Source organism: Pseudomonas sp. LSJ-87 (genome assembly GCF_032971465.1).
GTDB lineage: Bacteria > Pseudomonadota > Gammaproteobacteria > Pseudomonadales > Pseudomonadaceae > Aquipseudomonas > Aquipseudomonas putida_Z.
In genome coordinates this window covers 1-56570 of sequence record NZ_JAWJYQ010000022.1, presented here as the reverse complement: position 1 = coordinate 56570, position 56570 = coordinate 1, and the positions used below count along the sequence as shown (strand labels likewise).

Genomic DNA, 56570 nt, shown 5'->3' with positions numbered 1-56570 from the left:
TATTTGCCCCCTACGGAAATCAGGCCGGGCACCGAGACTTTCTTCTCGACCATGCGCATCAGCAGCATCAGGCCCATGTTCAGGGTGAAGTAGATCAGCGTGGCCAGGGTGAAGGCCTCGAACAGGTTGGCCGAGAATTCGGCGGTCTGCTTGGTTTGTGCCAGCAGTTCCATCAGGCCGATCAGCGACGCCACCGACGAGTTCTTGAACACGTTCAGGAATTCCGAGGTGAGCGGCGGAATGATGATCCGGTAGGCTTGCGGCAGCAGCACGTTGGTGTAGATCTGCGACAGGCTGAAGCCCATGGCGCGGGCGGCGGCTTCCTGGCCACGGGGCAGCGCCTGGATGCCGGTACGCACCTGTTCGCACACGCGGGCGGCGGTGAACAGGCCCAGGCAGATGACCACGCTGATCAGCGCCGAAGTGGTCGGGTTGAGGTCCTGCTTGAACCATTCCTGCAGGCCCTCTGGCAGCAGGTCCGGCACCAGGAAGTACCAGATGAACAGCTGCACCAGCAGCGGTACGTTGCGGAACAGCTCCACGTAGGCGGTGGCGATACCTGCTACCACACGGTTCGGCACGGTACGCATGACACCGAGGACCGAGCCCAGCAGCAAGGCGATGATCCAGGCGGAGATGGCGATGGCGATGGTCCAGCCCAGGCCGGTGACGTACCAGTCCAGATAGGTTTCGCTGCCCACGCCGGTGGACTTGAAGAACACGCCCCAGTCCCAGTTGTAATTCATCGGGATTTCCCCTCAGACGATTGTTTCACGGGCACCTTCGAGCATCCGAGAGCGCTTGGCGCCCTCGGATGAAAGGTTAGACACTAATGAGTGGCCTGCAGTATTGATTGGTGCTGTTGAGCACCAGGCCACTATCTGAGAGTCAGGACTTCTTCTCGTCCGCAGCCTTGTCGGTCGGCTCGGCGATCAGTTTCTTCAGCTCGTCGCTCATCGGGAACTGCAGGTTCAGGCCCTTTGGCGGGATTGGCTGCTGGAACCACTTGTCGTAGCTCTTGTTGACTTCACCCGACTTGAAGTAGCCGACGATGGCGTCATCGACCGCTTTCTTGAAGGCCGCGTCATCCTTGCGCACCATGCAGCCGTAGATTTCGTACGACTGCGGGGTACCGGTGATGACCCAGTCCGACGGCTTGCGAGCCTTGGCCATTTCGCCGGCGAGCAGGGCGTCGTCCATCATGAAGGCCACGGCGCGGCCGCTTTCGAGCATGTTGAAGGCTTCACCGTGGTCCTTGGCGGAAATCACGTTCATCTTCATCTGCTTGTCGGCGTTCATCGCCTTGAGGATGCGCTCGGAGGTGGTACCGGCGGTGGTCACCACGTTCTTGCCGGCCAGGTCCGGGAAGTCCTTGTATGCCGGCTGACCGTCCTTGACCTTGGTCAGCAGGCGGGTACCGACTTCGAAGATGCCGACCGAGAAACCGACCTGTTGCTGGCGCTCGACGTTGTTGGTGGTGGAGCCGCACTCGAGGTCCACGGTGCCGTTCTGCACCAGCGGGATGCGGGTCTGGGAGGTGACGAGGTTGTAGCGGACCTTGATGTCCGTGCCCAGCTGCTTCTTCAGGGCGTCGACGACAGCCAGCTGGATGTCATGCGAGTAGCCCACGGGCTCGGGCTTGCCGGCCAGGTAGGAAAACGGGATGGAGGAGTCGCGGTGGCCCAGGGTGATGGTGCCCGAATCTTTGATCTTCTTCAGGGTGCCGGTCAGTTCTTCGGCCATGGCCGGCGAAGCGATCACAGCGGCCGCGATGGCGGCGCCCAGCAATTGACGAACGATGCGCATCAAATTTTCCTCGACGTGTTTGTTTTTTTTATGGAGCCGTTGGCGGACTCTTCGTTCAACGAATACAGAAATAAACGATTGCATTCGGCTACCAAGTGTAGAGCATGAGTCGTGCCAAGCCCTGTGTTCGATGATAACGCCGCGAATTTGCTGGGAATCAATCTTTTTTGACCATTGTATGACGGTGAGTTTCGTGCGCATTTCCGAACGAATTGTTTTCGGTCATTCGGAAATCCGAACGCATATCTCGTCACACGCTGCCGCTACCAACCCGGTCAGGCCACGGTCCAGGCAGCCTGACCGGGGCAGCGTTCGAGGATCAGCGCTGAAGCGGGCGGCCCGCGTCAGCCGACCTGGAACGTGCCCACGCCTCGGCCGTCAAACGGCGAATCAAGGTTGATTCTTCTGCCGCCAATTCGTGCATCAGTGAGCTGGCGCGTTCTTCGTAGTCGCCTTCCTGGCCCGCTGTGGCCTGCGCTTCGAGCGCTTCCATCCGATCATGGTAAGGCCCGGTCATCGCCTCGAAACGCTCCGCATAGGTTTCACGCAGGTAGGTCTGCCAATAGGGGCGGGCGGCGAGCGCATCCAGCATGGGTAACGTCTCGTAGGTGCCCAGCACTTCCAGTTGTGCATCGTTCAGGTCTGCGGACGTCACATGCGCGTACGAAGCGAAATGCATTTCATCGGGCGGTACTGGCAGGTCGAGGGCGTCTGCAAGGCGCAAGCGATAGAACAGGCGGACTTCGATTTCATCCGGCTTGCGCCCTGCCTGGCGCAAGCGCTGGACATGGCGATTGGCAATGGCATCCAGCAGGTCGAGACGATGCAACTGCTCCCCCAGGTGCAGCAAGCTTGTTTCTCTCATTGCAGCAGGTACGCCTTCGACGCCCTGATAAGCCATGACGCCGACTTCCATCTGGTTGAGCATCAGCAGCAGGCGGTCATCGCAGCTGCGTGGTCCATCAGCCTCGCGAAACAGCTGTTCACGCAGCGCTTCGTTGTTTTCGCAGGCTTCCAGGATATGCCAGACGCGCCGACGATAATGGCGAGGATTGTCCTGGAAGTCCTCGCTTTGGGCGAAGTCGGCCAGGAACCGGAACATGCCTGCCGAACCAGGCTCTTCGATCAGGCGGTCCCAGGCTGCCTCGCGTTGAGCGCGAAGCAGCTCGTTCCTGGACGCTACCCAATTGGCGCGGGTGTCCTCGTCGATCACCCCATGGGTGTAGCTGGCGCTGCCCCTGCCACCGGCATCGGTGACGCCGCGCGCTTCGTCGAGATACTCGATACTGCTTTCGCTCAAGGGGTTGTCGTGCAGGTTGAGACGCTGCAAACGCAGGCGCAGCCCGCGCATTTCCCGCTGTAGCTCGCTGATCCTGTTGTCGCGCAGATCGACATGGGCGCGCATCGTTATCAACTGGTGAATCTGGCTGATGTCTGCCTGGCCCGTGGCGCGCAGCTGCAGGTCACGCACATGCGGCAACGCGGACAGGTCAGGCAACCCATTGAGCGGGTTGTAACTCAGTATCAGCGTATCGAGGCGTTGGAGTTGGGCCAGGCGGTTGCTTGCCGTCTGGTCCAGCGTGATCCGGTTGTTGCCAAGGTTCACGCGTCGCAGCTGGGTAAGGCTTTCGATACCCTCGGGCACCTGGGTCAGCCGGTTGCCGCTGAGGTCCAGATCGACGATGTTGGGAAAACGCCTGAGGAATTGGGCATCGATGTGTTCCAGATGCATGTCGCGCAATGTCAGGCGGCGCACATGCCCGTATTCGATGCCTGCTGGCAACGCTGGCAGGGTCGGTACGGACTCGCCGTCTATGAACAACTCGTACTGGTCGTTGCCATCCACCAGCTTGCGCCGCCAGCTGCGGCGAAGGGCATCGACGATACGGCGGCGACGGATGGCGTCGACCGGCGACTGCCAGTCGGCCTGCCAGGCCCGTAGCGTCTCGCGTAGTTCGCCAAGCTGGCGTTGCAGCATCTGATAATGGCTCCACAGGTTTTCGCCTCGCTGACGCACGGCGTTCAGGTAGGCGTCCAGTTGCAGTTCGCTCAATGTCGGGAAGATCTGATGGATGCCTTGGCGAATGGCCTGCCGGCTGCTTTCGCCGCCACCGCTGAGTGGGTATCCAAGCCTTCCATCGGCAAAGCGCCTGGGCGGCCGCAGATTGGCACCGATACGGGGTAGCCCGAGGATTTCCGCCGTGCGTTGCCGATCCTGCACCGCGGCCACAAGGAGTTGCTGACGGAGCTGCCTGGCCTGCAAGTTGCGGTTTCCAAGCTTGGTTTTCTGCTGCTCGTCAAAGGTGCGCAGTACCGTTTCGAGCAAGGTACCGCTGGCCAGGTGATTCGCGTCATTGGCCAGCCTGTAGCCGTCTGGTTGTCGCACGATGATCGACACCTGGCTGTTCTGCGTATCTGGGCTTGCATACAACAGGCGACCTTTCTGGTGACCTTCACGCAGTTCCACACGCAATGCGGCCGGCCAGGGTGCTTGGCGCTCGATCAGCCCCATCACCAGTTTTTCGCTGTCGGCTGTACCCAGCGCCGCCAGGCGCATGCCAAGGCAAGCCCGGTCGATACGGCTGTCCCGCTCATACCAGCGGGCACGTTCCGCCATGCCCAACGGCACACGCCCGCTTGCCTGGAGTTTTTTTAGCTGTGAGGAGCTGCTGTGCTCGATGATTTCCTGGGCACCCCTCGGTGAGAGGTACCTGAAGGCATTCATCAATGTTTTCTGCTCATCGGAAACAGCCTGGCGCCGGGCGAGCAATTGCTCCTCGAAGGCCGCGCCGCGTAACCCTGGGTGGTCGGTATGCAGTGCAATACGTTCGTGGATGTCGAGCAGCCGCGCTGGCGGCGGGGCGTGTTCCAGGCACAGCTGGCGTAACTGCTCCGTGGAAAAACCGGTGACATCCTGCAGCATGCTGGCGCTCGACTCCTGAAGTTCACCCAGGTGGTTGCCTTGCAACCCCTGCAGCAGTACCGACGCGTTTTCCTCGGATGGGAAGTAGTGAGGAGAGCGAGCCAGTTTGACTTTGCCTTCAGGAAGCGGCCTTGGCGCCAACCCATCGACAAAAGGTACCCGCCGTATTGCCTTTATCGCGCCTGCGCTGGCACCGGCGAACACCAGGCCCTGGGCCACGGTGAACAGGTGATCCAGAGCCCCTTGGCGATCACCCAGTTGCCAGTCCTGATAGCCTTCGTAGACCTCGTCCAACAGTTGCGCAGCGCTAAGCACCAGCATCAGGTCGCCTACGACGGGCACGACGAATGCAATCAGCCCCAGCAGGTCCAGCCCTGCGCCGAGCATGGCCTGCAAGCGCCTGTGCCTGCTTAGACGGTCTTCCTGATCGGTCGCTACGGCCAGGTAGGCGGCATCGTCGAAGATCCTGGTAACCAGCAAGGCCTGCACGTGGGCGAACACATCACCACTCACGGCGAGGTTGCGCCCGTCAAGTTCCGGGGCGTGCTCCTTCTGCGATGCAGCCAAAGCCCGTGAGAGCGCCTGGTCGAACTCGCTCCTGTCCTGCGCCTTGATGAAGCGCCGCAGAAAGGTCTGGAACGACCGATGTTCGAGGCGCCTGGCAAGGTCGTCGTAGAGCTCGCCCCACGAGTCGTAGAAACGCACACTTCGGTCAGGGTCATCGGGGATCCAGACGATGATCTCATCGATGGCGGAATCCGGCAGCGGCCGCCATTCGAGCGCGATGATGCCGACCATGCACTTGCCCAGCAGATACAGTTGGCGCGGGATCAGGCTGCCTTTGCCATGCACCGGCTGGGCAGGGGTAGCAAGCACTGATAGCAACCGCAGCAGATCCTGCTCATCCAGCTGGCCCTTGAGCCTGCCTTCATGAAGCGCGGCTCGCATGCGCGAACGAATACCGCGCTGAAACTGCTGTTCCACCTTGATTCGCGCCTGGTCCGCTGGTTGGCCTCGGCCCGCTCTGGGTTTGAGGATGCGGTTCAGAAGGGCTTGGTATCGTCCGCCGATGTCCAGCGTGCGGCACAGGCTGGCAAAGCGCTCGAACGTCATCGCCAGGCGCCTGCCCTTTTCGTCCACCAGATGTGCCTTGCGCAGCCACCAGGGCTGGGTTTCGTGTGCTTCGAAGTTGTGTAGCGCGGCGGCTAGCAGGCTCTGACGTGTGGTGTAGGTGATGCTGGGTTGGTAGAGCTTTTCTGCGGCAGAGGGCAACTGAAACGCTTCGCTGACGACCACGTAGGTGGACCGAGGGTCGACCTCGCCAAGCCCTTCTGCAAGCAAGGCGCCTTCGAGCAGAGGGACGGCGAACTGTTCAATATCCGGTATCGAGGCAAGCAGATGCTTGAGGCTGTCGGCTGCCTGCTGCTGTTCGCTCAAGGCCTCGCGAAAGGCTTCGCGGTGCTGTGCGTCCGCGCGTATCAACCAGTCAGGAAGCTGCTGCGCGATCAGATGGTCGATGGAGTCGGACGGGATACTTTCGATGGGCGGCACGTGGTGATCTCCGGGGCTGAAAAAGCCACCAGAGCATCACGCTGGGAACCTGGCTTGGCGGTAGATAGTGCTGCTTGAGCTGCCTGCGGTGCCGGCAGGGGCAATGACGGCCAGCCGGGAAACCAAGGTTCGATCCATGAGCATTATATAGTGCCCATGCCCGGTGCACAGGTGTTGAGGTGGCCGCCCATTGCCGCTGGAGACACCACATGACATCCGTTGATTTCCCCCCTGACTCGGTCGATACGCTGATTGCCCGCCAGTTGCCCGATTGGCTCACGCATGCCCCAGCCGACCGGCGGAGCACTTTCCTGAAGGCCTTGCGCAAACAGGAACAGACCACCCGCAACCTGGGCGAGGTGCTACACAAGATTCCATCGCTGGAAGCGTTTGCCCGGCAACTGCTTACCGCTGGCCTGCAGCAAGCCGGGGTCAGCAATGAGCAGGCGTGGCGTTGGCAGGTGTTCCAGCAGGAATCGGAGTTCCAGCCATCCGTGCAACCGGGGATACGCAAGGCATACCCTGTCAGTTGGTCTACACGCAATTTGTTGACCGCCGCGCTGCACAACTATCACGTAAACGAGACAAAGGCTGACTCCCTGCGAAAAGCCTATTTCCTGGACGGGAATGGCAGGAGGCTGCCCTTGAAGTTCGAGGTGTTCGCGAAGCTGTGCAGGCAATTGGATGTGGGTGGAAGATACCAGGCCAAGCTCGATACCTGCCTGAAGCCGAGTGATCCACAAGGCGCCGCGCCGGGGCAGGCCGAGCGCGAGGTACACAAACTGTTCGAAGACAATCAGCGCGCGCATTTTCAGGTCGCTGTGTACATGGCTTTGTTCAAGGGCGCGCTGGACGAACGCAGCTATCTGCAACTGTTGCCCGTGTTGGCTGAAACCCCGATGGTGCCGGCATTGCCCCAGGTGACCACGGCGCGGCAACTCTATCTGCTGGGGAAATGCATCCGCGGTGTAGTGACCCTCGAAGTGGCACAGGCAGGCGGCGGTGGTATCGAGGGGGTCATTGCCTGGATTCCCGGCGACCCGACCACCCCTGTCGCTCGGTTTGCCACCTGGCAAGCGCTATACGCTGCACTGGCCGTTCGTTTGCAGAGCCCGGGCTACCGTGCATTCTTCGCTCGGTTTGTCAGTGAGCGGGACCGAGGCCGTTTCTTTACCCTGTTGACCGAGCGCCTGGCGAAGAGGGCGGGTTCGGCTATCGAGCTCGACGGTCGCCACCTGGCTATCACTGAACCGCTGTACGTCCACCTGCGACGCTTGCAGATAGGCAAGATCTACGACGATGCCCGCCTGCTCGCCGTGCCCACGGGCGATGAAGACCAGCAGGCCCGTAACGAGCGGTTCAACGCCTATGCATCGCTGGGGTTGGACCTGCTCAACCTGGCGGGCCTGTTCGTGCCGGTTCTTGGGGAGGCATTGCTGGCGGTGGCTGCGGTGCAGGTGGCTTCTGAAGTCTATGAGGGCTACCAGGACTGGCGTATCGGGGATCGCGAGGGTGCGCTGGACCACCTTTTTGGTGTGGCGGAAAACGTCGCCACCGGTCTGCTCCTTGCCAAGGGCGGCGCGGCAGTGATCCAAGGCTTGAAGCGAGTCGCCTTCGTCGATGGCCTCGTACCGTTATCTGATGGCCTGGGCAAGGTAAGGCTGTGTTCGCCAAATCTCGAAGGATATGGCGTGGATGCTGCCGAGGCGAAATTGGCCGACGCTGGGGGCGCTTCCGATTACCGTCTGCTGCGCAGTGAAGAGTCGGCCTTTCAGGTCTGGGACGATCCGCAGGACGGGATACCGCGTATTCGTCACCCGGACCGCGCCGAGGCACTTGCGCCGTGGGTGGAGGACAATGGCGGTGGTTGGCATCATGCGCTCGAGCAGCCACAGCGTTGGCAGGGCGCTGCTCGCCTGATGCGGCGCCTGGCGGCGAGCCTGGCAGAATTGCCTGATGAAACGGCGCACCAGCTGTTGCAGATCACCGGCCTGAAGCTGGAGCAGCTTCGCCGGCTGCGTGTGGAGAATGCTCCCGCTCCGGGCCGTTTACTGGACGCCTTCGAGTTCCATCAACTGCATGAGCAGATGCCATTGTTACGGGGGGCAGCGCTTGATCGCGTCTTCACCGAGCGCCAACCCAAGCCCAGTGCCGAGGCAGCTGCCTTGCTTGTGCGTGACTTCCCCACGTTGTCTGCGCACGAGTTGGACGAGTTGCTTGGCCAGGCTTCTGGTGTGCAACTCGATAACCTGGCCCAAGGTCAGCGAGTGCCGCTGGCGCTGGCGGAACGTGCGCGCTGGCTACTGCATGACACTCGTCTCGATCGGGCCTGCGCCGGCGTGCGCCTGCTGCGCGCGGCCAATGCAGACAGCGAGGCCTTGGCGTTGGGGCTCGTATCGGAAGCCGCCCCGTGGCCGGAATCGGTTCGCGTGGAGCTGCGTGAGGCGCAGCTAAACGGCCGGCTCTTGATGGCTTTCGGCGCGGAGCAAGCTGCTGATGTGCGTTGCATCGTCAGGGGCGAGCAGGGATACCATCTTGCTGACGCTGCCAGCCAGAGTCTGGAGCTTTCACAAGCGCTGCTGCGCCTGCTCGAGGACGATCAGAAAGGGCTGCTCGGCGGTATCGAAGGGGAGCAGGGCCTGCGTGATTCCCTGGCTACCCTGGCCGCTGCCGACCGTGAACGGGCCGCGCGGCTGATCGGCTTGGCGCCGGTCGGGCAGGGGTTGCGCCCGGTGCACAGATTTGCCGACGGGCGAATCGGGTATCCTCTCAGTGGCCGCGCCGAAAGCAGCCGACAGGCAATCAGAAGCGGTATTCACCAGGTTTTCCCGACGTTGACCGATGAGCAGATGGACGCTTACCTGGCGGAGCTCATGCAACATTCGACTGGGCTATGGGAACACTTCAGCCAGCTCCAGCAGCAGCTTTCCCGGTTGCGGGAGGCGTTGCATGGCTGGTGCGCCGAGGCTCCAGGTGTACTTGAGTATGCCAGGCGACGCCGGGTGGCCCGGCAGGTACGGCGAAGCTGGCGGCGGAAAATAACCAATCACGCCGGCGAATGTGTTCTGACAATCGACGGAGAGCGGCTTGGCTCCCTGCCGGTGCTGCCCGCTGGGCTGGATTTCGGACACGTCAGCAGGCTGGTGCTGCGCAACATGAACCTGAGCGAGGTCCGTGCAGACTTCCTGTCACGTTTCGGCAACCTGATCGAGTTGGACCTCGGTGGCAATCGTCTCGAGCAAGTGCCTGTCGGGCTCGAGCGACTGTCGCGTCTGCTGCGTTTGAACCTTTCCGGCAACCGTATCGTGATGAATGTCGCCAGTGAACGGCGCCTGGCCAGCCTGGGGCGGCTGGCGATGCTGGACCTGAGCCACAACCCGTTGGGGCGCGCGCCTGTGCTGACCGGCTTGCACCAACTTACTGATGTTCGGCTGCGCGACGCAGGCCTGGAGACGACGCCCGCGGACGTGATCCTGCGTGGGCATGTGGACTTGAGGGAAAACCGTATTCGCCAGTTGCGCCAGGAACTGAACGGCTTGGGCGAGCAATTGCAGTCGTTCAGCCTGCATGACAACCCGCTCGATGCCCAGGGCGAGGCCGCGCTTGATCGGGCTGCCGGTGTTGACCGCGCTGGCAGCAGGGGTGGTGGCTCGTTCCGCCATCGTGCTGTTGACCAGGCTGTCCGCGATGCCTGGGTCGGTAAAGACAGCGCATTGAAAGCGCCCAGGGCCGCATTGTGGGAGTCGTTACACCAGGAGCCCGATGCGCAAGGGCTGTTCCAGGTTCTTGCGGACTTTCTCGACAGCGACGATTTTCATGAACATCCCGGTTATTTCCGTAAACGCATCTGGCGCATCCTTCAGGCATGCGAGCAACATGAACAGCTGCGGTTGCGGGTGTTTGCCGAGGCCTTGGCCCCCCGCACCTGCGAAGACCAGATGCTGTTGATTCTGGAGCAACTGGAGTTGAGCTTGCTGGCGGAGCGGGTGAGCAGCCGTGTTCCAGCGGCGGAGCTGGAAGAGGGGCTGGTTCGTCTGGGGCGGCAACTGGCTCGCCTGGATGCGGTCGACCGGTTCGCCGCTGCGCATATCAGGCAGTTGCGCAGAGTGGATGCGTCGATCGTGGACGATATCGAAACGAGGCTTTTTTTCAGGCTGCGCCTGCGGCAGCCGCTTGACCTGCCAATCGTGCCGGACACGATGCACTTCGAAGAATTCGCGAGAGTCACCGAGCAGGAGCTGCGCAGTGTTCAGAGTAGTGTGCTGGAAATGGAAAACCGAGAGGACCTGATCGTCTCGCTCGCCCAGCGCCCGTTCTGGGAGGCGCATGTGCGCCAGCGTTACCCAGGTCGCTTCGACGAGGTGCGGCAGCGCTTCGACCTGCGCCTGGAACAGATCGAGGCGGACCTGGCCGCGCAGCGCATCGATGAATGGACCCACGTACAACGCGGCAGGACGGTCATGAGTGATTATCAGGTTGCCGAACGTGACTTGATAAGCACGTTGGCCAGGGAAGCTTATGACCGGTTGAACCTGTGACTGCAGCGGTTACGCACCCGGTGCGAACTCACGGACGACTTGCTCGCCGTTCCGTGGGTGCGGGCAGACCACGGGTCACGCCGCTTGGGTGCGCGCCTGCTGCTCTCGTTGCAGATAGTCTGCAAGCGCCTGTTGCTCGCCGGTGCTGGTGAACAGGCCCAGCTTGGTGCGGCGCCAGAGAATGTCTTCAGCGCTGCATGCCCATTCGTTGCGTGCAAGGTAGTCCACCTCCCGGCCGAACAACCCGCCGCCAATGGCCTGGCCCAGGTCTTCCGGCCCTTGCACGCCATCCAGCAACTGCCATACGCGGCTGCCATAGGTCAGCACCCAGCGCCTGGCGATATCGACCGGCAACCAGCCACAACGCGCCAGCACCGCATCGACCAGAGCCTGCACCGTGGTCATCTGCTCACCACCTGGTAGCGGCGCGCCAGCGGTCCAGCTACCGCGCATCTGTGGGAAGTGTGGCTTGAGCTCGGCCATGGCCGACTCGGCCAGTTTGCGGTAGGTGGTCAGCTTGCCACCGAAAACCGAGAGCAACGGCGCTTGCCCTTCACTGGCGGACAGCGCCAGGGTGTAGTCGCGGGTGACCGCGGACGGATTGTCCGATTCGTCGTTGCACAGTGGGCGCACGCCGGAATAGGTGTGCACGATGTCGCTGAGGCTGAGCTGGTGGTTGAAATGGGCGTTGACCACCTTGAGCAGATAATCGGTTTCCTGCTCGGTGATCGCGACTTTGGCGGGGTCGCCGCTGTATTCGCGATCGGTGGTGCCGATCAGCGTGAAGCGCTCCAGGTACGGGATGCAGAAGACGATGCGCTGGTCCTCGTTCTGCAGGATGTAGGCATGTTCGCCTTCGTACATGCGCGGCACGATGATATGGCTGCCCTGGATCAGGCGGATGCCATAGGGGGCATCGAGCTTGAGGTCATCCTTGATGAAGCTGGCAACCCACGGGCCGGCAGCGTTGACCAGGGCGCGGGCGCGAATGGTCTGCAGGCGGCCGTCAGCGTGCTGCAACTCCACCTGCCACAGGCCATCCACACGCTCCGCGCGCAGGCAACGGGTACGGGTATGGATATGGGCACCTTTTTCCCGTGCGGCCATCGCATTCAGCACTACCAGGCGGGCATCGTCCACCGCGCAGTCGGCATATTCGAAGCCACGGCTGATTGCAGGCTTGAGCGGGTAGCCCGGGCCGAAGCGCAGGCTGCGCGAAGCACCCAGGCGCTTGCGCTTGCCGAGGTGATCGTAGAGGAACAGGCCGGCGCGAATCATCCAGGCCGGGCGCAGGTGCGGGCGGTGCGGCAGCACGAAGCGCATCGGCTTGACGATGTGCGGGGCTTTGGCCAGCAGCACTTCGCGCTCGGCCAGTGCTTCACGCACCAGGCGGAACTCGTAGTGCTCCAGGTAGCGCAGGCCACCGTGGATCAGTTTGCTGCTGGCCGACGAGGTGTGCTGGGCCAGGTCGTCCTTTTCGCAGAGGAATACCTTGAGGCCACGCCCGGCGGCGTCGGCAGCAATGCCCACGCCATTGATGCCGCCGCCGATCACGGCGAGGTCATAGCAGTCGGCGACTGGGGGCTGGGACGAAACGGGCTGGGACACGGGCAAGGCCTCCTGGGGCTGTTTACATCGAATATGAACATTGATGTTCGTTTTCGAAAATACTAGCGCAACAGAAAGCCGGTCGCCAGTCAGTCTTTATAGAAAAAACTGATCAGATGACAATGAAATGAACATTTACGAAAATTTTGGATGATCGGTTTGAAAGGTGTGGCGTCTGTGGGATCGAGCGCGGCGCGGACGACGCTCGATCTCACAGGCGCGACAAGCCTTGCGGCATGCGCCTGTCAGCCCTCAAACCACCTCAAGCCGGATCTTGTAGTGGTTCAGCAGCTGGGTGAGGGCGGGGGTTGGCGCCTGGTCGGTTACCAGGCAGTCGACCAGGCTGATCGAGCCCATGCGCACCATGGCGTTGCGCCCGAACTTGCTGGAGTCGGCGGCAAGGATCACTTGACGGGCATTGGCGATGATCGCCTGGGACACCCGCACTTCCTGGTAGTCGAAATCGAGCAGGCTGCCGTCTTCGTCGATGCCGCTGATGCCCACCAGGGCGAAGTCGACCTTGAACTGGTTGATGAAGTCGACACTGGCCTGGCCGACAACGCCGCCATCACGGCGCACCGTGCCACCTGCCACCAGCACTTCGAAATCGTCCTTGGCGGCAAGGATCGCGGCCACGTGCAGGTTGTTGGTGATGACTTTCAGGTGGTTGTGGTTGAGCAGCGCCCGGGCGATGGATTCGGTGGTGGTGCCGATATTGATGAACAGCGAGGCATGGTCGGGAATCTGCCGGGCCACGGCTTCGGCGATGCGTTGCTTTTCGTCACGCATCTGGTCGGCGCGCATGGCGTAGGCGGTGTTCTCGATACTCGAATCGTAGGCCGCGCCCCCGTGGTAGCGGCGTAGCAGATTGAGCTCGGCCAGCTGGTTGATATCACGGCGGATGGTTTGCGGTGTGACGACGAACAGCTGCGCCATTTCTTCGATACTGACGTAACCGCGTTCGCGCACCAGTTCGAGGATTTGTTGTTGGCGAGGGGGCAGATTCATGGGCGGTCCTTTGGGGCTGCCGGACAAATGCTGCAATGATGCCGTAGGACGCGGACTACGACCAGTAGACTATCGGGCCGGCTGTTTCACGCGATCCCCTGTGGGAGCGGCCTTGTGTCGCGAAAGGGCTGCAAAGCAGCCCCAGCAATTTCAACTATTGCGCATCAATCCTGGGGCCGCGTTGCGGCCCTTTCGCGACACAAGGCCGCTCCCACAGGTACAGCGACAACCTCGAGATCAACGCTGCACCCACAGGATTTGGACAAGCTATCGCGCCGGGGATCACGCCTCGTGATCTTCCCAGTCACGGGTACGGTCGACTGCCTTCTTCCAGCCGGCATACAGCTTCTCTTTCTGCGTTTCATCCAGCTGCGGGCTGAACTCGCGCTCGATGATCGCCTTGTCGCGCAGTTCGTCCAGGCCGCTCCAGAAGCCACAGGCCAGGCCTGCCAGGTAGGCCGCACCCAGCGCGGTGGTTTCGCGCATCTTCGGCCGCTCCACGCAGGTGCCGAGGATGTCGGCCTGGAACTGCATGAGGAAGTTGTTGGCCACCGCACCGCCGTCCACGCGCAACTCGGACAGGCGCTGGCCGCAGTCCTGCTGCATGGCGTCGAGCACGTCGCGGGTCTGGTAGGCGATCGATTCCAGAGCGGCGCGGATGATGTGGTCCACCTTCACGCCACGGGTCAGGCCGAACAGTGCGCCACGGGCATACGGGTCCCAGTACGGAGCACCCAGGCCGGTGAAGGCAGGCACCAGATATACGCCGTTGCTGTCCTTGACCTTGCTGGCAAAGTATTCGGTATCCAGTGCGTCGTTGACGATCTTCAGTTCGTCACGCAGCCACTGCACGGTGGAACCACCATTGAACACCGCGCCCTCCAGCGCATAGGCCACTTCGCCTCGCGGGCCGCAGGCGATGGTGGTGAGCAGGCCATGGGACGACTTCACCGCCTGGTCGCCGGTGTTCATCAGCAGGAAGCAGCCGGTGCCATAGGTGTTCTTGGCCTGGCCCGGCTCCACGCACATCTGGCCGAACAGTGCCGACTGCTGGTCGCCGGCGATACCGGCAATGGCGATGCCGCTCTTGGTGTGGCCGTAGACCTCGGAGGAAGGGCGTACCTCGGGCAGCATCTGCCGTGGGATGCCGAGGATTTCCAGGAGCTTGTCATCCCACTGCAGGCTGTGGATGTTGAACATCAGCGTGCGCGAGGCGTTGGTGTAATCGGTGACATGCACCTTGCCACCGGAGAACTTCCAGATCAGCCAGGTATCGATGGTGCCGAACAGCAGTTCGCCGCGCTCGGCGCGTTCACGGGCGCCCTCGACATTGTCGAGGATCCACTTCAGCTTGGTGCCGGAGAAGTACGGGTCGGTGACCAGGCCGGTGGTTTCGCGAATGTAGGCTTCATGGCCGTCGCGCTTGAGCTGGGCGCAGATCTCGGTGCTGCGGCGGCACTGCCAGACGATGGCGTTGTACACCGGGCGGCCGGTTTCCTTGTCCCATACCACGGTGGTTTCACGCTGGTTGGTGATACCCAGTGCGGCGACCTGAGCGTGGCTGATGCCCGCCTGGGCCAGGGCCTCGACCATGGTCGCGCTCTGCGTGGCGAAGATTTCCATCGGGTCGTGCTCGACCCAGCCCGCTTGCGGGTAGTGCTGGGCAAATTCGCGCTGAGAGGTACCCACCACATTGGCGTCGCGGTCGAAAATGATGGCCCGCGAACTGGTGGTGCCCTGGTCCAGGGCGATGATGTAGTTCTTATCCTGGGTGTCTGTCATGGTCGTAGGCCTTGCGAAAATAGGGGTTCAGGGCTGGGCGTGATGCCGGCGTCAATTGACTTGAGTATCGCCCTGGCGATTGTCATTTGTCTCAGGGTTCACGGCGGCTGCCATTGGCAGGTTGCGGGCGATCAGGCCGCGATAGGTCGCGGCGCCCAGGCAGGCGCCAAGGATCGGTGCGAACACCGGAACCAGGAAATAAGGCATGTCCCGACCGCCAGTGAAGGCGATTTCGCCCCAACCGGCCAGGAAGGTCATGAGTTTTGGTCCGAAATCGCGGGCCGGGTTCATGGCAAAGCCGGTCAACGGGCCCATGGCGCTGCCGATCACGGCGATCAGCAGGCCGATCAGCAGCGGGGCCATGGCGCCGCGCGGCAGGCCGTTGTTGTCGTCGGTCAGGGCCATGATCACGGCCATCAGGATGGCGGTGATGATCACTTCGACCAGGAACGCCTGGCCGGTGGACAGCGATGGGTGCGGATAGGTGGAGAACACCGAGGCCAGTTCCAGGCTGGCTTCGCTACCGTGCAACATGGCGTGGGTTTGTTCGAAATCGAAGAACAGGTTGCTGTACAAGGTGTAGACCAACGCTGCGCCACAAAATGCGCCGCATACCTGGGCCAGCATGTAGAAGGGCAGCTTGCGCTTGTCGAAACCGGCGAACAGGGTGAGGGCGATGCTCACCGCAGGGTTCAGGTGCGCGCCGGAAACACCGGCGGTGAGGTAGATCGCCATGCTGACGCCCACGCCCCAGATGATACTGATTTCCCAAAGGCCGAAGCTGGCGCCCGCGACCTTGAGCGCGGCGACGCAGCCGGTACCGAAGAAGATGAGCAGGGCAGTGCCGAGGAACTCGGCCAGGCATTGGCTGGACAGCGCGGGTTGGCGTAGAGCAGTCGTCATGTATGACCTCGTTTTTTTTGTTGTGAGGCGCGTGGCGCTCGACAGCAAAGCCCGGAGTCTATCCCCGTTGATCCCAGGCAGATGTAGGAAATGCACCTTAAAAGTGCACCATTTATTCAGAAACGAAAAAATATAGACAAGAAACGCTGATGTCAAAGGTCGAAAGTGAACGGCCGGTCACGATCTGGATGCTGGTTTCAGGTGCGGATCCGCGTACTAGAGGCGCGCAGTTGCGGTGCGCTGGCTGAGGTGTGGGAATTGTCCTAAAGTAGCCGCCGAGCTGTCCCCGACCGGAGCCCCTGCATGACCCCCGCCCTAGACCTGTTGAAGAAACACCGTGCCGAGCATCGTGTGCACAGTTACGAACATGACCCCAAATCGGCGTCATACGGCCTGGAGGCGGCGGAAAAGCTCGGTCTCGACCCGCAGCAGGTGTTCAAGACCTTGCTGGCGAGCAGTGAGAAAGGTGAATTGCTGGTGGCGGTGGTGCCTGTGGTGGGTACGCTCGACCTCAAGGCCCTGGCCCATGCTGCCGGGGTGAAAAAGTGCGAGATGGCCGACCCGGCGGTTGCGCAGCGGGCCACGGGGTACCTGGTGGGGGGGATCAGCCCGCTGGGGCAGAAGAAGCGCCTGCGTACCTTCATCGATGACTCGGCGCAGAACTTTGCAACCATCCATGTCAGCGCCGGGCGGCGTGGGCTGGAGGTGGAGTTGGCGGCCGTGGTGCTGGCGGAACACACCCAGGGCAAGTTTGCCGGGATCGGTAGAGGCTGAGAATCTTGGGGGCTGCTTTGCAGCCCATCGCCGGCAAGCCAGCTCCCACAGGTACAGCGTTTCCTACAGGGCATGTGGTGATTCTGTGGGAGCTGGCTTGCCGGCGAAAGGGCCGCAAAGCGGCCCTAAAATTTCGAATCAGGTCGCCGAACTGTACCGGCGCACCCCGTTCTCCTGCCGCGGCAACTGCGCCGCCACGCTGCCCGGAACCGGGAACAGCACCAGGTGATCGGCCTTGACCGCAATCCCCACATCCTCGCCGACCTGATGGTCGTTATGGCTAGGGAAGATCGCCTCCAGCTGGCTGCCGGTCGGCAACTGCAGGCGGTACAGGGTCGATGCCCCAAGGAAGCTCTTGCCGACGATGTTCGCCTGCAGCGCGCTGCCCGGTGCGTGGACGATATCGTCAGGGCGCAGCAGCACATCCACCGAGCTGCCCGGCGCCATGATGTAGGCACGGTTGCCGCGCAGTTCACCCAGCTCGGTATTGACCGCTTCGTGGCTGATCATCTGCCCACGGATGAAATACCCCTGGCCAATGAAGCTGGCCACGAACGGCGTCTGCGGCTCGTGGTAAAGGTTGTAGGGCGTGTCCCACTGCTCCAGGCGGCCTTCCTTGAACACGCCAACCTGGTCGCTGACGGCAAAGGCCTCTTCCTGGTCATGGGTCACCAGGATGGCGCTGGTGCCGCGGCTCTTGAGAATGTCGCGAACCTCATGGCTCAGGCGCCGGCGCAGCTCCACGTCAAGGTTGGAGAATGGCTCGTCGAGCAGCAGCAGTTGCGGCTCCGGTGCCAGCGCACGAGCCAGGGCGACCCGTTGCTGTTGGCCGCCGGACAGTTCATGCGGGTAGCGCCCGCCCAGGCCGCCCAGCTTGACCAGCTCGAGCATCTCTTCGATGACCTCGGCCTGGCGCGGGTGCTTGGCGATGCCGAAGGCAATATTCTGTGCCACGGTCAGGTGCGGGAACAGCGCGTAATCCTGGAACACCATGCCGATGCGGCGTTTTTCCGGGGCCAGGGTGAAGCCAGCCCGGGAAATGACCTCGCCAGCCAGCTGGATCTCGCCGTCGTGCACGGGTTCGAAACCGGCGATGGCGCGCAGGGTGGTGGTCTTGCCGCAACCGGATGAACCCAGCAGGCAACCGATGTCGCCTGCGTTCAGGTGCAGATTGAGGTTCTGAACGATGCGCTGGTCGCCATAGCCGCAGGCGAGGTTGCGCAGGTTGAGCAGTAGGGGTTGACTCATGCGTGGTGGTAAGCCGGTTCTACAAGGAATTCGAGAAGGGCCTTCTGTGCATGCAGGCGGTTTTCAGCCTGGTCCCAGGCGACCGAACGTGGGTCGTCGAGCAGGTCATGGCTGATTTCCTCACCACGGTGGGCTGGCAGGCAGTGCATGAACAGGGCGTCGGATGCCGCCAGGTCGAGCAGTTCGCGGGTGACCTGGTAAGGCGCGAAATGCGCCAGGCGCCGTGCAGTTTCCTCCTCCTGGCCCATGGAAGTCCAGACATCCGTGGTCACCAGATGGGCGCCGCGCACGGCTTCCTTCGGGTCACGCACGATCTGCACGTGGTCACCACCAATGGCCATGAAGCGTGGGTCCGGCTCGTAGCCTTCCGGGCAGGCGATGCGCAGCTGGAAGTCGAACTGCCTGGCTGCCTCGATGTACGAGTTGCACATGTTGAAGCCATCGCCGATCCAGGCCACGGTCTTGCCCTGGATCGAGCCGCGATGTTCGAGGAAGGTCTGCATGTCGGCCAGCAATTGGCACGGGTGCGACTCGTCGGACAGCGCGTTGATCACCGGCACACGCGAGTTGGCGGCGAATTCGGTCAGGGTGCTGTGGGCGTGGGTACGGATCATCACCACGTCGAGCATGCTCGACAGCACGATGGCACTGTCGCCGATCGGCTCGCCACGGCCCAGCTGGGTGTCGCGCGGGGACAGGAAGATGGCCTGGCCGCCGAGCTGGATCATGCCGGCCTCGAACGACACGCGGGTACGGGTCGAGGACTTCTCGAAGATCATGCCCAGCACGCGGTTCTTCAGCGGCTCGAACAGCACGCCTCGCTTGCGCAGGTCCTTCAGCTCGATGCCGCGGCGGATCACCCCGAGCAATTCGTCGGTGGTGAAGTCCAGCAGGGAGAGAAAGTGCCTAGCGCTCATGATTGACTACCTTATCTGCAACGGTATGCAGGTCGACCGTATGGTTTTTTTTGACAACGGGAGTGACCTGCGGCGTAAGCCGCACGGGGGCGGACGAAATAGGGAAAGGCGCAATACTATAAGTAAATGTCGCCTGAAGCCAAGAGGGGAAACAGCTGCCCAGTACCAAAGGGTGTTGCAAAGGGTGTCTTTACCCGACGGGCAGTGCTGTTTTTTATTTGCTACAGAGGGTTGTACACGGCTTGCCGGCAATTTGGCAAATGGCTGTCGCAAATCGTGTGCCTGATGTCGGTGGATTCACGCCGCGAAGCGCGCTGGCCGGCGGCGGGGGCTGGGCGCATAGTCGATGTTCGACAACCCTCTACACATCCTCCATGACAACAAGGCAGAGGCGGCCATGACCAAGACCCTGCATCACCGTGCCTGTCACCTGTGCGAAGCGATCTGTGGGCTGAACATCGAAGTGAGCCATGACGACGACGGGCGGGCGCTGATCAGTTCGATCAAGGGCGATCCCCAGGACCCGTTCAGCCGCGGCCATGTCTGCCCAAAGGCCGTGGCCCTGCAGGACATCCAGAACGACCCCGACCGCCTGCGCCAGCCGCACAAGCGGGTGGGCGAGCACTGGCATGCCATCGGCTGGGACGAGGCCTTTGCCTTGGCCGCCGACAGGCTGTGGGCGATCCAGCAGGCCCATGGGCGCAATGCCGTGGCGGTGTACCAAGGCAACCCGAGCGTGCACAACTACGGCCTGATGACCCACAGCAACTACTTTCTGGGCCTGCTGAAAACCCGCAACCGCTTCTCTGCCACCTCGGTGGACCAGTTGCCCCAGCACCTGGTCAGCCACCTGATGTACGGCCATGGCCTGCTGCTGCCGATTCCGGACATCGACCAGACCGGTTTCATGCTGATTCTCGGCGGCAACCCGCTGGCATCCAACGGCAGCATCATGACCGTGCCGGACGTGGAAAAACGCCTGAAAGCCCTGCAGGCAAGGGGTGGGCGCCTGGTGGTGGTGGACCCGCGACGCAGCGAAACGGCGGCGATGGCCGACAGTCACCTGTTCATTCGCCCTGGAGGGGATGCGGCCTTGTTGTGTGGCTTGCTCAACACCCTGTTCGCTGAAGGCCTGGCGCGCGGCTCGCACTTGCCGGTCGCGGGTCTGCAGCAGGTGCGCGAAGCGATCGCGCCGTTCAGCGCGGAGGCCATGAGTGCGCACTGTGACATTGCCGCGACAGACATCCGCCAGCTGGCACGGGACTTCGCCGCGGCCGACAAGGCGGTGTGCTACGGCCGCATGGGGGTTTCGACCCAGGCCTACGGCACCCTTTGCCACTGGCTGGTGCAACTGATCAACCTGGTGACCGGCAACCTTGACCGTGAAGGCGGCGCGTTGTGCACCGAGCCTGCCGTCGACCTGGTGGCGACCACCTCGGGTGGCCATTTCAACGCTTGGCAGAGCAGGGTGTCGGGCTTGCCCGAGTACGGCGGCGAACTGCCCGTGGCGGCCTTGGCCGAGGAAATGCTGACACCCGGCGAAGGGCAGGTGCGCGCGCTGGTGACGGTGGCTGGCAACCCCGTGCTGTCCACGCCCAACGGCCGCCAGCTGGATGTGGCGCTGGAGGGGCTGGAGTTCATGCTCAGCATCGACCTGTACATCAACGAAACCACCCGCCATGCCGACCTGATCCTGCCCTCCACCTCGGCGCTGGAAAACGACCATTACGACTCCACGTTCAACTTGCTGGCCGTGCGCAACGTGACCCGCTTCAATCGGGCGGTCCTGGCCAAGCCCGAAGGGGCATTGCATGACTGGGAGATTTTCGTCGGGCTGGCACAAGCGTTCGCCAAACGCGCCGAGCTGGAGTTGAAGCCGACCTGGGCGCCAGCGCAGATGATCGACCTGGCCCTGCGCAAGGGGCGCTATGGTGAAGCGACGCCCTGGCAGTTGTCGCTGGCAGCGCTGGACGAGCACCCGCATGGCCTCGACCTGGGGCCATTGCGCGCCAACCTCGCAGCGCGCCTGACGACTGCCAGCAAGGCTGTCGAAGCGGCGCCCCAGGTGCTGCTGGACGACCTGGGGCGGTTGGCGCAACAAGCCCCTCCGACGCCGGGCGAACTGCTGCTGATCGGCCGTCGCCATGTACGCAGCAACAATTCGTGGATGCACAATTTTCATCGGCTGGTGAAAGGCAAACCGCGACATCAGTTGTTGATGCACCCGCAGGACCTGCAGCAGCGGCAGCTGCAGGACGGCCAGCGGGTTCGTATCCGCTCGCGTACCGGGGAGCTTGAAGTCGAGGTGCAGGCCTGCGAGGACATGATGCCGGGCGTGGTGAGCCTGCCCCATGGCTTCGGTCACTCTCGTCGGGGCGTGCACATGCAGACCGCCCAGGCGCAACCTGGCGTGAGCGCCAACGACCTCACCGATGAGCGCCTGCGTGATCAGGTTTCCGGCAATGCCGCCCTCAATGGCGTACCCGTGCAGGTAGAGGCCGCGTAAGGAACGGTAAGGCCGAGCATGCTGCTCGGCTTTCCGATACAATGCGTCACCGTGCCGACGACCGCGTCGGAAAGTTCAGCCGAGGTGCTACATGGATATCATCGAAACGATCAAAGAGCAGATTGCCAACAACACCATTCTGCTTTACATGAAAGGCTCGCCGAATGCCCCGCAGTGTGGCTTCTCTGCGCGTGCATCGCAGGCCGTGATGGGTTGTGGCGAGAAGTTCGCCTACGTCGACATCCTGCAGAACCCGGAAATCCGTGCGAACCTGCCAAAGTACGCCAACTGGCCGACCTTCCCGCAACTGTGGGTAGCCGGTGAGCTGGTCGGCGGCAGCGACATCATGCTGGAAATGTTCGAAAAGGGTGAGCTGCAGACCCTGATCAAGGAAGCGGCTGCCAAGGCCAAGGCTTCCGAAGCCTGAATTTCCGGCAAGCATGAAAAAACCCGCTCATCGCGGGTTTTTTCATGGGGCGAATATTTATTCTTCGCCCATCTGCGACTGCAGGTAGTTCTCGATACCAATCTTGTCGATCAGCCCCAGTTGGGTTTCCAGCCAGTCGATGTGTTCTTCCTCGGACTCGAGGATGTCTTCGAGCATGTCACGCGAGCCGAAGTCGCCAGCGGTTTCGCAATGGGCGATGGCTGCTTTCAGGTCGACCAGGCCTTTCTGTTCGATCTTCAGGTCGCATTCGAGCATTTCCTTGGTGTGCTCGCCAATCAGCAGCTTGCCCAGGTCCTGGACGTTGGGGATGCCTTCGAGGAAGAGAATACGCTTGATCAGTTTGTCAGCGTGCTTCATCTCGTCGATGGATTCCTTGTACTCGTGCTTGCCGAGTTTGTTCAGGCCCCAATCTTCGTACATGCGTGCGTGCAGGAAGTACTGGTTGATCGCGACCAGCTCGTTTCCGAGGATCTTGTTGAGATGCTGGATGACGCTTACGTCGCCTTTCATGTCGGGTTCCTGCCCTGTAGAAGTGTGCCAATACAGTGAAGTTTGAGCCCGATACTTAGGAGTGTCAAACCTAAGTTCTTGAATAATAAGTGAAAATTAATGGAAATAAGAATGTTTGTGAACCGCGTTGGAGCGCTAACTTATTGAATTGCGGGCATAAAAAACCGGACGCAAGCTCCGGTTCTTCGAATTCTGGGTTTTCAGGCCGCGGTAAATTCCACGGGGTAGGGCAGGGCTGCCTGGCTGACCTGGAGCTCGGTCAGGGTCTCGCGGACCACCTGCTTGGCCACGCAGGCACATTTGCCACACTGGCTGGCGACATTGGTCGCGGCTCGCACTTCCTTGTAGCTGCAGCATCCTTCATAGATCGCATCGCGGATCTGTCCGTCGGTAACGCCGACACAAAGACACACATACATAAAGGCTGACCATCGTTGGTGGGCTCGATGGGGTGGAGCTTAATGTTAATGAGAATGCTTGTCAAAGGAGTTTCTGAAAGGGCCGTGCTTGAGCGACCGGCGGTTGCTTCGTCGTTGGAGTCGGCCTGTCACCAGAAGCCGTGTATGATGGTCGGCCTTTGTTGGATGTCGGGCAAGCCCGTCTGGCCCGGCAAACGGTTTTTCACCCTCATCAGGAGATTACAATGAGCGTACTCGTTGGTAAGAAAGCCCCCGATTTCACCGTTCCGGCCGTGCTGGGCAATGGCGAGATCGTCGACAGCTTCAACCTGGCTTCGGCCATCAAGGGCAAGTACGGCCTGGTGTTCTTCTACCCGCTGGACTTCACCTTCGTCTGCCCGTCCGAGCTGATCGCCCTGGACAACCGCATCCCTGACTTCCAGGCGCGCAACGTGGAAGTGATCGGCGTGTCGATCGACTCGCACTTCACCCACAACGCCTGGCGTAACACCCCGGTCAACAACGGCGGTATCGGCCAGGTCAAATACACCCTGGCTGCCGACATGACCCACGAAATCTGCAAGGCCTACGACGTCGAGTCCGAAGGCGGCGTGGCCTTCCGTGGTGCCTTCCTGATCGACACCAACGGTGTTGTCCGTTCGCAGATCGTCAACGACCTGCCACTGGGCCGCAACATGGACGAGCTGCTGCGCCTGGTCGACGCCCTGCAATTCCACGAAGAGCACGGCGAAGTCTGCCCTGCCAACTGGAAAAAAGGCGACAAAGGCATGAACGCTTCGCCGGAAGGCGTTGCTGCCTACCTGAGCGAGAACGCTGGCAAGCTGTAATTGCCAAGCGCATGAAAAAACCGGCCCTTGTGGCCGGTTTTTTTGTGCCGTCCTGTGCCGGCCTCTTCGCGGGCTTGCCCGCTCCCACAGAAATCCCACAATGGCTGAGGCCACTGCAGTACCTGTGGGAGCGGGCATGCCCGCGAATGCTTTTTCAACTCAATCGTTGAAATCGCGCCAGCCGCCCATCTCTTTCCAGCGGTTGACGATGCCGCAGAACAGCTCGGCCGTCTTCTCGGTGTCATAACGCGCCGAATGCGCCTCACGCCCGTCGAAGTCGATGTCTGCGCTCTGGCAGGCCCGCGCCAGTACGGTCTGGCCATAAGCCAGGCCCGCCAGGGTAGCGGTGTCGAAGCTGGAGAACGGGTGGAACGGGTTGCGCTTCAGGTCATTGCGCGTTACCGCTGCATTGAGGAAGCCCAGGTCGAAGCTGCTGTTGTGGCCGACCAGGATCGCCCGCTTGCAGCCATTGGCCTTGAGCGCCTTGCGTACGCCGCGGAAGATGTCGGTCAGCGCACTTTCCTCGCTGACCGCCATGCGCAGCGGGTGGTCCAGCTTGATCCCGGTGAACTCCAGCGCGGCCGCCTCGATGTTGGCGCCCTCGAATGGCTCCACCCGGTGGAAGTAGGTGTGCTCGGGGAACAGGAAGCCCTTTTCGTCCATGCCGATGGTGACAGCGGCAATTTCCAGCAGGGCATCGGTAGCGCTGTTGAAGCCGCCGGTTTCAACATCTACCACTACCGGCAGATAGCCGCGGAAGCGCTCGGCCATCGGGTGGCGCGAGCCGCTGCTGCCTTGGGTGTCCAGGTCGTCTTCGTAGAGGTCTTCGCTCACGCGTTTTCCTCCAGCAGGCGCCAGCGCAGTTTTTCGCCGGCGCGCAGCGGGACCACGGTCTGCTCGCCAAACGGCAGGCTGTCCGGGGCGGTCCATTCTTCGCGGACCAGGGTAATGGTGTCGGTGTTCGCCGGCAGGCCGTAGAACGCCGGGCCGTGCAGGCTGGCGAAGCCTTCCAGCTTGTCCAGCGCGTTACGCTGCTCGAATGCTTCGGCGTACATCTCGATTGCCGCGTAGGCGGTGTAGCAACCGGCACAACCGCAGGCGGCTTCCTTGGCGTGACGGGCGTGCGGGGCCGAGTCGGTACCCAGGAAGAACTTCGGGTTGCCGCTGGTGGCCGCGTCCAGCAGCGCTACCTGGTGGGTGTTGCGCTTGAGGATCGGCAGGCAGTAGAAGTGCGGGCGAATGCCGCCAACCAGCATGTGGTTGCGGTTGTACAGCAGGTGCTGCGCGGTGATGGTCGCGCCGACGTTGGCCGGGGCCTCGGTGACGAACTGCGCGGCATCGCTGGTGGTGATGTGCTCGAACACCACCTTCAGCGTCGGGAAGCGCTCGACCACACGGCGCATGTGCTCGTCGATGAAGCGCTTCTCGCGGTCGAACACGTCGATCTCGCTGCGGGTCACTTCGCCATGCACCAGTAGCGGCATGCCAACTTCCGCCAGCGCCTCGATGGCCGGGAAGATGTTGTCGATGCTGGTCACGCCCGAGTCGGAGTTGGTGGTGGCGCCGGCAGGGTACAGCTTGGCGGCGTACACGAAACCGCTGGCCTTGGCCGCGCGGATGTCCTCGGGGCTGGTGCGGTCGGTGAGGTACAGCACCATCAGCGGCTCGAAGCGGCTGCCAGCCGGGCGGGCGGCCAGGATGCGCTCACGGTAGGCGCCGGCCTCGACGGCATTGCGTACCGGCGGAACCAGGTTGGGCATGATGATGGCACGGGCGAAAGTACGCGCCACGTCGCCAACGGTGTGGGGCAGGACGGCACCATCGCGCAGATGGATGTGCCAGTCGTCGGGACGCAGGAGGGTCAGGCGATCGGACATTGGGGATTCCAGGCGGGTCGAACTCAAGCCCCAATGCTACCGGAAAACCCTGGGTGGAGCACGGCTATCAAGTTTTCCGGCAGGCGTCCGATAGCCTGCAGGTAAGCCGTCAGAATTTGTGGAGCCGCCCGTGCGCCAGCGTTACCTAGCCCTGTTGACCCTGTTCGCCAGCCTGCCGGCCGGCGCGCTGACCTTCCAGACGCGCATGGAGAACATCGCCTGGAAGGTCGAGGGTGACCAGTTCGAGTGCCGGCTGATCCAGCCGATCGACGGCTTCGGCAGCGGCGAGTTCGTGCGCCGCGCGGGCGAGCAGCCGGTGTTCCAGCTGCGTTCGGACAGCAATGTACTGGGTGCGGGCACGGCCACCTTGCTGGCAGCCGCTGCGCCGTGGCAACCCGGGCGCAGCGACATCAACCTGGGCAGCGTGCGCATGGCTCGCACCGGGGTGCTGTTCAGTTCGTCCCAGGGCCAGGCCAGCCGCCTGATCAACGGCCTGCTCGATGGGCGCAGCACGGTGGTACGCAATTACGCCGGCGAGGCGGGCAGGCCGATGGAAGTGCGTGTGCTACCGGTCAGCTTCGCCAAGGCCTACAGCGACTATCAGGCCTGTGCCGGCAAGCTGCTGCCGATGAATTACGACCAGGTGCGCCAGACCCAGGTGGGCTTCCCCGGGGGCGGCTTCGAGCTGGATGGTGCGGCCAAGGCGCGGCTGGACGTGATCCTCGACTACATGAAGGCTGACCCGACGGTGAACCATGTCGAGCTCAACGGCCACTCCGACAACAGTGGCAACCGCCTGACCAATCGCGACATGTCGCGCCGCCGGGCACTGGCGGTGGCCGACTACCTCAAGGCCCATGGCGTTCCGGAAGAGCAGATTACCGTGCGTTTCCACGGCGAGCGTTACCCATTGGCGAAGAACACCAATGCTGCCAACCGGGCGCGTAATCGTCGGGTGAATATTGAACTGGATCGGGTGGCGGTGGTTGAAAAACCGGTGGAGAAGCCGGTTGAGCAGGCGGCGCCTGCTGCTCCGACGCCAGCGCCAGCCAGTCCGGCTGCTGCCGCGCCGGGGGCGAAGGCGCCCTGAGATCGGGTTGGTTGCCGGGTACATGGCAGGGGATTGCATCAGGGCCTACAGGTGTCCGCCACAACATTTTTGGCGCCTGTGAGACCGAGCGCCGCCCGCGCGGCGCATCGCCGGCAAGCCGGCTCCCACATCTGTTTCGGGCCAGTCTCTTCTGTGCCTGGCGCGCGCGACCCCTTGTTTGTACGACACGATATCGAAGGTAGCGCTGCTGCTCTTCTGCAATCTCCAGCCATGCACCCCAGGGTGCGAGTGCGCAGGAGGCAGGAGTAACTGGCCCGAAACAGATGTGGGAGCCGGCTTGCCGGCGATGCGCCGCGCGGGCGGCGCTCGATCTCATAGGCGCTGTACAGGTCAAGGCATTCACCTTGGGGCCCTGATACTATTCTCCCGTCGCCCTTCCGAAACTTCCTGTCGCTTTGTCGTCAGAAGCTGTCGCCCCACTGTAAATTTATCCGTAACGTCGTTAGAATCGATCCCTTTCCGTACAACCCCGTGGAGTGATGGCATGGCGGACGTAAAAAAGGTCGTACTGGCGTATTCCGGCGGCCTTGATACTTCGGTGATTCTCAAGTGGCTGCAGGATACCTACAACTGCGAAGTGGTGACCTTCACCGCTGACCTGGGTCAGGGCGAAGAGGTCGAGCCGGCTCGTGCCAAGGCCCAGGCAATGGGCGTTAAAGAGATCTACATCGACGACCTGCGCGAAGAATTCGTGCGTGATTTCGTGTTCCCGATGTTCCGCGCCAACACCGTCTACGAGGGCGAGTACCTGCTGGGTACTTCCATCGCCCGTCCGCTGATCGCCAAGCGCCTGATCGAAATCGCCAACGAAACCGGCGCCGACGCCATTTCCCACGGCGCCACCGGCAAAGGCAACGACCAGGTGCGTTTCGAACTGGGTGCCTACGCCTTGAAGCCAGGCGTCAAGGTAATCGCCCCATGGCGTGAGTGGGACCTGCTGTCCCGCGAGAAGCTGATGGACTACGCCGAGAAGCACGGCATCCCGATCGAGCGCCACGGCAAGAAGAAGTCGCCGTACTCGATGGACGCCAACCTGCTGCACATCTCCTACGAAGGCGGTGTCCTGGAAGATACCTGGACCGAGCACGAAGAAGACATGTGGCGCTGGAGCGTCTCGCCCGAGAACGCCCCGGACCAGGCTACCTACATCGAGCTGACCTACCGCAACGGTGACATCGTTGCCATCGACGGTGTCGAGAAGACCCCGGCCACCGTCCTGGCCGACCTGAACCGTATCGGTGGTGCCAATGGCATCGGCCGTCTGGACATCGTCGAGAACCGTTACGTCGGCATGAAGTCGCGTGGCTGCTACGAGACCCCAGGCGGCACCATCATGCTCAAGGCCCACCGTGCCATCGAGTCGATCACCCTGGACCGCGAAGTCGCTCACCTGAAGGATGAGCTGATGCCGAAGTACGCCAGCCTGATCTACACCGGCTACTGGTGGAGCCCGGAGCGTCTGATGCTGCAGCAGATGATCGACGCTTCGCAGGTCAACGTGAACGGCGTGGTACGCCTGAAGCTGTACAAGGGCAACGTCACCGTTGTCGGCCGCAAGTCGGACGACTCGCTGTTCGATGCCAACATCGCTACCTTCGAGGAAGATGGCGGCGCCTACAACCAGGCGGACGCAGCGGGCTTCATCAAGCTCAACGCCCTGCGTATGCGCATTGCTGCCAACAAGGGCCGCTCGCTGCTCTGATCGCTGGCATGTGAAACAAGAACCCCGGCCCAGGCCGGGGTTTTTTTTGTCTGTGATATCAATGGCCGTCGTTCGCCTGCTGTCCATCAAGCGCGCTGATCGATAGTTGTGCGCACTGGCGTCTATCCAGGTTGCAAAAGCGCCACGTGCGCGCTTGCTGCGGCGGTTGGGCAAGGGCGGACAGCAATTGCTGCTCCATCATGCGATAGGCATCGGGGCCGGAAAACATGAATGTGACAGGCTCGCCCTGCAGCGCTTCGCTGGTATTACCGGGCGTTGCATGTTTGGCCACATCGCTCTGTGTCGACGTGTTGTCATTTGCCGTCCTGTTTGATGAAGGGTCGTAGAACGACTTGTAATTGAAGTTGAGCGTGAGGAAGAACAGTGCCGTCAGGAAGAATGGGAAGCCCACCAGGAACCAGGTATAGAGCTTTTGGCTGGATTCGCTGAGAAACGGCAATGTGGCAAGGGCGGAGGCTTCGATAATCCCTGCGAAGATGGCAATGATCGTCAGCGGGGCGACAGGCTGTACTTGGTGCATATGGGTCGTCTCCAGCGATTTTGCACATCTTTACCTTACGGCGATGCTCAACTAAAGACTGGATTGTTTCCCGGGTGAGAATAATCGCTTGAAATCCTGATGACGGTGTTTGTTCAGTGCATTTGAGCTGAATATTTCCTGAGGTGTCGGCCGGTTTCCAACTGGTGCACTTTTACCGGCCGGTGATACCGTTCACTCGGTAACAGGGAATTTGATTGTTACAAGTGCATCAGTTGAGTGTAGGAAATTTCTGTAAGTGTTGTAGGTTCTATCTGTTCATATATTTCGCCGGTAAATCACCGCGCCAGTAAGCGTTCTGTAGGTTATCTTGGCGGGCCAAAGCAAAAGCAATGAATGGATATCGCATGAATAAAGTGCTTATCGTGGATGATCATCCGGTCATACGCCTGGCCGTACGCATGCTGATGGAGCGGCATGGGTATGACGTCGTGGCGGAAACCGACAACGGGGTGGCTGCGCTGCAACTCACACGGCAACATCTGCCGGATATCGTGGTGCTCGATATCGGTATCCCCAAGCTGGATGGCCTGGAGGTGATCGGTCGCATGACAACTTTCAGCCCGGGCAGCAAGGTGCTGGTGCTCACATCGCAGGCCCCCGGCAACTTCTCGATGCGCTGCATGCAGGCGGGGGCGGCGGGGTATGTGTGCAAGCAGCAGGAACTCACCGAGCTGCTGAGCGCCATCAAGGCCGTACTGTCGGGCTACAGCTACTTCCCCAACCAGGCCTTGCATGTGTCACGTGGCAGGGGCGGAAGCGAGACGGATATGGTCAACCGCCTCTCGGCGCGCGAGATGACCGTGTTGCAACAGCTGGCGCGAGGGCGTTCCAACAAGGAGATTGCCGACAGCATGTTTCTCAGCAACAAGACGGTCAGTACCTATAAGTCGCGCCTGTTGCTCAAGCTCAATGCGCGCTCGCTGGTCGATCTGATCGAGCTGGCGCAGCGGCAAGGGTTGAACTGACCGCCAAGGCCGTAAAGCCTCCAGCCAGGAGGCTTTGCCAGGGTTACAGATCGTAGTCGAAGTCGGCCAGCTGCTTCTGCAGGCGCCTTTCTTCCAGCATATTGTCGATGGTGCGGCGCTTGCTCAGGTTGGTCTTTGCGGTTTCCACCTGGGGTTCCGCTTCGTCATCCGCGGCAACAAAATCATCTTCGATCGACAGGTCGTCTTTATCGCTACTCATGAGTCGCTCCAAGCCAAGGGGCCATTGGCCGTCCTTATAACCAGAAAGCAGACGCTGGTAAAAAAGATTTTTTCAATCGCTGCAGGTGGTTTCCAGCTATCGACTCAATCGTCGGAGGTCTTGTGCTTGTACTCGCACAAGTCTTCGATCCGGCAACTGCCGCAGCGCGGCTTGCGTGCCTGGCACACATAGCGCCCGTGCAGGATCAGCCAGTGGTGGGCGTCGAGCAGGTAATCCTTTGGCACGAACTTGATCAGCTTTTTCTCCACTTCCAGCACCGTCTTGCCTGGTGCAATACCCGTGCGGTTGCTGACCCGGAAGATATGGGTATCCACCGCCATGGTTGGCTGGCGGAACGCCGTGTTGAGCACCACGTTGGCGGTCTTGCGGCCCACGCCGGGCAGCGCCTCCAGGGCTTCGCGGGTTTGCGGTACCTGGCTGCCATGGCGTTCGATCAGCAGTCGGCAGGCTTCGATGACGTTCTTGGCCTTGCTGTTGTACAAGCCAATGGTCTTGATGTACTCGCTCAGGCCTTCGACGCCCAGCGCATAGATGGCCTCGGGGGTGTTGGCGACCGGGAACAGGCGTGCGGTGGCCTTGTTGACGCCGACATCGGTGGACTGCGCAGACAGTGTCACGGCGACCAGCAGTTCGAACGGGGTGGTGTAGGCCAGTTCGGTCTTCGGGTCGGGGTTGTCTTCGTGCAGCCTGCGAAAGATCTCCAGGCGTTTGGCGGCATTCATGAAATCAGAGCTTTCCTTGACGACGTGGTTGGGCGGGGCCCGGACGCAGGCGATTGTACAAGGCCAACAGCAGTCCGAGCAGTAGCAAGGCGCCCGGGGCCAGGCTGGCCAGGTGCAGGCCGGTGCCGTCGGCCAACCATTGGCGGCTGGCGCCGAGCAGCAGGCATGTGGCAAGCAGCGCACAAAGGTGGCCGGCGAGCAGGCGCCAGCGCCCTTGATCGGGCAGCAGGTGGTCAGTGGCCAGGCATTGCAGGCACAGCAGTGCGGGATAGTGGCCGAGGGCAAGTGCCACTGGCAGCAGCCAGGCACGCAGTGCCAGTTGCAGGCAACTGGCCAGGGCCGCCAACAGCAGCAGGCTGGCCAGCACATAGGTCCAGGTGGCAAGCCGCTGGCGCAGGGGGGCCAGCAACAGCTGGTGAAGGCTGCTCATCAGCACCGCACACACGCCGATGGTGGCGCCTTCGCTCAGTGTTCGGGTGGCGCCCAACAGGGGCACCAGGCTTGCGCCGAGCAGGTAGAACCTATTCATGAGAGCCGCCCTCCAGCAATACGCTGCGCTGCTCATCGAAGTAGCTCAGCGCTTCCTGCAGCGCGCCGATCACCGCCCGTGAGGTCACGGTTGCGCCAGCCAACTGGTCAAAGTCGCCCTGGTCGCGCTTCAGCGCCCAGCGATCGCCCAACTGGCGGTTGGCAAATTGCCCAAGCCAGTTCAGCTGCGGATCACCCAGGCGTGCACCCAGCCCGGGGCTTTCCTGTTGCTCGACTACCTGGCTGCCGATCAGCCGGCCGTCCGCGGTGATGGCCACGCTCAGCACGATCGGCCCGGCATAGCCCTGGGCCTGGGTGACCAGGATGATGGCGGCCGGCTTGCCCGCCAGCGTCGCCCGGTAAGCTGCCAGGATACGGCTGTTTGGCCGCTGTGCGGCGGGCCTGGGCAGCGGGCTGTCCAGGGGCTGGTTGTCGTAACTGCCTTCTGGCAGCACTGCCAGCCGCTGACGGCTATTCAGTTGCTTCTCGGCGTCGGCGATGGCCGCGCTGGTCCAGTGTCGCCAGGCCAGGGTGGCCGACAGTGCCAGTACCCCGGTCAGTAGCAGCAGGCCCACATCACGTACCAGGCGTTTCATCGTGCAACCTGCTGGCGCTGCAAAGCCAGGCGTTCGAGGCTCGGCGCCATGAGGTTCATCAGCAGGATGGCGAACGCCGTACCGTCCGGGTAGCTGCCCCAGGTGCGGATCAGGTAGATCAGCAGGCCCGCCCCCAGGCCAAACCCCAGCTTCGCCCACTCCTGCCGGGGGCCGGACACCGGTTCGGTGGCAATGAAGAACGCCGCCATCATGGTCGAGCCGGAGAACAGGTGCAGCAGGGGGGAGCCGTTGGAGTCCGAACCCGACCCATTCCAGCCCAGCAGGCTGAACAGGAACAACCCTGCCAGCAGGCCAACCGGCGCATGCCAGCTGATCACCTTGCGTTGCAGCAAAAACAGTCCGCCCAGCAGGAACGCCAGGTTGACCCATTCGCTGCCCCGCCCTCCGATGCTGCCAAAGCCCGGGTGGCTGGCGAACAGTTCATCGATGGTCAGGCTGCGGTTGTGGCGCAGGCCGTCGAGCAGTGTCGGCCGGGCCCAGGCATCGATCTGCTCGCCGCCGGCGAACACCAGCTGCAGGCTGTCGAGCAGGCCTGGTGCCGGCCCTGGCCAATGGTTCATCTGCAACGGGAAGCTCAGCAGCACGAAGGCGTAGCCGACCATGGCCGGGTTGAACAGGTTGCGCCCGACCCCGCCAAAGGCCTGCTTGCCGATGCCGATGGCAACACTGGCTGCGACCACAGGCAACCACCAGGGCGCCAGGGTGGGCAGGGCGGCGGCCAGCAGCACGGCGGTCACCAGCGCGCTGCCGTCGTTCAGCGCCGTGCGCAGCGGTTGTGCTCGCAAGGTAAGCAACAGCGCCTCGCACAGCAGCGCGGCGCTGGCGCACAGCAACAGGTTCAGTAGCAAACTCCAGCCATGCAGCCAGAACAGCGCCAGCAGGCCAGGTACGCAGGCCAGCAACACCAGGCCCATGCTGGTGCGTAGCCGCGGGTCGGGCTTGGCGGTCATTGGGCGAACAGCCCGTTGAAGCCGGAAAACGCCATGGCCATTACCCCGGCCCCAAGCAGTTCGATGGGCAGGCCGCGCATTGCCCCCGGGACGTCGGCATGAGCGCTGCGCTGGCGCAGGTCGGCGAACAGCACCAACGCCAGCCAGAAGCCGCCGCCGGCCAGCAGGCCTTGCAGCAAGATAGCGAGCCATGTGCTGTCGTCGCTTGCCTGTTGCAGGGCCAGCCCCAGTACTACCGCGTTGCTCAACAGCAGCGCGGGCAGTTGCGTCACCGGCCAGCTCGGGCGCCACCTTGTCAGCAGCCATGGCACGCCCCAGGCAAGCACGGCCAGCCAGGGCAGCAACAGGAACAGGGCAAGGTCCTGGGCCTGCAGCGGGGCAAGCACCCCGCGCACCAGTAGTTGTGCGCCGATCACGCCCAAGGCAATGCACAGTGCGCAGGCGAGGCCGTGCACATGGAGGTGCAGCCTTGCGAGTGGCTGTTTTTGCAGGCACAGGTGATTGACCAGCGCAGCGCTGATCAGGACCAGGATGTAGTCGCTCATGAGTTGACGATAGCCGGGAATCGGGGCGATTGTCCGGGTTTGGCATCAAGGGGCCGGAGTCATTGTGGGAGCGGGCGAGCCCGCGAACACCAGCAACGCCGGTGCCATGCACCGCGTAGTCAGTTTCGCGGGCACGCCCGCTCCCACAAGGTTCAGCAGGTTTCGTTACTTGATGCGCTGGCCCGGCTTGGCACCGCTGTCCGGGCTCAGCAGGTAGATCTCTTCACCGCCAGGCCCGGCCGCCATGACCATGCCTTCGGACACGCCAAAGCGCATCTTGCGTGGCTTGAGGTTGGCCACCATCATGGTCAGGCGGCCTTCCAGCTGGGACGGGTCGGGGTAGGCCGACTTGATGCCGGAGAACACGTTGCGGCGCTCGTCACCGATGTCCAGGGTCAGTTGCAGCAGCTTGTCGGCACCCGGCACGGCTTCGGCCTTGACGATCAGTGCAACGCGCAGGTCGACGGCAGCGAAGGTGTCGAACTCGATTTCCGCCGACAGCGGGTCCTTGGCCAGCTCGCCGTTGCCGGCCGGGGCCTTGGCTTCGGCGGCCAGCAGGTCTTCCTTGCTGGCGGCGACCATGGCTTCGACCTTGGCCGGTTCGATACGGCTCATCAGCGCCTTGAACGGGTTCAGCTGGTGGTTTTCCAGGCGCGACAGGTGGTCGTTCCAGGTCAGCGGTGCCACGTTGAGGAAGGCCTCGGCGTCGGCGGCCAGTACCGGCAGCACCGGCTTGAGGAAGATCACCAGTTGGCGGAACAGGTTGATGCCCTGGGCGCAGATGGCCTGCACTTCATCCTGCTTGCCTTCCTGTTTGGCCAGCGACCATGGGGCCTTGTCGGCGATCCAGGCGTTGGCGCGGTCGGCCAGCGCCATGATTTCGCGCATGGCACGGCCGAAGTCGCGGCCTTCATAGGCGTCGGCGATCGACGGGGCGGCCGCCAGGAAGGCTTCGGTCAGCTCCGGTGCGGCATCGCCAGCCACCATCACGCCTTCGTTGCCCTTGTGGATGAAACCGGCGCAGCGGCTGGCGATGTTGACCACCTTGCCGACCAGGTCGGAGTTGACCTTCTGCACGAAGTCTTCCAGGTTCAAGTCCAGGTCATCGACGCCACGGCCCAGCTTGGCCGCGTAGTAGTAACGCAGGTATTCCGGCTGCAGGTGGTCGAGGTAGGTGCGGGCCTTGATGAAGGTGCCGCGCGACTTGGACATCTTGGCGCCGTTCACGGTCAGGTAGCCGTGCACGTTGACCGCGCTCGGCTTGCGGAAGCCGGCGCCTTCGAGCATGGCTGGCCAGAACAGGGCGTGGAAGTTGACGATGTCCTTGCCGATGAAGTGGTACAGCTCGGTCTTGGAGCCCTCGTTCCAGAACGCGTCGAAGTCCAGCTCCGGGCGGCGTGCGCAGAGGTTCTTGAAGCTGGCCATGTAGCCGATCGGTGCGTCCAGCCACACGTAGAAGTACTTGCCTGGCTCGCCCGGGATCTCGAAGCCGAAGTACGGCGCGTCGCGGGAGATGTCCCATTCCTGCAGGCCCGAGTCCAGCCATTCGGCCAGCTTGTTGGCTACCGCGTCCTGCAGCGTGCCGCTACGGGTCCACTGCTGCAGCATGGCCTGGAAGTCCGGCAGCTTGAAGAAGAAGTGCTGGGAATCACGCAGTACCGGGGTGGCGCCGGAGATCGCCGACTTGGGGTTCTTCAGCTCGGTGGGCGCGTAGGTGGCGCCGCATTTTTCGCAGTTGTCGCCGTACTGGTCTTCGGCCGCGCACTTGGGGCAGGTGCCCTTGATGAAGCGGTCGGCGAGGAACATGCCCTTTTCCGGGTCGAAGTACTGGGTCACCGAACGGGTGGCGATGTGCCCGGCGTCACGCAGGCGCGCGTAGATCAGGCTCGACAGCTCGCGGTTTTCTTCGCTGTGGGTGGAGTGGAAATTGTCGAAATCCACCAGGAAGTCGGCGAAATCGCTGCTGTGTTCGGCCTGGACGTTGGCGATCAGCTGTTCCGGGGTGATGCCTTCCTTCTCGGCGCGCAGCATGATGGCCGAACCGTGGGCGTCGTCGGCGCAGACGTAGATACACTGGTTGCCGCGCAGCTTCTGGAAGCGGACCCACATGTCTGTCTGGATGTACTCGAGCATATGGCCAAGGTGGATCGATCCGTTGGCATAGGGCAAGGCGCTGGTGACGAGAATCTGACGTGGCTCGGACATGGTGGCTCGGCTACTTATCTGGCGACGGGGTAAAAATGAGGTTGATCGGCCACTATAAAGGGCTGGCGAAGATATTTCACCCCGCATGCGCATCTGCTGACGATTGACGGGTTAGGATAGGCGTCTGTTTTACATTCAGTTTGCCATTGGGAGTCTCCATGAGTGCCGTCACCCGTGCCGCCGTCGAAGGCGTGCTTCGCCAGTACACCGACCCCTACCTGAACCAGGACCCGGTCAGCGCCGGCTGCGTGCGCGCCATCGATATCCAGGGCGGGCAGGTCAGCGTGCAGTTGCAGCTGGGTTATGCCGCAGGGCTGTTCAAGAACGGCTGGGCCCAGGTGTTGCAGGCCGCCATCGGCAACCTCGAGGGCGTCAGCGGTGCCCAGGTGTCGATCGACTGCGTGGTGGCCGCGCACAAGGCCCAGGCCCAGGTGCCGGCAATGGCCAATGTCAAGAACATCATCGCCGTGGCCTCGGGCAAGGGCGGTGTGGGCAAGTCGACCACCGCGGCCAACCTGGCCCTGGCGCTGGCCCGCGAGGGTGCGCGGGTGGGTATTCTCGATGCCGATATCTATGGCCCCAGCCAGGGCGTGATGTTCGGCATCGCCGAAGGCACCCGCCCGCAGATTCGCGAGCAGAAGTGGTTCGTGCCGATCAAGGCCCATGGCGTGGAAGTCATGTCCATGGCGTTCCTGACTGACGACAACACGCCGATGGTATGGCGTGGCCCGATGGTTTCCGGCGCGCTGCTGCAGCTGGTGACCCAGACCGCCTGGGACGACCTGGATTACCTGGTGATCGACATGCCGCCGGGCACCGGTGACATCCAGCTGACCCTGGCGCAGAAGGTACCGGTGGCCGGTTCGGTGATCGTCACCACCCCACAGGACCTGGCCTTGCTGGATGCCAAGAAGGGCGTGGAGATGTTCCGCAAGGTCAACATCCCGGTGCTGGGCGTGGTGGAGAACATGGCCGTGCACATCTGCTCGAACTGCGGCCATGCCGAGCACCTGTTCGGCGAAGGCGGTGGCGAGAAGCTGGCGAGCCAGTATGGCGTCGACCTGCTGGCGTCGTTGCCGCTGTCGATGCTGATCCGCGAGCAGGCCGATAGTGGCAAGCCGACGGCGATCGCCGAGCCGGAAAGCCAGATTGCCATGGTTTATCAGGAACTGGCCCGCCAGGTGGGCGCGCGGATCGTGCTGCAGGAAGCTGCTGCGCCGGCGATGCCTAGCATTACCATCAGCGAAGATTGACTGGCAGACCGAGTCGCCTGCTTCGCGGGTAAACCCGCTCCCACAGGTACAGCGCAGCCTTCAAGTACCGCGCTGTCCCTGTGGGAGCGGGTTTACCCGCGAAGAGGCCGGCTCGGTCTTTCGGCCAGGCATAAAAAACCCGCCGGAAGGCGGGTTTTTTGAAAGCTAGGAAGCTTCGATCGACTTAGGCGATCTGAACTTCTTCAGCCTGCATGCCTTTCTGGCCGCGGGTAGCGACGAAAGTAACAGCCTGGCCTTCTTTCAGGGTTTTGAAGCCGTCAGCTTGGATGGCTTTGAAGTGCACGAACAGGTCGTCGCCCGACTGAGGGGTGATGAAGCCGTAGCCTTTCTCATCGTTGAACCACTTAACAACACCGGATTGACGGTTGGACATTTTTCTGTCTCCTTGGACAATTTGATAACGGTCAGGAAAAACCCTGGCCGGGACTGAGCGCAAAGAGAGCAGAAAATTCAGCGATGGGCCGATCAGGATCGTGCATCAAACTAGAGATTCTCGGTGTCACGTGCAGCACAGTGGCGCCACCTTACCCCACTTTCCGCAACCTGCCAATGGTCAGAAGGCGCTTTACGCAAATTCGGATCGACGGCGGCTGCAGCCCCCGCCCGGCGCGGGATGAGGCATGGAACTTTAACCTGGGCGCCGGGACCGGTAAGATGCGCGTCTCGAATTTTCACCTCGCAACTCTTCAGGACACCCCGCCATGAGCATCAAATCGGACAAGTGGATTCGCCGCATGGCGCAGGAACACGGCATGATCGAACCGTTCGTCGAGCGCCAGGTGCGCGGCGAACAGGACAGCCGGGTGATCTCCTTCGGCGTCTCCAGCTACGGCTACGACGTGCGCTGCGCCGACGAATTCAAGGTGTTTACCAACATCAATTCGGCCACCGTCGACCCGAAGAACTTCGATGCCGGCAGTTTCGTCGACATCAAGAGCGACGTATGCATCATCCCGCCGAACTCCTTCGCCCTGGCGCGCACCGTCGAGTATTTCCGCATTCCGCGTGATGTGCTGACCATCTGCCTGGGCAAGAGCACCTACGCCCGTTGCGGCATCATCGTCAACGTCACCCCGCTCGAGCCCGAGTGGGAAGGCCATGTGACACTGGAGTTCTCCAACACCACCACGCTGCCGGCGAAGATCTACGCCAACGAAGGTGTGGCCCAGATGCTGTTCCTGCAGTCCGACGAAGAGTGCGAAGTGTCGTACAAGGACCGTGGCGGCAAGTACCAGGGCCAACGCGGCGTCACCCTGCCGCGTACCTGAGCCGACGAGCGCGGGGAATTCCCCGCGCCTTTGGCACTCCAACTGGATAACGCCGGTGCGCATGATGCGCAGCGGCCTTGTCAGGAGCAGCCAATGAAACTCCACCCCGCAATCAGTGCCAAGCTGGCAGGTCTGCAGCCCAACCACGTCGGGTTGCTGCCATGGTCACTGCTGGCACACCCGCTGCCCATGCAGGCGGGCGGCGTGCCCCACCAACCTGACCCGGATACCCCGCAACCGCCGGAGCCCGGTGAAACACCACCCATGGAACCGGGCGAGCCAACCTTGCCTGATGAGCCTCCTCCGGCGCCTGTAGCCTGAGTGCACTCGGCTAGAGCGCCCAGACACGGTCTGCCCCTGCCAGGTACACGCGGCTGGCGCTCGTGGGCGCGATTTCCCAACCCCCGGTGAATTCACCGAACGCCGGCAACAGGCTGACCTGGCCATCGATCAGGAAGCAGGGCAGTCGCAGGCGTTGCCGAGCCTTGCCACGCAGTACAAATACCGGATGTACATGGCCTGCCAGTACCGGGTGGCTGGGGTGCGGTTCGGGTTCGTGCTGGAGCGCGAAGGGTTCCAGCAGCCAGGGTTCGTTCATGACTTCTATTTCGAGCGACACGGGTGGATCACCGGCGTTGCGATCATGATTGCCGCGTATCAGCACGATTTTCAGGGCCTTGTGCCGTTCCCTCCATGTCTGCAGCCTGGTGAGCGTTGATGGCGCCCGCGCTGTTCGGGCATGCAGGAAATCGCCAAGAACGATCAGTTGCTCGCAATCATGCGCGGCCAGCAATGCATCCAGACGCTCGAGTGTCGCTTCGGTGGTGCCGCGTGGCACCGGTTGGTGCAGGGCGCGATAGCTTGCTGCCTTGCCGATGTGCACGTCGGCCACCAGCAGGGCACGACGGGCTGGCCAGTAGATGGCCTTGTCCGAAAGCAGCCAGAGCACCTGGCCATGGTGTTCGATGGATAGAAAGCTGGTCATTCCGTAGCGTCCGCCGCACTGTTCAGTTCCGCGACCATCCTGGCAATCCGGTCCGCCAGTTTCTCGGTGCTCAACGTTTCGCGCATGCCTTCCACCAACAAGGCAAATGCCAAAGGCCCGGGCCGCTCAAGCTTTCGCAGCTCCAGCCGTAACTGCCCCATTTTCAGCAATTGCCGGTGCAGCCGGTCGATCTCCAGTTCCTCATTCAGCACTTCGTCCCGAGCCTGGGCCAGCAGCAAGTTGCCGGCGTCGTGCTTGCGAAATACCTCATAGAACAACCCGCTGGAGGCCTGGATCTGCCTCAGGCTTTTCTGCGCCGCCGGATACCCGCCAAACACCAGCCCGGCAATCTGCGCGATCTCGCGAAAACGGCGCAATGCCATTTCTCCAGCATTGAGGCTGGCCAGCACATCCTCCAGCAGGTGTTCGGTACCCAGCGCCTGTGGCAGATGCGTTGCCCAGTCCACGTTGCCCGGGCTGAGCAGTTCGAACCCGTAGTCATTGACGGCAATCGAAACCGAAAGCGGCTGCACGCGGCTCACTCGCCAGGCAATCAGGTTGGCCAGGCCAAGGTTGGCCATGCGTCCGGCGAACGGGTACAGGAACAGGTGCCAACCTTGGCGCGACTTGAAGGTCTCGGCCAGCAGCGTGCCGGAGGTGGGCAGCGCCGACCATAGCGCCTGCAAGGTCAGCAGAGGGCGCACTGCACGCATCTCCGGGCCTCGGAAGCACCCTTGGGATGCTGCGCCAAGCTGCTCGACCAGTGCGTCGGCCAGTTCGCTGGAAAGCGGCATGCGGCCACCATTCCAGCGAGCGACCGCTGCCTTGCGCGCGGTGCTGCGGCGTACGTAGGCGGTCATGTTTTCCACGCGCACCAGTTCCAGCACTCGCCCGGCGAACACCAAGGTATCGCCAGGGCGCAAACGGGCAATGAACGCCTCTTCGACGCTGCCCAGCGCCTTGCCTCCGCCGCCCTTGCTCCAGTACTTGAGCTGCAGGCTGGCGTCGCTGACGATAGTACCGATACTCATGCGGTGGCGACGTGCCAGGCGTTCGCTGGCAACCCGGTAAGCACCGTCGGCCTGGCGCTCGACGCGCTGGTAGTCCGGGTAGGCGCTGAGTGAACTGCCGCCATGGCAGACGAAGTCCAGCGCCCATTGCCACTGGCTGTCGCGCAACTCGCGAAAGGCCCAGGTGCTGCGCACTTCGGCCAGTAACTGCTCCGGGTGAAAGCCACTGCCCAGGGCCATGCTGACCAAGTGTTGCACCAGCACGTCGATGCACAAGCGCGGCGAATGACGGGCCTCGATGTGCCCGGCTGCCAAGGCCTGCCTGGCGGCGGCTGCTTCCACCAGTTCCAGGCTGTGGGTGGGCACCAGAGTAACCCGGGAGCGCCGCCCCGGCGCGTGGCCGGAGCGCCCGGCCCGTTGCACGAGGCGGGCAATGCCCTTGGCGGAACCGATCTGCAGTACTCGCTCCACGGGCAGGAAGTCCACCCCCAGGTCCAGGCTGGAGGTGCAGACCACTGCCTTCAGGCTGCCTTGCTTGAGGCTGCGCTCGACCCAGTCACGGGTATCGCGGGCCAGCGAGGCATGGTGCAAGGCAATCAGGCCGGCCCAGTCGGGGCGTGCTTCGAGCAGGGCCTGGTACCAGAGTTCGGCCTGCGCCCGCGTGTTGGTGAATACCAGGCAACTGGTGCTGGCATCGATCTCCCGGCTGACCTGGTCGAGCATCTTTAAACCCATGTGCCCGGCCCAGGGGAAGCGCTCGATAGCCGTTGGCAGCAGGGTATCGACCTGCAGCGGCTTGTCTTGTCGGCCTTGTACCAGCAAGCCGCCTTGTGGCAGCAATACGTCCAGCGCATGTTGAAGATTGCCGAGGGTGGCGGACAGGCCCCATGTCGGCAGGCTCGGGTGCCAGTGGCGCAGGTGGGCCAGCGCCAGTTGCAGTTGTACCCCGCGCTTGTTGCCCAGCAGTTCGTGCCATTCGTCCACCACTACCAGGCGCAGCGTGGCGAAGTCTTCGCGGGCTTGTGCCCGGGTCAACAGCAGCGTAAGGCTTTCAGGGGTAGTGACCAGTACGCTGGGCAGGCGCCGTGCTTGCCGGGCACGTTCGGCGCTGCCGGTGTCGCCGCTGCGAACGCCCACGCTCCAGGGCAAACCCAGGTCGTCCAGCGGCATCTGCAACGCGCGGGCGGTGTCGGCGGCCAAGGCACGCATGGGGGTAACCCACACCACCTGCAAGGGTGCAGCATGACGCCCCTGGGCTTCGGCCTTGAAGGCCCGCAGCGCGGCGAGCCATACCGCGTAGGTCTTGCCGGCACCGGTACTGGCATGCAGCAAGCCGGATTCGCCCCGTTCCACGGCGGCCCAGACACGGCGCTGGAAAGCGAAAGGCTTCCAGCCACGCTTGGCGAACCAGGCCTTGGCGAGGTCGGTGGCGGCGGGCATGGGGCATAGGGTCCTTCGGTGGCTGTGTTTCTACAGACAACCAGCCAGGCGCAATGGTTTTACCGAATCAGTTTGCCAGCAGATAGCCGCTGCGGCACACCTGCTCGCCTGCGACGTGGGCGATGACCATGCCTGCGGTAGCCATGCGCCGTACGTTACGTGCATACAGCAGGCCGGGCTGGCTGTTGCGGATGGCCGTCACCCGGTCGCTGAGCGGGTCGATGACTTCAGCGATCAACTGGCCCGCCTCCAGGTGCTGGCCTGGCCGGGCGTGGTACACCAGCAGCCCGCCCAGTGGCGTTATCACCGGTTCTACTGCGGCCAGCGGCGTGGCCGAGCAGCGCAAGGCGGGCAGGGCCGGGCTTGCGCCTTCGATGACCCCCGCATGGGTAAGGAAGTCGAGGATCGCCTGACAGTCCTTGCTGGCCAGGTCATGGCTGACATCGGCCTGGCCGCGCAACTCGACGGTGACCGAGCAGCAGCCCAGCGGAATCGGGAAACGTTTGCCGAAGCGTTGTTGCAGCTGCCACCAGACCAGGCTGAAGCATTCATCGAACGACTGCCCGCCAGAGTCGGTGGCAAGCAGGCTGGCTTGGGCACCCAGGTAGCGGGCCAGCGGTTCGATCTGCGGCCAGGCGTCTGGCGTGGTGTACAGGTGCTCGACCGCCTCGAAGTCGCAGTGCAGATCCAGCACCATGTCGGCATCGCAGGCCAGGCGCTGCAGTATCAGGCGTTGGGCCTGCAGCGGTGTGCGCGCCGGGTGTGCGTCCAGCCCCCGGCGCAGGTATTCGCGGATCAGTGCGAGGTTGTGTGCCGGGTCTTCGGTCAGGTGTTCTTCGATCTGGTCGCCGATGCTGTCGGAAAGGTCGACGAAGTTACGGTTGAAGTTCTCGCCACTTTGCAGTTCGAAACGCCCCAGTGGCGCGTCCAGCAGCACCTGTTCCAGGCCGACCGGGTTGGCCACCGGCACCAGGATGATCTCGCGCTGCAGGCGGCCTTGCTGTTCCAGTTCACCCAGGCGGCGCTTGAGGTGCCAGGCCACCAGCATGCCGGGCAGCTCGTCAGCATGCAGCGAGGCCTGAATATAGACTTTGCCGCCACTGCGAGGTCCGAAGTGGAAGCTGTGCAACTGGCGGGTAATGCCCGGAACGGGCGAGAGCAGGTCGTGAGTTGAATGGTGCATGGTGGTCCTGGGTGCGTGGCGAAAACGGTCTGCGACACGGGGCGGCACACAGATAGAAGCACAGTTTTTGGCCTTGCGCCTGTATCGGTGCCCTCCTGGCCACCGCGCTGGCCTCTTCGCGGGTAAACCCGCTCCCACAGGGATCGCACAAAACTCAGCTTTTGTGCATGACCTGTGGGAGCGGGTTTACCCGCGAAGAAGCCAGCACGGTCCAGAAATTGTTTCAGGCCAGCAGCGCCTGCAATGTAGCCAGGTCATCCGCTTCTTCCACTGGCTTGTCCAGCCGCCAGCGCAGCATCCGCGGAAAGCGCACGGCAATGCCGCTCTTGTGCCTCCTGGACAGCGCTATGCCCTCGAAGCCAAGCTCGAACACCAGCGTCGGCGTCACGCTGCGCACCGGCCCGAAGGTTTCAACCGTGGTCTTGCGGATGATGGCGTCGACCTTGCGCATCTCTTCGTCACTGAGCCCTGAATAGGCCTTGGCAAAGGGGACCAGTGCCCGACCCGGCGTACCGGCTGGCGCGTCCCACACGGCGAAGGTGTAGTCGCTGTACAAGCTGGCCCGCCGGCCGTGGCCGCGCTGGGCATAGATCAGCACGGCATCGACGCTGAATGGGTCGATCTTCCACTTCCACCAGGTGCCCATGTCCTTGGTGCGCCCCACGCCATACAAGGCCTCGCGCTGTTTCAGCATCAGCCCTTCCACCCCCAGGCTGCGGGACTGTTCGCGCTGGCAGGCAAGGTCGGCCCAGTCCCGGCCTTCGAGTAGAGGCGAGAGCAACACCGGGGCCAATGGGTGCTGCTCAAGCACGTGTTCCAGCTGTTGGCGGCGTGCATGCTGCGGCCGGCTGCGCCAATCCTCGCCTTGCCATTCCAGCAGGTCGTAGGCCTGCAGCACGACCGGCGCGTCGCTCAGCAGCTTCTTGCCCAAGTTCTTGCGACCCAGGCGCTGCTGCAACATGGCAAAGGGTTGTACAGCCAGTTCAGCCGCTGAGCCGCCGGGTTTCCACACCAGGATCTCGCCATCGAGCACGACACCGTCGGGTAGCGTCTGCGCCAGGCTGCGCAATTCGGGGAAGCGTTCGGTGACCAGTTCCTCACCGCGCGACCAGACCCACAGCTGGCCTTCGCGCTTGACCACCTGGGCGCGAATGCCGTCCCATTTCCATTCGATCTGCCATTCGCTTGGCGGCCCGAGCAGTGCATCGAGCTGTTCGGTTGGTACCTGCAGGGGGTGGGCCAGAAAAAACGGGTAGGGCTGGCCGCCACGCTGGCTGTGTTCATCGTCTGATTCCGGGGCTATCAGCCGTTGATAGCTGGCTGCCGTCGGGCGGTGGCTGATGTCGGTGTAGCCAACCAGGCGCTGGGCCACGCGTTTGGCATCCAGCCCGGCCAGTTGCGCGAGGGCGCGAGTGACCAACAGCTTCGATACCCCCACGCGAAAGCTGCCAGTGATGAGTTTCAGGCAGAGCATCAGGCTGGGGCGGTCCAACTGGGCCCAAAGAGGCGGCAGGCGTTGCTGGATCTCCTCGACCGGCAGGCCACGCAATGGCAACAGATGGGCTTCGACCCAGCGGGCGAGGCCGTCGTCGCCAGGGTGGTAGCTTTCCGGTACCAGCAGGGAAACGGTTTCGGCCAGGTCGCCAACGGCCTGGTAGCATTCCTCGAACAGCCAGTCAGGCAGCCCCGCCAACCTGCCGGCCAGCTCCCGCAGCACGCGTGTAGGCACCAGTTGGCGAGGGCGGCCACCTGCCAGGAAGTACACCGCCCAGGCGGCATCCACAGCCGGGGCGGTGCTGAAGTAGTCGCGTAGCGCCGTGAGCTTTGCAGTGCTGGAGGTAGTCGCATCCAGCCTCAGGTACAGCTCGGCGAATGCCTTCATGCGTCTGGCTCCGCGGCTACCACGTCATCTTCCTCGCCGTACTCGGTCACGAAGGCGCGGGCATCGAGGCCTTGTTCGATGAGGTAGCGCACCAGCACATTGACCGAGCCATGGGTGACCATCACGCGTTCTGCGCCAGTCTGGCCGATGGCCCAGAGCAACCCCGGCCAATCGGCATGGTCCGAGAGCACGAAACCTCGGTCTACCCCGCGCCGGCGGCGGGTGCCGCGCAACAGCATCCAGCCACTGGCAAAGGCATCGCTGTAGTCGCCGAAACGGCGCATCCAGCTGCTGCCACCCGCCGAAGGCGGTGCCAGGACCAGTGCCTGGCGCAGCAGCGGGTCGTTGCGTGGGATATCGCCGACATAGCGGGTTTGCGGAAGGTAGACGCCAGCGTCCCGGTACACCCGGTTGAGTGGTTCGACAGCGCCATGCACGAGGACAGGACCAATGTTGGCGTCCAGCCCGTGGAGGATTCGCTGGGCCTTGCCGAAGGCATAGCAGAACAGCACGCTGGCTTTGCCCTGTTCGCTATTGGCGCGCCACCAGGTATTGATGCCGGTGAAGATCTCGCCCTGGCTGGGCCAACGGTAGATGGGCAGGCCGAAGGTCGATTCGGTGATGAACGTGTGGCAGCGCACCGGTTCGAACGGCGTGCAGGTGCCGTCGGGTTCCACTTTGTAGTCGCCGGAGGCGACCCAGACCTCGCCCTGGTACTCCAGGCGCACTTGCGCCGAGCCCAGTACATGCCCGGCCGGGTGCAGGCTCAGGGTTACGCCATGGTGCAGCAGACGTTCGCCGTACGGCAGGGTTTGCAGGTTGATGTCCTGGCCCAGGCGGCTGCGCAGGATGCCGGCGCCTGGGGCGGCGGTGAGGTAATGGCGGTTGCCGACGCGGGCATGGTCGCCGTGGCCGTGGGTGATGACGGCACGCTCCACTGGCCGCCAGGGGTCGATGTAGAAATCACCGGGCGGACAATACAGGCCTTCGGGGCGGGCGATGACGAGGTCCATGGTATGGGCGCTGGTGGCCGACGTTCTTGTTAGGAGCGCGGGAATGTCATGAGAGTTCGAACGTTTTAACAAGCGAAATGGACTACTTGCCATTCAGAAATGCCGAACCGCCTTTTGCGGTTAACTGTGTCCTCAGGTCGAAGGGGTGCAACAAAAATGTTGCGGTCTGTCGGCGCATGATGCACATTGGTTCGACAAAGGCTGATATGAAATACAGTGAATTTCGCCGATGGCTGCGCGGCCAAGGCGCTACGTTTGTCGCTGCCAAGGGTAGTCATTTCAAGGTCTATCTAGGTAATCGCCAGACGATTTTCCCAGATCACGGGGCGAAGGAAATAAGCGAAGGCCTGAGACGGAAGATCCTGAAGGACCTAGGGTTGAAATCATGAACGGTTTAGGGGAGCACGTGATGGTATTCGAATATCCGGTAGTCGTTCATCTGGAAGACGGCAGTGTCTGGGTGAGTTGTCCCGATGTGCCTGAGATGGCCTGCGCAGGTGACACTTCGGAGGAAGCTCTGTTCGATGCCGTGGATGCCTTGGAGTCCGCACTTTCGTTCTATGTGGATCAAAAAATAGCTATTCCGCTGCCTGCAACACCAACCGAAGGTCAACCCGTCGTACGTCTGCCAGCCCTGACCGCCGCGAAGGCAGCGTTGTGGAATACGATGGTTGCACAAAAAATCAGCAAGACCGAGATGGCGCGCCGACTTGGAGTGAATCGTCCCCAGGTCGATCGTCTGGTCGATCTGCTGCACCGTTCCAAGATCGAGCAGGTCGAGCATGCGCTGCACGTGTTGGGACAGCGGATCGAGCTTTCAGTCGTAGCTGTTTAGTGCATAGTCCAAGCCGCCACAGGTGGCGGCTTGATTGAGAGGTTTACTTGCCGGGCACCAGGGTCAAACGCTGGTTGCCATACGCCCGCCCGAAGTTCTGCTGCTGCAGTGGCAGGCTCATGAAGCGCCTTTTGAACCAGGCATCCAGCCCATCGCTGTAATGCGTGCTGGCCGGGTTGCCGGATTGCCCGCTGCTGGTCAGCACCTGCAACGGCTCGGCCTGGCCGAAGTCGACGATCATCCGCGCCGAGGCCGGCAGGCGGGTGTCGAAGTCGCTGCCCCAGGCGTATGGCGTCAGGGCCAGGGTGGTGAAGTCGCCACCGGCAGCCAGCGGCGAGCGGCCGAGGGCGTCGCCCAGGCCATGGTAGGCCGGTGCAGGCCAGCGGTATTGGTGCAGCTTGCCCCACTGCCAGGCGCGGCGGTCGGCGCCCAGTTGCGCGGTGCCGGCATCCACCGCGCCAGCCAGGCTGCGGGCGAGAATGGCCGGCTTGTCTTCTTTCTGCGGCGTGCTGCGGTCATCCCAGAACGGGCTGTCGTCGCGGCCCAGCAGGTGGTCGGCCTGCGCCGAGAACGACAACCGCGCATTGCTGACGAAAGCCTGCCAGGCCGGGCCGGATTCCGGGCCCAGGTCGTCGAGGAAGGTTTGCCGGGCGACTTCCTGGAGGAACAGTTCGTACAGTGCGGCATCGGCCGATACCGGGCTCAGGCGGCCATCGAAGGCCTTGAGCCGGACCAGCGCGTCGCTGGCCTTGTCGCGCTGTGCGGCGGGCAGGGCGTCGATCGCCTGCTTGAGCGGCTGGGCCATGCCCGGGGCGTCGAACATCTGCTTGAGCTTGTCGGCCAGCAGTGTGGTCTGGTCGTTCTGCAGGGCCATCAGGCTGCGGCTGTCGTGGCGGCCATTGCCGGCCAGCTGGGCCAGGCGCTCGGCGCGCTCGGGGTAGTACCAGGTGCTGGACAGCTGCATGCCATAGCCACGCGGCAGGCTGCGCTGGTTGGCGTGGCCGATCCAGCCGGCGGGCGGGTCCTGGTCGTAAGGGTGCAGCATCGGGTCGGCATAGCCGTCCCAGTCGTAGCGCCCGTCCCAGCCCGGCGAGGGCAGCAGGCCCTGGCCTTCGCGGCGGTTGGGGTAGCGGCCACTGACTTGCCAGCCGATGTGCTCGGGTTCGGCGAAGACGAAGTTGAGGGCGGCGGCGGTCACTTCACGGGTGCTGTCGAAGGCACGCTCCACGCTCTTGGCACGGGTCAGGTCGAACAGCGCATCCAGGCTGCGGTCGCCCTTGAACTGTGGCAGGTTCAGCGCCAGGCCCAGGCTGGCATTGCCTGGCTGGGCCATCAGGGTGCCGTGGCGGGTGTCGTACATCACCTCGCGCAGCGGGCGCTGGCCGCGGACGAAGAAGGTTTCGCTACGGGCACGGGCCGGCAGCCATTTGCCGTCGGCCAGGTAGCTCAGCTGGCTGCCCTGGTGGCGCAGTTGCTCCAGGTACAGGTCCTGGTTGTCGGCCATGACCGCGCTGCTGCTCCAGGCCAGCTTGCCGTTGTAGCCGGCCAGCACGATCGGCAGGCCGGGCAACGACAGGCCGGCGACCTGGTACTTGCCGGTGTGGATCTGTACCGGGCTCAGGGCCCAGGCGGTTCGGCTGTCGCTGGCCAGCAGGCTCTTGCCGCTGCGGCTGCGCTGCGGCGCCAGGGCCAGGTTGGCCGAGCCCGGGCTGCCCAGAAGGTCGAGGTCGGCCAGTTTCTGGCTGGCAGCTGCCAGGGCCGGCAGCCCCGGCAACTGGCTGTCCAGGTTCAGGCCTTTGAGCTTGTCCACTTCGGCTTCGGCCAACGGCTCGTCCGGGGCACCGGGCAGCAGCCAGGCCAGCTTGTCGCTGCCGGCTTTCTGCGCCAGGGTCAGGGCGCTCAGTTCTTCCTGCAGGTTCACCGACTGGCTGAACGCATACAGGCTGAAGATCAGCGCCGAGTCTTCGGGCTTCCAGTATTCGGGTCGGTAGCCACTGCTGGCCAGGCCGGCGGGCAGCTTGTCGCGGTAGCGGAACAGGTAGGCGTTGACCCCGCGTGCATACACTTCGAAGAAGCGCTTGAGCCGTGGCGACGCGTCGGCGTACTGCTGGGCGGCGCTCTGCTTGAGGTTGGCCGCGCGCATCAGGCGGTCGATGTCCAGCGCGTCGCTGCCGGCCAGTTCTGCCAGGCGGCCCTGGGCCAGCAGGCGCATGGCGACCATCTGCTCGATGCGGTCGCCGGCATGCACATAGCCCAGGCTGAACAGGGCGTCATGGAAGCTGCTGCTTTCGATCAGTGGTGCGCCCATTGCGTTGCGCCGTACCGAGACGTTCTGCGCCAGGCCCTTGAGCGGCTGCACGCCGCTGGTCGGTGGCACGCTGCCCTGGTAGCCGCCCGTCTGGCAGCCGGCCAGCCCGAGCATGCCGAGCAGCGTGGCAGCGGTTGCGAACCGCGGGCGGAATGGAGGAAAGGCGGAGGCGGCCATGACAAGGGCTCCTGCAAGGCGTGGCGGGTTTCGAAAGGCGCTAAGGTAGTGAGCGCGCAGGCGCCGTGCAAGGTCCCTGGGCGGTTTATTTGCCAGTGCCGACTCAAACCTTGAAATGTTCGGCCACGGCGTCGGAAAAGTGCGTGCAATTGATGCGAGCAAGGCGTTGATAGTCACGGCTGACGGCGAAGGCCGAGCCTGGCATCAATAGCACCTTGTGCTGTTCCAGGCGACGCATGAAAGGCTGCAGGTCGGCCAGTTCGGGGTGGTAGACCCACAGGAACATGCCGCCTTGGGGCGTTATGTCGAACTGCCAGCCACGCGCCCGCAACAACTGCTGGGTCTGCGCCTGCTGCCGGATCAGGCGCTGCTGCAGGTCTTGCATGTGCCGGGCATAGGTGCCGTCGGACAAGATGGTGTTGACGAAGCGTTCGCAAAACGCCGGCACCGCCACGCAGGTCAGCAGCTTCAGGCGCGTCAGCGGCTCTATCAGCTCTGCCGAGCAGGCGATGTAGCCCACGCGCAATGAAGCGGACAGGCATTTCGAGAAGCTGCCGATGTAGATGACCCGCTCAAGGTTGTCCAGTTCGGCAAAGGTCTGGCGCACACCCGGGCTGAAGTCGCCGTAGACATCGTCCTCGACCACGAAGAAGTCGTGTTCCACCGCCAGGCGCAGGACGCTGAAGGCATTGTGCGGGCTGATGTTGCCGCCGGTCGGGTTGTGGAAGGTGCTGTTGCAGAAGAACGCCTTGACCTTGTGCCTGGCCAGGTGCTCCTTCATGTCTTCCACGCTTGGTCCGTCCTGGGTTCGGCGCACCCCGACCACGTGGCCGCCGGCCAACTGGATCAGTTTGATCAGGTTGCCGTTGCCGGGCTCGTCGACGAACACGTGATCGCCTGGCTTGATCAACAACCGCGCCACCAGGTCCAGCGCTTGTGTGGCGCCCAGTGTAGTCAGCAACTGGCTTGGCCGGGCATCGACACGGGTCAGGCGTTTCAGGTGCACGCACAGCTGTTTGCGCATGGGCAGGTAGCCCTGGATGTCGCCATATTCCGCCAGCGAACTCTGCTCCAGCCGCGCCGTGCGCCGAATCGCCTTGGCCAGCAGCTCGGTGTCACGCCAGGCGGGTGGCAGCCAGCCGCTGCCCAGTTTGATGTAGTGCTGGCCCCCCTGCAGCAGCTTGAACAGTGGGTCGCCGGCCATGCCTGCGGGCGCATCCACCGCGCTGGTTTGCCGTGTGTGGCTGGCGACGAAGTAGCCGCGGCCAGGAATGGCGGTCAACACACCTTCGCTGACCAGCCGGGCATAGCTGGAGACGACATCGTGGTAGCTGCAGCCAACCGCCGCCGTCAGCTTGCGGATGGACGGCATGCGCTGGCCGGGCAGCCATTCGCCGGCTTCGAGGCGCTGTTTCAACTGGTCATGAAGGCTGTGCGGGCGCATGGCGGGTCCAGCAGCTGTTAGAAAAAACAGCCTAACAGTTAACCGGAAAGCGCGTCGACTGTTCGAATTTCAGGGCGCGGCAGATGCGACCATGCACCTGTCGGCAGCTTTTCCAATGCCGAATCGACCCGTCCACCAATCGTGAGCACATGCTATGTCGAGCACACTTCCGCGGCGCACGTACCTGTATTTCACCGCGCAATCGATCAACCTGACGACTGCGGTCATGTCCGTGACCATGGCGGCCATTGTCGGGGCGGCGCTGGCGCCTGCCGCCACGTGGTCCACCGTGCCCTATGGTTTCCAGTTCCTCTGCCTGATGCTGGCCACCTATCCAGTCTCCAGGCTGATGAGCCGTATTGGCCGCAAGCGCGCCTTCATGCTGGGCTCGATCCCTTTGGCGGTGTCTGGCATCAGTGGTTACCTGGCGGTGCAGTACCAGCACTTCCCGATGCTGGTGATCAGCCATTCGGCATTGGGCATCTACATTGCGTTTGCCAACTTCAACCGCTTCGCGGCCACCGACAATCTGGCCCAGAACCTGAAGCCCAAGGCGCTTTCCCTGGTCGTGGCCGGTGGGGTGATCGCCGCCGTGGTCGGGCCGGCGCTCACCGAGTGGCTGAGGGACGTTGGTGCGTATCCGCTGTTTTCGCTGTGCTACGCCGCTTTTGTCGGCCTGGCGGTGATGTCGTTGCTGACAGCGGCCTGCCTGCCCGGCGATACCGGCACCGCCAGTAACGACCGTGCAGCGAAACCGGCTGGCACCACCGCCGAGCCGCTGAGCCCGGTGGTTGCCGTGGCCATGGCAGTGGCCGCGCTGGGCTACGGAATCATGAATTTGCTGATGATCCAGGCGTCCATGCACATGAAACACATGCATGAGGACTTTTCCGACGTTCGCCTGGCGATTCAATGGCATGTGATTGCCATGTTTGCGCCGTCGTTCTTCACCGGCGCCATCATCCACAAGCTCGGCATCAGGGCCACCATCTGTCTCGGCCTGGGCTTGCTGATCGGTTGCACGGCCATGAACATGTGGTCGCACAGCTACGCGATGATGACCTTGTCACTGATAGCCCTGGGCCTGGGTTGGAACCTGACCTACGTGGGCGGTGGGGCGCTGTTGGCGCAGACGCTGCAAAACAGCCCGGCAGCGATGCAGATGCAGGGGAAGAACGATCTGGCCATCGCGGTGTTTGCGACCATTGGCGCATTCAGCCCGTCGCTGTTGCTGGGCACGGTCGGTTGGGATGGCACCAATGCCATCTGCATGGCCCTGTGCATCGTGCTGCTCATGGCCACCGCAGGGTTGCTGCAGCGCAAGGTTTCAGGGCCTGCCAGGGCCAGCTAGGCCCCGGCTACCCACTGCGCGGCCCGCGGCAGGGACGCGCAAGTGCTGTTCAGGTCAGGCGCCGTGGCACTTCTTGAACTTTTTCTGGCTACCGCACGGGCACGGGTCGTTACGGCCAACGTCCTTCAGGGCGTTGCGTACCGGCTCCTGGTGACCGTGGTTGCAGTGCGGGCCGTGTACATGGCCATGATCGTGGTGGTGATCATGATCGTGGTTGCAGTCAGGGCCATGAACGTGGGGTTGCTGGGACATTGCAGGGTTACTCCGGTTTGTAATCACCGGGGATTATCTCACCACTGCGCGACAAGTGCAGGTCCCGATGGATGAGCAACCCGGTCGCCAGCTCGCCCTGCAGGCTGTAGTGCAGCGGTTGTTCGCTTTTCAGCAGCTTGGCCAGTGGTTTCAGGTGCTGCCACAGGTTGGTCCGCGCGGTGATCTTGAAAGTACGCCGGGCATGCCCGCCGACACTGCGCCACACGCTGGTTTCATCCTGCACCAGCAACAGGTCATTGAGGCGTATGGCATACGACAGGTTGCGGATGAACAGGCGGCTGTCATTGGGGTTGTCGATTCGCAGATGCAGCACGAACTCCTGCTCCAGCAACCTGGCCTTGACCGTCTCCACCTCGACCAGGTGCACCTCGGGTTCGCGCCAGTCGTCACTGCCCCAGCTGGCGCAGCCCGCCAGCAGTGCCAGCCATGCCATCAAGGTGGCGAGCAGCAGCGGGCGGGTGCGGGCGATCATGTTCAGCTACCCACGTAACTGGCGCAGCATTTCTTGAACTTCTGGCCGCTGGCGCAGGGGCAGGGGTCGTTGCGCCCGGCCTTGAGCCCGACCGTGGGGTCGATGAAGTACCAGCGCCCGGCATGCTGGACGAATGCCGAGCGCTCGCGGTGCTGATGGTCACCCTCCTGGTCGTGCCAGCGTGCAGTGAAGGTGACAAAACCGTGCTCCGGCTGGCCGCCCAGCACCTCTGCGCTTTCCACCTCCAGGCCCAGCCAGGTGCTCTGGGCGCTCCAGGCGGCCATGGCGGCACGGTCCAGGCCGGCTTGCTGGGCAGGCAGGGTGGTGGCCACCAGATAGTCGACCAGGCCCAGCACGTAAGCGCTGTAGCGTGAGCGCATCAGCGCCTGGGCATCCGGTGCCGGGGTGCCGGCATGGTAATGCCCGCAGCAGGCGTCGAGCAGGTTGCCACTGCCACAAGGGCAGACCGAGACACTCATCATCACCACCAGTACTTGCCGAAGTTTTCAGGGTTGGCCCAGAACTGGTGGGGGGTAGGCGGGAGGCCAAGCGTAGCGGGCTTCATAGGGCACCTCAAGCGGTTCTGGTGACATAAAGGTTACACCATTGGTTACACTTGGCGAGAGTCGTCTGCCTTGGTGCCCTGGTCCTACAATTACCCCACATTTCGCTACGCGGTCTAAGGAAGGATGGCTACTGTTGCGAAACGATTGGATTAACGGGCGGGATTCCTAATCGGTCTAAGCCAGGATCCGGATCAGACCACCCATTAGCAGGTCCTGCTTTTCGAAAGGTCCGAGGCTTCATGGCCTTGGGTTGGGCTAAGGGCAGTGGCGTGGCGCTCATCGTAGGGCCTCGCACACAGGTCAAATCACGACTCCATGGGGTTTGGTTGAATCCCACGATAGCGAGTTCGGTCTCGTGAAGGCCGGACCAAGACAATGCTCTGCTGACTGCTCTTCACTCTGTATACTTGGGATCCCCTTGATCTCTGAAGACATGAAACTGAATGGTTTTCGATAAAGCTTTCTCCGATATAAAAAGTAGCCTCGCTACGTGGGACGGCTATTCTGTACTGGCGGAGGCAATTCGGTCCTATGAAGGTTTACAGGTCTACATAGCGGGGGGAGTGGTTCGAGACGCTGTAATGAGCAGAACAATCCGCCCAAAGGATTTCGATTTTTTCCTTCATGGGCAGTCCGTAAATGAAGCCCTCAATCTTTTAAAGGACGCCGGGCACTTGCAGGCTACTCCTTACGGTTCACCACGCTGGTATCCGGCAGGATGTGACGACCAGTATGCAGATATAATCCCCATATCAGAGTTCAAGCCTGGCTTGTGGCACTGCGAAGACATAGTCGACGTACTTAATCAGTTTGACTTTACGGCCAATGCAATTGCTTTCGACTTGCGTACGGGGAAAATATTTGACCCTCAAAATGGTGCGCGGGATGCAGTTCGAAGAGTAATGAAGATGGTACGATTCGACTATCCTGACGGGCCATACATTCCCTCTGAGAGCCTCTGCCGAAATGTTATTCTTTGGTTTCGTATAGTTCATTACTCTGGCTCATTAAGGCTAAATGTTGAGCCGCTTACGCTAAAGTGGATTCTGGAGCACCGTCACTACGCAATGCAGCGCGAACAGTTTGAGGCGAATTTTTTTAAAGCTGACCTGAGTTTTCTGGAAGAAATTCATGCGTAGAGTGAAGCGCGGGGTGGAAAATTTCGCCCTTGATTATGCGGCAAAAAACATTGTCGAAAACATACTTAAGTCGCGCGCAATTAGCTCCGTACAATTGAAGCAGGGGGTAATGACATTTAAGTTTCACGTACAAACAGAAGGTGGCGATGATGTAATGGTGCGATTCTATCCAGAAAGTCGACGCAGCGTGGTACATCAGGAACCCGACCTCTTGGATAGCTGCACTCGCGCAGGACTCTCCGTACCCATACCAATTGGTGACTCGCGAACGGGCCCACCTGCCCCATTGAACTATGTTGTGTACCGCCGAATACGAGGTGAGACACTGGCATGTAAACTGAGAACATTTGACGCTGCGCGCTGCAGAGTAGCGGCAGAGGACCTCGGCATACATCTATTGAGAATTCAAGAGGTAAGGCTTAAAGGAGCAGGCGAGCTGATTACCAGCAAAGCTGGCAAAGACCCTTCATGGCAGTCTTTTGTTGAAAGGTCAATGAATCAAGGAGTTAAGGCCATTAAGACCCATAAATTACTTGAGGAGTCGCTTATCACCAAGACCGAACAAATCTTAAGCTGTACGACGTTGACGCCACCTCACACATTGAGTCGACTTGTATGGGGCGACATAAACTTCGGGAATATTTTGGTTGGTGACGATGGCCGCATTACCGGCCTGATTGACTTTGAGAGCTGTTTAAGCGGTGACCCATTGGCAACCTTAGGTTACGCCGCAGCCGCACATGGAAATGCCCAATTCTTCTCTGAACTGCTTAGACTGTGGCCGAATTTGCTATCAGACAGAGAGAAAAACCTCATTGATTGGTACACTCTATTGAGGTCGCTAAGGCTGGCTTGCTATGCACATCAACCTCTGCCAACCGGGCATACTCGCGACCCGCTGATTCAGATATTACCTGGACTCGTACCGGCCTTACTGCGGCTGGCCGAAAAGTGCTGATCTTTAAGCAAGGAGGAAGTAGTGACCGCCACAAACCCAAACCCGCCACAGCCAGACCAACCAAACTTGGCAACGAACCTTCAGAAGCTAATCCTGGTCACGGTGCATTTCGTTATTGCTGCGCTTGTTATTTGGTGGGCATATTCAACAATTAAAGAGTACAACCAAGCTAATTTTGCGGAAAGCACTGTGACGTGGGAGATGCCTACAGGCGTTCACATCAAAGATAGCCCTGTCAACTTTAATTACGACCCAGAGCGCCAAGTACTCACCCACCGTGGACCGCTTGATGCGCAGCAGCAGTTGAAATTAAGGGCTTTGCTTGAGTTCGAGTCGGAAAGCACAGACTCAGGAAAGCCTCCTATGAGCACCTCAGAAGTAAACAAAGCCATCAGAGGCTTCTATTTAGCTATTGATGGACTTGCATATCAATCGGCCTCTGCCCAAGTGGGCCAACTTCAGCTGCTGCTGCTGCTTGGTTTTATGGGTGGAGTACTCGGCGCCATATTACGCTCTCTCGTCGACTTCATTGGTCACGCTTGCTATACCAAGCAACTCGACCTAATTCACTGGTGGCCCCTGTATGCGACCCGCCCGATCATCGGCGCAATACTTGGTTTTCTACTTGTGGTATTGTTGAAATCTCGATTGATGGCTTCCATTGAGGTGCAGGAAGGTAGCGACTCATTCTGGTGGCTGGGAATCACAGTAATAGGTGGCTTTAGTACCGTTGATGTGACTCAGCGTTTACGCCTAACTGCGAAAGCTCTTTTTGGCTCATCAGATGAAACCAAGAAGAAACCCTCCACTAATTCTCAATCGCAGCAAGAACAAAACAATGGCGCCTGACACAGGCGACATGGCACAGCGCGCCTTAATAATCAAAAGGCATTGCTTACCACAATCCTGCCTGACCACGAACATCTTTATGGGGCGCCGCGACGACTATATTTATGAGTTTTTTTGCGCGAGAACTTATCAAAGTCTAACCACAACAAACCCCAAAAGAATGCTCCGATACTCTGCCGCTACAGACACCATCACAACGAACCAAGAATGTGACCACGCATAAACTGAAAAAGCTCAGAAAGAGCGAGCTCAAGGACGTCATTTAAAAATCATCAACCAGTAGACTTTACCGCTTCGTTTGTTAATATCAGGTAGCTTCGTCTGCTTGCTGGCGCAGCCGCCTCACGGCA

The 56570-nt window shown here is 62.1% G+C and carries 49 protein-coding genes (1 of these 49 running past the window's edge); 17 read left to right on the top strand and 32 right to left on the bottom strand.

Going from position 1 to position 56570, the window contains the following annotated elements; genetic code table 11:
- The 3 genes from RYH74_RS14490 to RYH74_RS14480 all read right to left on the bottom strand — a co-directional run.
- Window positions 1-746: the 5' portion of an amino acid ABC transporter permease gene (locus RYH74_RS14490; protein ID WP_025340399.1), read on the bottom strand. Its footprint begins 1 nt before the window's first position; 746 of the gene's 747 nt are visible here — the first part of the coding sequence; the start codon lies at window positions 744-746; only part of the stop codon is in view: it crosses the left edge, with 2 bases visible at window positions 1-2.
- Window positions 747-888: 142 nt separating this feature from the next.
- The gene (locus RYH74_RS14485) at window positions 889-1806 is read right to left on the bottom strand and encodes a glutamate/aspartate ABC transporter substrate-binding protein (protein ID WP_025340398.1); all 918 of its coding nucleotides are present in this window, start codon (window positions 1804-1806) and stop codon (window positions 889-891) included.
- 319 nt (window positions 1807-2125) lie between these two features.
- Window positions 2126-6280 (bottom strand): NEL-type E3 ubiquitin ligase domain-containing protein, encoded by a 4155-nt coding sequence (locus RYH74_RS14480; protein ID WP_317409632.1) that lies wholly within the window; start codon window positions 6278-6280, stop codon window positions 2126-2128.
- 209 nt (window positions 6281-6489) lie between these two features.
- On the opposite strand from RYH74_RS14480, the gene RYH74_RS14475 reads away from it, so the two are divergent.
- Window positions 6490-10818, top strand: coding sequence for an NEL-type E3 ubiquitin ligase domain-containing protein (locus tag RYH74_RS14475; protein WP_317409631.1), 4329 nt, complete (start codon window positions 6490-6492; stop codon window positions 10816-10818).
- A gap of 75 nt (window positions 10819-10893) precedes the next feature.
- Here the strand turns inward: RYH74_RS14475 and glpD are convergent, their stop codons facing one another.
- The 4 genes from glpD to RYH74_RS14455 all read right to left on the bottom strand — a co-directional run bounded on the left by glpD (window position 10894) and on the right by RYH74_RS14455 (window position 16119).
- Window positions 10894-12426: a glycerol-3-phosphate dehydrogenase gene (glpD, locus tag RYH74_RS14470; RefSeq protein ID WP_317409630.1), complete on the bottom strand. Its 1533-nt coding sequence runs from the start codon at window positions 12424-12426 to the stop codon at window positions 10894-10896.
- Between the two features lie 252 nt (window positions 12427-12678).
- Window positions 12679-13434: a DNA-binding transcriptional repressor GlpR gene (gene glpR / locus RYH74_RS14465; protein WP_075046150.1), complete on the bottom strand. Its 756-nt coding sequence runs from the start codon at window positions 13432-13434 to the stop codon at window positions 12679-12681.
- A gap of 282 nt (window positions 13435-13716) precedes the next feature.
- Window positions 13717-15216 (bottom strand): glycerol kinase GlpK, encoded by a 1500-nt coding sequence (gene glpK / locus RYH74_RS14460; RefSeq protein ID WP_075046149.1) that lies wholly within the window; start codon window positions 15214-15216, stop codon window positions 13717-13719.
- A gap of 51 nt (window positions 15217-15267) precedes the next feature.
- Entirely contained in the window at window positions 15268-16119 is an 852-nt protein-coding gene (locus RYH74_RS14455) for an MIP/aquaporin family protein (protein ID WP_317409629.1), read from the bottom strand.
- A gap of 303 nt (window positions 16120-16422) precedes the next feature.
- On the opposite strand from RYH74_RS14455, the gene ybaK reads away from it, so the two are divergent.
- Entirely contained in the window at window positions 16423-16893 is a 471-nt protein-coding gene (gene ybaK / locus RYH74_RS14450; protein WP_075046147.1) for a Cys-tRNA(Pro) deacylase, read from the top strand.
- A gap of 138 nt (window positions 16894-17031) precedes the next feature.
- On the opposite strand, the gene RYH74_RS14445 is transcribed toward ybaK, so the two are convergent.
- Both RYH74_RS14445 and argF read right to left on the bottom strand, forming a co-directional pair.
- Window positions 17032-18141: an ABC transporter ATP-binding protein gene (locus RYH74_RS14445; RefSeq protein ID WP_025340392.1), complete on the bottom strand. Its 1110-nt coding sequence runs from the start codon at window positions 18139-18141 to the stop codon at window positions 17032-17034.
- The gene (gene argF, locus RYH74_RS14440) at window positions 18138-19058 is read right to left on the bottom strand and encodes an ornithine carbamoyltransferase (protein ID WP_075046146.1); all 921 of its coding nucleotides are present in this window, start codon (window positions 19056-19058) and stop codon (window positions 18138-18140) included. Before argF ends, RYH74_RS14445 begins: the two co-directional genes overlap by 4 nt.
- 397 nt (window positions 19059-19455) lie before the next feature.
- On the opposite strand from argF, the gene RYH74_RS14435 reads away from it, so the two are divergent.
- Both RYH74_RS14435 and grxD read left to right on the top strand, forming a co-directional pair.
- The gene (locus RYH74_RS14435; protein ID WP_075046145.1) at window positions 19456-21564 is read left to right on the top strand and encodes a molybdopterin-dependent oxidoreductase; all 2109 of its coding nucleotides are present in this window, start codon (window positions 19456-19458) and stop codon (window positions 21562-21564) included.
- Window positions 21565-21655: 91 nt separating this feature from the next.
- Window positions 21656-21991: a Grx4 family monothiol glutaredoxin gene (gene grxD / locus RYH74_RS14430; RefSeq protein WP_003254949.1), complete on the top strand. Its 336-nt coding sequence runs from the start codon at window positions 21656-21658 to the stop codon at window positions 21989-21991.
- Between the two features lie 57 nt (window positions 21992-22048).
- Here grxD and bfr read toward each other — a convergent pair whose 3' ends face one another.
- Complete coding sequence (gene bfr / locus RYH74_RS14425; RefSeq protein ID WP_003258014.1) at window positions 22049-22522, bottom strand: bacterioferritin; 474 nt, start codon at window positions 22520-22522, stop codon at window positions 22049-22051.
- Window positions 22523-22722: 200 nt separating this feature from the next.
- A complete protein-coding gene (locus tag RYH74_RS14420; RefSeq protein WP_003254947.1) occupies window positions 22723-22941 on the bottom strand; it encodes a bacterioferritin-associated ferredoxin in 219 nt (72 codons plus the stop codon).
- A gap of 224 nt (window positions 22942-23165) precedes the next feature.
- Between RYH74_RS14420 and RYH74_RS14415 the strand changes: the two genes are divergently transcribed.
- On the top strand, window positions 23166-23768 hold the full coding sequence (locus RYH74_RS14415) for a peroxiredoxin (RefSeq protein WP_003254945.1): 603 nt from the start codon (window positions 23166-23168) through the stop codon (window positions 23766-23768).
- Window positions 23769-23927: 159 nt separating this feature from the next.
- On the opposite strand, the gene rnt is transcribed toward RYH74_RS14415, so the two are convergent.
- Together rnt and pyrC are read right to left on the bottom strand one after the other, a co-directional pair.
- Window positions 23928-24539: a ribonuclease T gene (rnt, locus tag RYH74_RS14410; protein WP_230388460.1), complete on the bottom strand. Its 612-nt coding sequence runs from the start codon at window positions 24537-24539 to the stop codon at window positions 23928-23930.
- 59 nt (window positions 24540-24598) lie between these two features.
- Window positions 24599-25645, bottom strand: a complete 1047-nt coding sequence (pyrC, locus tag RYH74_RS14405; protein ID WP_015271562.1) for a dihydroorotase — start codon at window positions 25643-25645, stop codon at window positions 24599-24601.
- Window positions 25646-25775: 130 nt separating this feature from the next.
- Here pyrC and RYH74_RS14400 point away from each other — a divergent pair, with 130 nt between their 5' ends.
- Together RYH74_RS14400 and RYH74_RS14395 are read left to right on the top strand one after the other, a co-directional pair.
- The gene (locus RYH74_RS14400) at window positions 25776-26735 is read left to right on the top strand and encodes a flagellar protein MotY (RefSeq protein ID WP_317409628.1); all 960 of its coding nucleotides are present in this window, start codon (window positions 25776-25778) and stop codon (window positions 26733-26735) included.
- A 505-nt stretch (window positions 26736-27240) separates the two neighbouring features.
- Entirely contained in the window at window positions 27241-28458 is a 1218-nt protein-coding gene (locus RYH74_RS14395) for an argininosuccinate synthase (RefSeq protein WP_013973956.1), read from the top strand.
- A 58-nt stretch (window positions 28459-28516) separates the two neighbouring features.
- On the opposite strand, the gene RYH74_RS14390 is transcribed toward RYH74_RS14395, so the two are convergent.
- Window positions 28517-28999, bottom strand: a complete 483-nt coding sequence (locus RYH74_RS14390) for a hypothetical protein (RefSeq protein WP_317409627.1) — start codon at window positions 28997-28999, stop codon at window positions 28517-28519.
- Between the two features lie 365 nt (window positions 29000-29364).
- Here RYH74_RS14390 and RYH74_RS14385 point away from each other — a divergent pair, with 365 nt between their 5' ends.
- Window positions 29365-29985: a response regulator transcription factor gene (locus RYH74_RS14385; RefSeq protein ID WP_023660944.1), complete on the top strand. Its 621-nt coding sequence runs from the start codon at window positions 29365-29367 to the stop codon at window positions 29983-29985.
- Window positions 29986-30028: 43 nt separating this feature from the next.
- Here the strand turns inward: RYH74_RS14385 and RYH74_RS14380 are convergent, their stop codons facing one another.
- From RYH74_RS14380 to metG, 7 genes are all read right to left on the bottom strand, one after another.
- Entirely contained in the window at window positions 30029-30205 is a 177-nt protein-coding gene (locus RYH74_RS14380; RefSeq protein ID WP_003258006.1) for a PA3496 family putative envelope integrity protein, read from the bottom strand.
- A 104-nt stretch (window positions 30206-30309) separates the two neighbouring features.
- Complete coding sequence (nth, locus tag RYH74_RS14375; RefSeq protein WP_025340388.1) at window positions 30310-30948, bottom strand: endonuclease III; 639 nt, start codon at window positions 30946-30948, stop codon at window positions 30310-30312.
- A gap of 4 nt (window positions 30949-30952) precedes the next feature.
- Entirely contained in the window at window positions 30953-31477 is a 525-nt protein-coding gene (locus RYH74_RS14370) for an Rnf-Nqr domain containing protein (protein WP_108481803.1), read from the bottom strand.
- Complete coding sequence (locus tag RYH74_RS14365; protein WP_317409626.1) at window positions 31470-32072, bottom strand: RnfABCDGE type electron transport complex subunit G; 603 nt, start codon at window positions 32070-32072, stop codon at window positions 31470-31472. The genes RYH74_RS14370 and RYH74_RS14365 overlap by 8 nt, the downstream gene beginning before the upstream one ends.
- Window positions 32069-33043 (bottom strand): RnfABCDGE type electron transport complex subunit D, encoded by a 975-nt coding sequence (locus RYH74_RS14360; RefSeq protein WP_317409625.1) that lies wholly within the window; start codon window positions 33041-33043, stop codon window positions 32069-32071. Before RYH74_RS14360 ends, RYH74_RS14365 begins: the two co-directional genes overlap by 4 nt.
- Window positions 33040-33588, bottom strand: coding sequence for an Rnf-Nqr domain containing protein (locus RYH74_RS14355; RefSeq protein ID WP_317409624.1), 549 nt, complete (start codon window positions 33586-33588; stop codon window positions 33040-33042). The genes RYH74_RS14360 and RYH74_RS14355 overlap by 4 nt, the downstream gene beginning before the upstream one ends.
- 165 nt (window positions 33589-33753) lie before the next feature.
- On the bottom strand, window positions 33754-35793 hold the full coding sequence (gene metG / locus RYH74_RS14350) for a methionine--tRNA ligase (protein ID WP_317409623.1): 2040 nt from the start codon (window positions 35791-35793) through the stop codon (window positions 33754-33756).
- A gap of 158 nt (window positions 35794-35951) precedes the next feature.
- Here metG and apbC point away from each other — a divergent pair, with 158 nt between their 5' ends.
- Window positions 35952-37046, top strand: coding sequence for an iron-sulfur cluster carrier protein ApbC (gene apbC, locus RYH74_RS14345; protein ID WP_317409622.1), 1095 nt, complete (start codon window positions 35952-35954; stop codon window positions 37044-37046).
- Window positions 37047-37230: 184 nt separating this feature from the next.
- On the opposite strand, the gene RYH74_RS14340 is transcribed toward apbC, so the two are convergent.
- Window positions 37231-37440 (bottom strand): cold-shock protein, encoded by a 210-nt coding sequence (locus tag RYH74_RS14340; protein WP_003254922.1) that lies wholly within the window; start codon window positions 37438-37440, stop codon window positions 37231-37233.
- 328 nt (window positions 37441-37768) lie between these two features.
- Here RYH74_RS14340 and dcd point away from each other — a divergent pair, with 328 nt between their 5' ends.
- Entirely contained in the window at window positions 37769-38335 is a 567-nt protein-coding gene (gene dcd / locus RYH74_RS14335) for a dCTP deaminase (RefSeq protein ID WP_003258001.1), read from the top strand.
- A 93-nt stretch (window positions 38336-38428) separates the two neighbouring features.
- The gene (locus RYH74_RS14330; RefSeq protein ID WP_003254918.1) at window positions 38429-38656 is read left to right on the top strand and encodes a hypothetical protein; all 228 of its coding nucleotides are present in this window, start codon (window positions 38429-38431) and stop codon (window positions 38654-38656) included.
- A 10-nt stretch (window positions 38657-38666) separates the two neighbouring features.
- On the opposite strand, the gene pdeM is transcribed toward RYH74_RS14330, so the two are convergent.
- The 5 genes from pdeM to RYH74_RS14305 all read right to left on the bottom strand — a co-directional run bounded on the left by pdeM (window position 38667) and on the right by RYH74_RS14305 (window position 45848).
- Window positions 38667-39320, bottom strand: coding sequence for a ligase-associated DNA damage response endonuclease PdeM (gene pdeM, locus RYH74_RS14325; RefSeq protein WP_317409621.1), 654 nt, complete (start codon window positions 39318-39320; stop codon window positions 38667-38669).
- A complete protein-coding gene (locus RYH74_RS14320; RefSeq protein WP_317409620.1) occupies window positions 39317-41770 on the bottom strand; it encodes a ligase-associated DNA damage response DEXH box helicase in 2454 nt (817 codons plus the stop codon). Before RYH74_RS14320 ends, pdeM begins: the two co-directional genes overlap by 4 nt.
- A 67-nt stretch (window positions 41771-41837) precedes the next feature.
- Window positions 41838-42953 (bottom strand): succinylglutamate desuccinylase/aspartoacylase family protein, encoded by a 1116-nt coding sequence (locus RYH74_RS14315; RefSeq protein WP_286918906.1) that lies wholly within the window; start codon window positions 42951-42953, stop codon window positions 41838-41840.
- 223 nt (window positions 42954-43176) lie between these two features.
- Entirely contained in the window at window positions 43177-44835 is a 1659-nt protein-coding gene (locus tag RYH74_RS14310; RefSeq protein ID WP_317409619.1) for an ATP-dependent DNA ligase, read from the bottom strand.
- On the bottom strand, window positions 44832-45848 hold the full coding sequence (locus RYH74_RS14305) for a ligase-associated DNA damage response exonuclease (protein ID WP_085706037.1): 1017 nt from the start codon (window positions 45846-45848) through the stop codon (window positions 44832-44834). The genes RYH74_RS14310 and RYH74_RS14305 overlap by 4 nt, the downstream gene beginning before the upstream one ends.
- A gap of 206 nt (window positions 45849-46054) precedes the next feature.
- On the opposite strand from RYH74_RS14305, the gene RYH74_RS14300 reads away from it, so the two are divergent.
- Complete coding sequence (locus RYH74_RS14300; RefSeq protein WP_025340378.1) at window positions 46055-46237, top strand: type II toxin-antitoxin system HicA family toxin; 183 nt, start codon at window positions 46055-46057, stop codon at window positions 46235-46237.
- Window positions 46238-46257: 20 nt separating this feature from the next.
- Window positions 46258-46683 (top strand): type II toxin-antitoxin system HicB family antitoxin, encoded by a 426-nt coding sequence (locus tag RYH74_RS14295; protein WP_038408384.1) that lies wholly within the window; start codon window positions 46258-46260, stop codon window positions 46681-46683.
- Window positions 46684-46726: 43 nt separating this feature from the next.
- Here the strand turns inward: RYH74_RS14295 and RYH74_RS14290 are convergent, their stop codons facing one another.
- Window positions 46727-49168, bottom strand: coding sequence for a penicillin acylase family protein (locus tag RYH74_RS14290; protein WP_317409618.1), 2442 nt, complete (start codon window positions 49166-49168; stop codon window positions 46727-46729).
- A gap of 103 nt (window positions 49169-49271) precedes the next feature.
- Window positions 49272-50612: a PLP-dependent aminotransferase family protein gene (locus tag RYH74_RS14285; RefSeq protein ID WP_075046131.1), complete on the bottom strand. Its 1341-nt coding sequence runs from the start codon at window positions 50610-50612 to the stop codon at window positions 49272-49274.
- 154 nt (window positions 50613-50766) lie between these two features.
- On the opposite strand from RYH74_RS14285, the gene RYH74_RS14280 reads away from it, so the two are divergent.
- A complete protein-coding gene (locus tag RYH74_RS14280) occupies window positions 50767-51963 on the top strand; it encodes an MFS transporter (protein WP_286100418.1) in 1197 nt (398 codons plus the stop codon).
- Window positions 51964-52017: 54 nt separating this feature from the next.
- On the opposite strand, the gene RYH74_RS14275 is transcribed toward RYH74_RS14280, so the two are convergent.
- From RYH74_RS14275 to RYH74_RS14265, 3 genes are read right to left on the bottom strand one after another with little or no spacing between them, the layout of a single operon-like run.
- Entirely contained in the window at window positions 52018-52215 is a 198-nt protein-coding gene (locus RYH74_RS14275; RefSeq protein WP_003258907.1) for an SEC-C metal-binding domain-containing protein, read from the bottom strand.
- Between the two features lie 7 nt (window positions 52216-52222).
- Window positions 52223-52708 carry an LEA type 2 family protein gene (locus RYH74_RS14270; protein WP_025340373.1) on the bottom strand — a complete coding sequence of 162 codons (486 nt, stop codon included), beginning with the start codon at window positions 52706-52708 and terminating at the stop codon, window positions 52223-52225.
- 2 nt (window positions 52709-52710) lie between these two features.
- A complete protein-coding gene (locus RYH74_RS14265) occupies window positions 52711-53187 on the bottom strand; it encodes a YchJ family protein (RefSeq protein WP_015271542.1) in 477 nt (158 codons plus the stop codon).
- A 530-nt stretch (window positions 53188-53717) separates the two neighbouring features.
- Between RYH74_RS14265 and RYH74_RS14260 the strand changes: the two genes are divergently transcribed.
- From RYH74_RS14260 to RYH74_RS14250, 3 genes are read left to right on the top strand one after another with little or no spacing between them, the layout of a single operon-like run.
- A complete protein-coding gene (locus RYH74_RS14260; protein ID WP_317409617.1) occupies window positions 53718-54413 on the top strand; it encodes a hypothetical protein in 696 nt (231 codons plus the stop codon).
- Entirely contained in the window at window positions 54406-55371 is a 966-nt protein-coding gene (locus tag RYH74_RS14255; RefSeq protein WP_317409616.1) for an aminoglycoside phosphotransferase family protein, read from the top strand. Before RYH74_RS14260 ends, RYH74_RS14255 begins: the two co-directional genes overlap by 8 nt.
- Window positions 55372-55392: 21 nt before the next feature.
- Window positions 55393-56220 (top strand): hypothetical protein, encoded by an 828-nt coding sequence (locus tag RYH74_RS14250; protein ID WP_317409615.1) that lies wholly within the window; start codon window positions 55393-55395, stop codon window positions 56218-56220.
- Window positions 56221-56570 lie beyond the last annotated feature (350 nt).

Bases quoted from the DNA above. Each gene is read 5' to 3' on its own strand.
- glpR (WP_075046150.1), bottom strand. From the start codon at position 13,434: ATGAATCTGCCCCCTCGCCAACAACAAATCCTCGAACTGGTGCGCGAA.
- RYH74_RS14280 (WP_286100418.1), top strand. From the start codon at position 50,767: ATGTCGAGCACACTTCCGCGGCGCACGTACCTGTATTTCACCGCGCAA.
- RYH74_RS14435 (WP_075046145.1), top strand. From the start codon at position 19,456: ATGACCAAGACCCTGCATCACCGTGCCTGTCACCTGTGCGAAGCGATC.
- RYH74_RS14310 (WP_317409619.1), bottom strand. From the start codon at position 44,835: ATGAAGGCATTCGCCGAGCTGTACCTGAGGCTGGATGCGACTACCTCC.
- RYH74_RS14330 (WP_003254918.1), top strand. From the start codon at position 38,429: ATGAAACTCCACCCCGCAATCAGTGCCAAGCTGGCAGGTCTGCAGCCC.
- RYH74_RS14380 (WP_003258006.1), bottom strand. From the start codon at position 30,205: ATGAGTAGCGATAAAGACGACCTGTCGATCGAAGATGATTTTGTTGCC.
- pyrC (WP_015271562.1), bottom strand. From the start codon at position 25,645: ATGTCCGATCGCCTGACCCTCCTGCGTCCCGACGACTGGCACATCCAT.
- RYH74_RS14420 (WP_003254947.1), bottom strand. From the start codon at position 22,941: ATGTATGTGTGTCTTTGTGTCGGCGTTACCGACGGACAGATCCGCGAT.
- RYH74_RS14265 (WP_015271542.1), bottom strand. From the start codon at position 53,187: ATGAGTGTCTCGGTCTGCCCTTGTGGCAGTGGCAACCTGCTCGACGCC.
- glpK (WP_075046149.1), bottom strand. From the start codon at position 15,216: ATGACAGACACCCAGGATAAGAACTACATCATCGCCCTGGACCAGGGC.
- RYH74_RS14415 (WP_003254945.1), top strand. From the start codon at position 23,166: ATGAGCGTACTCGTTGGTAAGAAAGCCCCCGATTTCACCGTTCCGGCC.
- RYH74_RS14365 (WP_317409626.1), bottom strand. From the start codon at position 32,072: ATGAAACGCCTGGTACGTGATGTGGGCCTGCTGCTACTGACCGGGGTA.
- RYH74_RS14455 (WP_317409629.1), bottom strand. From the start codon at position 16,119: ATGACGACTGCTCTACGCCAACCCGCGCTGTCCAGCCAATGCCTGGCC.
- RYH74_RS14355 (WP_317409624.1), bottom strand. From the start codon at position 33,588: ATGAGCGACTACATCCTGGTCCTGATCAGCGCTGCGCTGGTCAATCAC.
- apbC (WP_317409622.1), top strand. From the start codon at position 35,952: ATGAGTGCCGTCACCCGTGCCGCCGTCGAAGGCGTGCTTCGCCAGTAC.
- RYH74_RS14370 (WP_108481803.1), bottom strand. From the start codon at position 31,477: ATGAATAGGTTCTACCTGCTCGGCGCAAGCCTGGTGCCCCTGTTGGGC.
- RYH74_RS14475 (WP_317409631.1), top strand. From the start codon at position 6,490: ATGACATCCGTTGATTTCCCCCCTGACTCGGTCGATACGCTGATTGCC.
- RYH74_RS14305 (WP_085706037.1), bottom strand. From the start codon at position 45,848: ATGGACCTCGTCATCGCCCGCCCCGAAGGCCTGTATTGTCCGCCCGGT.
- ybaK (WP_075046147.1), top strand. From the start codon at position 16,423: ATGACCCCCGCCCTAGACCTGTTGAAGAAACACCGTGCCGAGCATCGT.
- RYH74_RS14360 (WP_317409625.1), bottom strand. From the start codon at position 33,043: ATGACCGCCAAGCCCGACCCGCGGCTACGCACCAGCATGGGCCTGGTG.
- argF (WP_075046146.1), bottom strand. From the start codon at position 19,058: ATGAGCGCTAGGCACTTTCTCTCCCTGCTGGACTTCACCACCGACGAA.
- RYH74_RS14320 (WP_317409620.1), bottom strand. From the start codon at position 41,770: ATGCCCGCCGCCACCGACCTCGCCAAGGCCTGGTTCGCCAAGCGTGGC.
- RYH74_RS14255 (WP_317409616.1), top strand. From the start codon at position 54,406: ATGCGTAGAGTGAAGCGCGGGGTGGAAAATTTCGCCCTTGATTATGCG.
- RYH74_RS14285 (WP_075046131.1), bottom strand. From the start codon at position 50,612: ATGCGCCCGCACAGCCTTCATGACCAGTTGAAACAGCGCCTCGAAGCC.
- RYH74_RS14260 (WP_317409617.1), top strand. From the start codon at position 53,718: ATGGTTTTCGATAAAGCTTTCTCCGATATAAAAAGTAGCCTCGCTACG.
- RYH74_RS14390 (WP_317409627.1), bottom strand. From the start codon at position 28,999: ATGCACCAAGTACAGCCTGTCGCCCCGCTGACGATCATTGCCATCTTC.
- RYH74_RS14485 (WP_025340398.1), bottom strand. From the start codon at position 1,806: ATGCGCATCGTTCGTCAATTGCTGGGCGCCGCCATCGCGGCCGCTGTG.
- RYH74_RS14340 (WP_003254922.1), bottom strand. From the start codon at position 37,440: ATGTCCAACCGTCAATCCGGTGTTGTTAAGTGGTTCAACGATGAGAAA.
- RYH74_RS14315 (WP_286918906.1), bottom strand. From the start codon at position 42,953: ATGCACCATTCAACTCACGACCTGCTCTCGCCCGTTCCGGGCATTACC.
- RYH74_RS14395 (WP_013973956.1), top strand. From the start codon at position 27,241: ATGGCGGACGTAAAAAAGGTCGTACTGGCGTATTCCGGCGGCCTTGAT.
- RYH74_RS14270 (WP_025340373.1), bottom strand. From the start codon at position 52,708: ATGATCGCCCGCACCCGCCCGCTGCTGCTCGCCACCTTGATGGCATGG.
- pdeM (WP_317409621.1), bottom strand. From the start codon at position 39,320: ATGACCAGCTTTCTATCCATCGAACACCATGGCCAGGTGCTCTGGCTG.
- rnt (WP_230388460.1), bottom strand. From the start codon at position 24,539: ATGGCCGAGCGCTTCCGCGGCTATCTGCCGGTAGTGGTAGATGTTGAA.
- RYH74_RS14385 (WP_023660944.1), top strand. From the start codon at position 29,365: ATGAATAAAGTGCTTATCGTGGATGATCATCCGGTCATACGCCTGGCC.
- bfr (WP_003258014.1), bottom strand. From the start codon at position 22,522: ATGAAAGGCGACGTAAGCGTCATCCAGCATCTCAACAAGATCCTCGGA.
- RYH74_RS14300 (WP_025340378.1), top strand. From the start codon at position 46,055: ATGAAATACAGTGAATTTCGCCGATGGCTGCGCGGCCAAGGCGCTACG.
- nth (WP_025340388.1), bottom strand. From the start codon at position 30,948: ATGAATGCCGCCAAACGCCTGGAGATCTTTCGCAGGCTGCACGAAGAC.
- grxD (WP_003254949.1), top strand. From the start codon at position 21,656: ATGGATATCATCGAAACGATCAAAGAGCAGATTGCCAACAACACCATT.
- RYH74_RS14445 (WP_025340392.1), bottom strand. From the start codon at position 18,141: ATGAGTCAACCCCTACTGCTCAACCTGCGCAACCTCGCCTGCGGCTAT.
- RYH74_RS14275 (WP_003258907.1), bottom strand. From the start codon at position 52,215: ATGTCCCAGCAACCCCACGTTCATGGCCCTGACTGCAACCACGATCAT.
- RYH74_RS14290 (WP_317409618.1), bottom strand. From the start codon at position 49,168: ATGGCCGCCTCCGCCTTTCCTCCATTCCGCCCGCGGTTCGCAACCGCT.
- RYH74_RS14295 (WP_038408384.1), top strand. From the start codon at position 46,258: ATGGTATTCGAATATCCGGTAGTCGTTCATCTGGAAGACGGCAGTGTC.
- metG (WP_317409623.1), bottom strand. From the start codon at position 35,793: ATGTCCGAGCCACGTCAGATTCTCGTCACCAGCGCCTTGCCCTATGCC.
- dcd (WP_003258001.1), top strand. From the start codon at position 37,769: ATGAGCATCAAATCGGACAAGTGGATTCGCCGCATGGCGCAGGAACAC.